This window comes from Sphingomonas echinoides ATCC 14820 (assembly GCF_000241465.1).
Taxonomy (GTDB): Bacteria; Pseudomonadota; Alphaproteobacteria; order Sphingomonadales; family Sphingomonadaceae; genus Sphingomonas; species Sphingomonas echinoides.
Genome location: NZ_JH584235.1, coordinates 3,352,385 through 3,406,464, shown reverse-complemented (window position 1 = coordinate 3,406,464; position 54,080 = coordinate 3,352,385). Strand labels below are relative to the sequence as shown.

48 protein-coding genes are annotated in these 54,080 nt (G+C 64.2%); 26 read left to right on the top strand and 22 right to left on the bottom strand.

Going from position 1 to position 54,080, the window contains the following annotated elements:
* Nucleotides 1-56: 56 nt before the first annotated feature.
* From lnt to ON00_RS15825, 3 genes are all read left to right on the top strand, one after another.
* Nucleotides 57-1,586, top strand: coding sequence for an apolipoprotein N-acyltransferase (lnt, locus tag ON00_RS15835; protein ID WP_010407464.1), 1,530 nt, complete (start codon nucleotides 57-59; stop codon nucleotides 1,584-1,586).
* Between the two features lie 76 nt (nucleotides 1,587-1,662).
* Entirely contained in the window at nucleotides 1,663-2,886 is a 1,224-nt protein-coding gene (gene metK, locus ON00_RS15830) for a methionine adenosyltransferase (protein WP_010407462.1), read from the top strand.
* Between the two features lie 69 nt (nucleotides 2,887-2,955).
* Entirely contained in the window at nucleotides 2,956-4,035 is a 1,080-nt protein-coding gene (locus ON00_RS15825) for a hypothetical protein (protein ID WP_010407460.1), read from the top strand.
* A 16-nt stretch (nucleotides 4,036-4,051) separates the two neighbouring features.
* Here the strand turns inward: ON00_RS15825 and ON00_RS15820 are convergent, their stop codons facing one another.
* Complete coding sequence (locus ON00_RS15820) at nucleotides 4,052-4,690, bottom strand: hypothetical protein (protein ID WP_010407459.1); 639 nt, start codon at nucleotides 4,688-4,690, stop codon at nucleotides 4,052-4,054.
* A 218-nt stretch (nucleotides 4,691-4,908) separates the two neighbouring features.
* Here ON00_RS15820 and ON00_RS15815 point away from each other — a divergent pair, with 218 nt between their 5' ends.
* Together ON00_RS15815 and trmB are read left to right on the top strand one after the other, a co-directional pair.
* Nucleotides 4,909-5,661, top strand: a complete 753-nt coding sequence (locus ON00_RS15815; RefSeq protein ID WP_245535586.1) for an EAL domain-containing protein — start codon at nucleotides 4,909-4,911, stop codon at nucleotides 5,659-5,661.
* Nucleotides 5,662-5,729: 68 nt separating this feature from the next.
* Complete coding sequence (gene trmB / locus ON00_RS15810) at nucleotides 5,730-6,410, top strand: tRNA (guanine(46)-N(7))-methyltransferase TrmB (protein WP_010407456.1); 681 nt, start codon at nucleotides 5,730-5,732, stop codon at nucleotides 6,408-6,410.
* Here trmB and ON00_RS19935 read toward each other — a convergent pair.
* The 3 genes from ON00_RS19935 to ON00_RS15795 all read right to left on the bottom strand — a co-directional run bounded on the left by ON00_RS19935 (nucleotide 6,407) and on the right by ON00_RS15795 (nucleotide 10,549).
* Nucleotides 6,407-8,830: a PAS domain S-box protein gene (locus tag ON00_RS19935; RefSeq protein ID WP_083834123.1), complete on the bottom strand. Its 2,424-nt coding sequence runs from the start codon at nucleotides 8,828-8,830 to the stop codon at nucleotides 6,407-6,409. The genes trmB and ON00_RS19935 overlap by 4 nt on opposite strands.
* A gap of 334 nt (nucleotides 8,831-9,164) precedes the next feature.
* The gene (locus tag ON00_RS15800) at nucleotides 9,165-9,437 is read right to left on the bottom strand and encodes a UvrB/UvrC motif-containing protein (protein WP_010407449.1); all 273 of its coding nucleotides are present in this window, start codon (nucleotides 9,435-9,437) and stop codon (nucleotides 9,165-9,167) included.
* A 35-nt stretch (nucleotides 9,438-9,472) separates the two neighbouring features.
* Complete coding sequence (locus ON00_RS15795) at nucleotides 9,473-10,549, bottom strand: GNAT family N-acetyltransferase (protein ID WP_040601702.1); 1,077 nt, start codon at nucleotides 10,547-10,549, stop codon at nucleotides 9,473-9,475.
* Nucleotides 10,550-10,633: 84 nt separating this feature from the next.
* Here ON00_RS15795 and ON00_RS15790 point away from each other — a divergent pair, with 84 nt between their 5' ends.
* Nucleotides 10,634-11,086: a DUF2721 domain-containing protein gene (locus ON00_RS15790; protein ID WP_010407447.1), complete on the top strand. Its 453-nt coding sequence runs from the start codon at nucleotides 10,634-10,636 to the stop codon at nucleotides 11,084-11,086.
* A gap of 3 nt (nucleotides 11,087-11,089) precedes the next feature.
* On the opposite strand, the gene ON00_RS15785 is transcribed toward ON00_RS15790, so the two are convergent.
* Nucleotides 11,090-12,685: an amidase gene (locus tag ON00_RS15785; RefSeq protein ID WP_010407446.1), complete on the bottom strand. Its 1,596-nt coding sequence runs from the start codon at nucleotides 12,683-12,685 to the stop codon at nucleotides 11,090-11,092.
* 42 nt (nucleotides 12,686-12,727) lie between these two features.
* Between ON00_RS15785 and ON00_RS15780 the strand changes: the two genes are divergently transcribed.
* On the top strand, nucleotides 12,728-13,024 hold the full coding sequence (locus tag ON00_RS15780) for a hypothetical protein (protein WP_010407445.1): 297 nt from the start codon (nucleotides 12,728-12,730) through the stop codon (nucleotides 13,022-13,024).
* A 473-nt stretch (nucleotides 13,025-13,497) separates the two neighbouring features.
* On the opposite strand, the gene ON00_RS15775 is transcribed toward ON00_RS15780, so the two are convergent.
* Nucleotides 13,498-14,028, bottom strand: a complete 531-nt coding sequence (locus ON00_RS15775) for a hypothetical protein (RefSeq protein WP_010407444.1) — start codon at nucleotides 14,026-14,028, stop codon at nucleotides 13,498-13,500.
* A 93-nt stretch (nucleotides 14,029-14,121) separates the two neighbouring features.
* On the opposite strand from ON00_RS15775, the gene ON00_RS15770 reads away from it, so the two are divergent.
* Together ON00_RS15770 and ON00_RS15765 are read left to right on the top strand one after the other, a co-directional pair.
* A complete protein-coding gene (locus tag ON00_RS15770; protein ID WP_010407443.1) occupies nucleotides 14,122-15,396 on the top strand; it encodes an MFS transporter in 1,275 nt (424 codons plus the stop codon).
* 52 nt (nucleotides 15,397-15,448) lie between these two features.
* The gene (locus tag ON00_RS15765) at nucleotides 15,449-15,817 is read left to right on the top strand and encodes a PRC-barrel domain-containing protein (protein ID WP_010407442.1); all 369 of its coding nucleotides are present in this window, start codon (nucleotides 15,449-15,451) and stop codon (nucleotides 15,815-15,817) included.
* On the opposite strand, the gene ON00_RS15760 is transcribed toward ON00_RS15765, so the two are convergent.
* From ON00_RS15760 to uvrB, 3 genes are all read right to left on the bottom strand, one after another.
* On the bottom strand, nucleotides 15,814-16,134 hold the full coding sequence (locus ON00_RS15760) for a HigA family addiction module antitoxin (RefSeq protein ID WP_029622987.1): 321 nt from the start codon (nucleotides 16,132-16,134) through the stop codon (nucleotides 15,814-15,816). The two genes, ON00_RS15765 and ON00_RS15760, sit on opposite strands and share 4 nt — an antisense overlap.
* Nucleotides 16,106-16,387 carry a type II toxin-antitoxin system RelE/ParE family toxin gene (locus ON00_RS15755; protein WP_010407440.1) on the bottom strand — a complete coding sequence of 94 codons (282 nt, stop codon included), beginning with the start codon at nucleotides 16,385-16,387 and terminating at the stop codon, nucleotides 16,106-16,108. Before ON00_RS15755 ends, ON00_RS15760 begins: the two co-directional genes overlap by 29 nt.
* Nucleotides 16,388-16,487: 100 nt before the next feature.
* A complete protein-coding gene (gene uvrB, locus ON00_RS15750) occupies nucleotides 16,488-18,695 on the bottom strand; it encodes an excinuclease ABC subunit UvrB (protein WP_010407439.1) in 2,208 nt (735 codons plus the stop codon).
* A gap of 83 nt (nucleotides 18,696-18,778) precedes the next feature.
* On the opposite strand from uvrB, the gene ON00_RS15745 reads away from it, so the two are divergent.
* Entirely contained in the window at nucleotides 18,779-19,333 is a 555-nt protein-coding gene (locus tag ON00_RS15745) for a DUF3617 domain-containing protein (protein WP_010407438.1), read from the top strand.
* 46 nt (nucleotides 19,334-19,379) lie between these two features.
* Here the strand turns inward: ON00_RS15745 and ON00_RS15740 are convergent, their stop codons facing one another.
* The 5 genes from ON00_RS15740 to ON00_RS15720 form a co-directional block, all read right to left on the bottom strand.
* A complete protein-coding gene (locus ON00_RS15740; protein WP_010407429.1) occupies nucleotides 19,380-19,790 on the bottom strand; it encodes a hypothetical protein in 411 nt (136 codons plus the stop codon).
* 45 nt (nucleotides 19,791-19,835) lie between these two features.
* Nucleotides 19,836-20,291, bottom strand: a complete 456-nt coding sequence (locus tag ON00_RS15735) for a cytochrome c oxidase subunit II (protein ID WP_010407426.1) — start codon at nucleotides 20,289-20,291, stop codon at nucleotides 19,836-19,838.
* Nucleotides 20,292-20,392: 101 nt separating this feature from the next.
* Nucleotides 20,393-21,553: an MBL fold metallo-hydrolase gene (locus ON00_RS15730; protein WP_010407424.1), complete on the bottom strand. Its 1,161-nt coding sequence runs from the start codon at nucleotides 21,551-21,553 to the stop codon at nucleotides 20,393-20,395.
* 93 nt (nucleotides 21,554-21,646) lie between these two features.
* Complete coding sequence (locus tag ON00_RS15725; protein WP_010407422.1) at nucleotides 21,647-21,931, bottom strand: GIY-YIG nuclease family protein; 285 nt, start codon at nucleotides 21,929-21,931, stop codon at nucleotides 21,647-21,649.
* A 111-nt stretch (nucleotides 21,932-22,042) separates the two neighbouring features.
* Entirely contained in the window at nucleotides 22,043-23,563 is a 1,521-nt protein-coding gene (locus tag ON00_RS15720; protein ID WP_010407419.1) for a fumarate hydratase, read from the bottom strand.
* A gap of 156 nt (nucleotides 23,564-23,719) precedes the next feature.
* Between ON00_RS15720 and ON00_RS15715 the strand changes: the two genes are divergently transcribed.
* On the top strand, nucleotides 23,720-25,840 hold the full coding sequence (locus ON00_RS15715; RefSeq protein ID WP_010407417.1) for an EAL domain-containing protein: 2,121 nt from the start codon (nucleotides 23,720-23,722) through the stop codon (nucleotides 25,838-25,840).
* Between the two features lie 38 nt (nucleotides 25,841-25,878).
* On the opposite strand, the gene ON00_RS15710 is transcribed toward ON00_RS15715, so the two are convergent.
* Complete coding sequence (locus ON00_RS15710) at nucleotides 25,879-26,469, bottom strand: hypothetical protein (protein ID WP_010407415.1); 591 nt, start codon at nucleotides 26,467-26,469, stop codon at nucleotides 25,879-25,881.
* Between the two features lie 125 nt (nucleotides 26,470-26,594).
* Between ON00_RS15710 and ON00_RS15705 the strand changes: the two genes are divergently transcribed.
* The 4 genes from ON00_RS15705 to ON00_RS21240 all read left to right on the top strand — a co-directional run bounded on the left by ON00_RS15705 (nucleotide 26,595) and on the right by ON00_RS21240 (nucleotide 31,648).
* Nucleotides 26,595-27,254 (top strand): response regulator, encoded by a 660-nt coding sequence (locus ON00_RS15705; protein WP_029622985.1) that lies wholly within the window; start codon nucleotides 26,595-26,597, stop codon nucleotides 27,252-27,254.
* 145 nt (nucleotides 27,255-27,399) lie between these two features.
* Nucleotides 27,400-28,773, top strand: a complete 1,374-nt coding sequence (locus tag ON00_RS15700; RefSeq protein WP_010407411.1) for a sensor histidine kinase — start codon at nucleotides 27,400-27,402, stop codon at nucleotides 28,771-28,773.
* 402 nt (nucleotides 28,774-29,175) lie between these two features.
* Complete coding sequence (locus tag ON00_RS15695) at nucleotides 29,176-31,107, top strand: ribonucleoside-diphosphate reductase subunit alpha (protein ID WP_029622984.1); 1,932 nt, start codon at nucleotides 29,176-29,178, stop codon at nucleotides 31,105-31,107.
* A gap of 181 nt (nucleotides 31,108-31,288) precedes the next feature.
* On the top strand, nucleotides 31,289-31,648 hold the full coding sequence (locus tag ON00_RS21240; protein ID WP_319625165.1) for an endonuclease domain-containing protein: 360 nt from the start codon (nucleotides 31,289-31,291) through the stop codon (nucleotides 31,646-31,648).
* Between the two features lie 132 nt (nucleotides 31,649-31,780).
* On the opposite strand, the gene ON00_RS15685 is transcribed toward ON00_RS21240, so the two are convergent.
* Nucleotides 31,781-32,041, bottom strand: coding sequence for a DUF2171 domain-containing protein (locus ON00_RS15685; RefSeq protein ID WP_010407407.1), 261 nt, complete (start codon nucleotides 32,039-32,041; stop codon nucleotides 31,781-31,783).
* 55 nt (nucleotides 32,042-32,096) lie between these two features.
* On the opposite strand from ON00_RS15685, the gene ON00_RS15680 reads away from it, so the two are divergent.
* The 5 genes from ON00_RS15680 (at nucleotide 32,097) to ON00_RS15660 (ending at nucleotide 35,789) form a co-directional block, all read left to right on the top strand.
* Complete coding sequence (locus tag ON00_RS15680) at nucleotides 32,097-32,366, top strand: hypothetical protein (protein ID WP_245535585.1); 270 nt, start codon at nucleotides 32,097-32,099, stop codon at nucleotides 32,364-32,366.
* Nucleotides 32,342-32,746: a hypothetical protein gene (locus ON00_RS15675; protein ID WP_154651350.1), complete on the top strand. Its 405-nt coding sequence runs from the start codon at nucleotides 32,342-32,344 to the stop codon at nucleotides 32,744-32,746. The genes ON00_RS15680 and ON00_RS15675 overlap by 25 nt, the downstream gene beginning before the upstream one ends.
* Before the next feature lie 4 nt (nucleotides 32,747-32,750).
* Nucleotides 32,751-33,815 carry a ribonucleotide-diphosphate reductase subunit beta gene (locus tag ON00_RS15670; RefSeq protein ID WP_010407402.1) on the top strand — a complete coding sequence of 355 codons (1,065 nt, stop codon included), beginning with the start codon at nucleotides 32,751-32,753 and terminating at the stop codon, nucleotides 33,813-33,815.
* A gap of 133 nt (nucleotides 33,816-33,948) precedes the next feature.
* Entirely contained in the window at nucleotides 33,949-34,902 is a 954-nt protein-coding gene (locus ON00_RS15665) for a DNA cytosine methyltransferase (RefSeq protein ID WP_010407400.1), read from the top strand.
* Between the two features lie 5 nt (nucleotides 34,903-34,907).
* Entirely contained in the window at nucleotides 34,908-35,789 is an 882-nt protein-coding gene (locus ON00_RS15660) for a NaeI family type II restriction endonuclease (protein WP_010407397.1), read from the top strand.
* A gap of 23 nt (nucleotides 35,790-35,812) precedes the next feature.
* Here the strand turns inward: ON00_RS15660 and ON00_RS15655 are convergent, their stop codons facing one another.
* The 6 genes from ON00_RS15655 to ON00_RS15630 form a co-directional block, all read right to left on the bottom strand.
* Nucleotides 35,813-36,874 (bottom strand): SDR family oxidoreductase, encoded by a 1,062-nt coding sequence (locus tag ON00_RS15655; RefSeq protein WP_010407394.1) that lies wholly within the window; start codon nucleotides 36,872-36,874, stop codon nucleotides 35,813-35,815.
* A gap of 100 nt (nucleotides 36,875-36,974) precedes the next feature.
* Nucleotides 36,975-37,763 carry an ABC transporter permease gene (locus ON00_RS15650; RefSeq protein WP_010407393.1) on the bottom strand — a complete coding sequence of 263 codons (789 nt, stop codon included), beginning with the start codon at nucleotides 37,761-37,763 and terminating at the stop codon, nucleotides 36,975-36,977.
* Between the two features lie 127 nt (nucleotides 37,764-37,890).
* Nucleotides 37,891-38,817 (bottom strand): ABC transporter ATP-binding protein, encoded by a 927-nt coding sequence (locus ON00_RS15645; RefSeq protein WP_010407392.1) that lies wholly within the window; start codon nucleotides 38,815-38,817, stop codon nucleotides 37,891-37,893.
* Between the two features lie 61 nt (nucleotides 38,818-38,878).
* Nucleotides 38,879-39,604: a DsbA family protein gene (locus ON00_RS15640; RefSeq protein WP_010407391.1), complete on the bottom strand. Its 726-nt coding sequence runs from the start codon at nucleotides 39,602-39,604 to the stop codon at nucleotides 38,879-38,881.
* Nucleotides 39,604-40,959: a M48 family metalloprotease gene (locus ON00_RS15635; protein ID WP_010407389.1), complete on the bottom strand. Its 1,356-nt coding sequence runs from the start codon at nucleotides 40,957-40,959 to the stop codon at nucleotides 39,604-39,606. The genes ON00_RS15640 and ON00_RS15635 overlap by 1 nt, the downstream gene beginning before the upstream one ends.
* A gap of 118 nt (nucleotides 40,960-41,077) precedes the next feature.
* Nucleotides 41,078-43,876 carry an Rne/Rng family ribonuclease gene (locus tag ON00_RS15630; protein WP_010407388.1) on the bottom strand — a complete coding sequence of 933 codons (2,799 nt, stop codon included), beginning with the start codon at nucleotides 43,874-43,876 and terminating at the stop codon, nucleotides 41,078-41,080.
* A 543-nt stretch (nucleotides 43,877-44,419) separates the two neighbouring features.
* Here ON00_RS15630 and ON00_RS15625 point away from each other — a divergent pair.
* The 6 genes from ON00_RS15625 to ON00_RS15600 all read left to right on the top strand — a co-directional run.
* Entirely contained in the window at nucleotides 44,420-45,625 is a 1,206-nt protein-coding gene (locus ON00_RS15625; protein ID WP_010407386.1) for an N-acetylmuramoyl-L-alanine amidase, read from the top strand.
* A gap of 76 nt (nucleotides 45,626-45,701) precedes the next feature.
* Nucleotides 45,702-48,230, top strand: a complete 2,529-nt coding sequence (locus ON00_RS15620) for a penicillin-binding protein 1A (RefSeq protein WP_010407384.1) — start codon at nucleotides 45,702-45,704, stop codon at nucleotides 48,228-48,230.
* Between the two features lie 88 nt (nucleotides 48,231-48,318).
* Complete coding sequence (gene prfB / locus ON00_RS15615; RefSeq protein ID WP_029622979.1) at nucleotides 48,319-49,446, top strand: peptide chain release factor 2; 1,128 nt, start codon at nucleotides 48,319-48,321, stop codon at nucleotides 49,444-49,446.
* Nucleotides 49,446-50,171: a class I SAM-dependent methyltransferase gene (locus ON00_RS15610; RefSeq protein WP_010407378.1), complete on the top strand. Its 726-nt coding sequence runs from the start codon at nucleotides 49,446-49,448 to the stop codon at nucleotides 50,169-50,171. The genes prfB and ON00_RS15610 overlap by 1 nt, the downstream gene beginning before the upstream one ends.
* Before the next feature lie 163 nt (nucleotides 50,172-50,334).
* Nucleotides 50,335-51,231 (top strand): thymidylate synthase, encoded by an 897-nt coding sequence (gene thyA / locus ON00_RS15605; protein ID WP_010407376.1) that lies wholly within the window; start codon nucleotides 50,335-50,337, stop codon nucleotides 51,229-51,231.
* A 1,113-nt stretch (nucleotides 51,232-52,344) separates the two neighbouring features.
* The coding region (locus ON00_RS15600) for a beta strand repeat-containing protein (protein WP_211207129.1) at nucleotides 52,345-54,080 on the top strand (1,736 nt) is incomplete at its 3' end.

The window sequence follows — 54,080 nt, the reverse complement described above, 5'->3', positions numbered from 1 at the left end:
TCCTCCCCGTTCCGGGGAGGATTGCGCGGGGCTCGCTATGCCGCGATAGCGCGGGCATGACCGAACGCCCCGCGCTCTTCTCCTTCCTGCTTGGCGGGATTGCCGCCGTCGGCTTTGCGCCGCTGGAGCTATGGCCGGTGACGCTTGGCTGCGTGGCGGCGTCGCTGTGGATCGTGCACGAAGCACCCGGCATCCGCGCGGCATTGTGGCGCGGGTGGCTGTTTGGTTTTGCGCATTTCCTGATCGGCAATAACTGGATCGCCAAGGCCTTTACCTATCAGGATGCGATGCCGCACGCGCTCGGCTGGATCGCGCCGGGCGTGATGGCGCTGTATCTCGGCGTCTTCCCGATGGCCGCCGCCGGGGTGGCGTGGCGTTTTCGCGGGGCGCGACCGGATGCGCCCTTTGTGCTGAGCTTCGCCGCCGCATGGATCGCCACAGAATATCTGCGGGGGACGCTGTTCACCGGCTATCCGTGGAATCCGCTGTCGGAGATTTGGTTGCCGACCCCCGTCGCGGCGAGCGCCCGGTATTTCGGCACCTACGCCCTGTCGGGGGTCGCTGTCCTCGCGGCAGGGGCAGTTTTGCTCGCCGTTACCCGACAATGGCGGACGAGCGCCGCCATGCTCGCGCTGCCGATACTCCTCGGCGTAACAGCGTTGGAGCAACCGGCCCCCACCCGCATCGCCGCCAACGCCCCGCGCGTGCGCGTCGTTCAGCCCGATCTCGACCAGGAACAGCGCCCGCGCGATGATTATGCCGAGGCCAATTTGCGCCAGCTCGCGCGGCTGAGCGGCAAGCCCGGCCCCGCCCCGCGCCTGATCGTCTGGCCCGAGGGCGCGCTGCGTTTCCTGCCGGAAGATGGCTATCCCCGCCAATATTATTGGGAAGGGGCACCCTATGAGACGCGCCACCGCATCGCCGCGCTGCTGGGCCCGAAGGATGTGGTGTTGACCGGTGGCAATGCGCTGATGTTCGATATGGCAGGCACGCTTTCCAGCGCGACCAACGCAATCTTCGCGCTCGATTCGCACGCGCGCATCCTCGGGCGGTACGACAAGGGGCATCTGGTGCCGTTCGGCGAATATTTGCCCGCGCGCCCACTGCTCTCGGCGATCGGGCTGGCGCGCCTCGTGCCGGGCGACTTCGATTTTTCGGCGGGCAGAGGCGTTGGCGGGCTTGATCTGCCCGCTTTCGGCCGGGTTGGGTTCCAGATCTGCTACGAGATCATTTTTTCAGGCGCGGTGGTCGAACCCGGCCACCGCCCGGCCTTTTTGTTCCAGCCGTCCAACGACAGCTGGTTCGGCTATTGGGGCCAGGCGGAGCATCTCGCGCAAGCGCGGATGCGCGCGATCGAGGAGGGCCTGCCCGTCATCCGCGCCACGCCGACCGGCATCTCGGCGATCATCGATGCACAGGGCCGCGTGCTCGCGTCGATCCCTGCGGACAGGCCGGGCGCGATCGAACGGCCGATCCCGCCTGCGGCTCCGCCCACCCTGTTCGCGCGGTTGGGCAACCTGATAGCACTAATTGTTGGTGCCGCATTCCTCCTGTCGGCAATTGCATTGCGCCGTTTCGCACGATAGGGCGTCATATAAGGAAAGCTTTATATCAGGCATGGCAACGGCCAAAGCTCTCCTCAACCATTGAGGATCTCAACACATGCGTTCCAGTTTTCTCTTCACCTCCGAGTCGGTCTCGGAAGGCCATCCCGACAAGGTCGCCGACCAGATCAGCGACACCGTGGTCGACCTGTTCCTGAGCAAGGACCCCTATGCGCGCATCGCGTGCGAAACGCTGACGACAACCAACCTGGTCGTGCTCGCCGGCGAAATCCGCTGCAAAGGCGTGTATGAAAATGGCGAATGGGCCGAGGGTGCGCTCGCCGAGATCGAGGCGGCCGTGCGTAACACGGTCAAGGAAATCGGCTACGAACAGTCGGGCTTCCACTGGGAAACCTTCGCCTTCCACAACAATCTGCACGGCCAGTCGGCGGAAATCGCGATGGGCGTGGACGAAGGTGCCAACAAGGACGAAGGCGCTGGCGACCAGGGCATCATGTTCGGTTACGCCACCGACGAGACGCCGGGCCTGATGCCCGCGACGCTCTATTACAGCCACAAGATCCTCGAGCGCATGGCGGCGGACCGGCACTCAGGCGCGGCACCGTTCCTGGAGCCCGACGCCAAGAGCCAGGTCACGCTGGAATATGAGAATGAAGTGCCGGTGCGCGCGACCGCGCTGGTCGTCTCGACCCAGCATAAAGCGGGCTATTGCCTGCAGGGCGACAATGCCGATCCGGCGCTGTACGAAGAACTGCACGCTTATGTCTCGCGCGTGCTGACCGAGACGCTGCCCGAGGGCTTCGTTACCGACGCGACCAAGATCTACATCAACCCGACCGGCGCGTTTGAAATCGGCGGGCCGGACGGCGATGCGGGCGTTACCGGCCGCAAGATCATCGTCGACACCTACGGCGGCGCAGCACCGCATGGCGGCGGCGCGTTTTCGGGCAAGGATCCGACCAAGGTCGATCGCTCGGCTGCCTATGTCTCGCGCTACATGGCGAAAAACGTCGTTGCAGCGGGCCTGGCGCGCCGCTGCACGATCCAGCTCAGCTATGCGATCGGCATTGCCGAGCCGCTGTCGCTCTATGTCGACCTGCATGGCACCGGTGCCGAGGGCATTACCGAAGCCAAGATCGAGCAAGTGCTGCCGCAGCTCGTCCGCCTGACGCCGAAGGGCATTCGCGAGCATCTGCAGCTCAACGCCCCGATCTACAAGCGCACCGCCGCTTATGGGCATTTCGGTCGCGAGCCCGATGCCGATGGCTTCACCTGGGAAAAGACCGATCTGGTCGACGCCCTGAAGGCCGCTGTCGCGTAAGAGCTTGCGGTAAATCGCTGACACTTTAGGCTCCCTCGGAATCGCTTGGCGATTCCGGGGGAGTTTTTCATGCGCCTGCTACTGGCTGCGATCGCGCTGTGCGTCGCTGCGCCCGCGATCGCCCAACAGCCCCCGCAATTGAAGCTCGGTGCGACCGAGCCCTATCGCCACAAACCCTCCGGCCTGTCGGTTCCGACCACGCTCGATGGCTTGCAGCGCACGTCTGCGGTCGCCTACGTCCCTGATCTCGACGAGGCGCTGAGTTTCGACAATCCCAGCAATAGCGAAACGCTGACGGTCTATGTGTTCCGCAATGTCAGCGGATCGGTGCCCCTGTGGTTCGACCGGATCGACTGGGTGGCCAGCCACCGCGACATCTATGGCGGGCTGGTGCCGCTGCACACGCCGACCGCGTTCACGCCACCCGGCCAGGGCACTGCCAGCGGCTTGATCGACAGCTACAGCGTCAGCAAGGGCCCGTATCGCAGCACGGCGATCGCCTTCATGCCACTGGGGGCCGACTGGTACGTCTCGGTGCGCTATTCGTCGAAGACCTTGGACGGCGCGACGTTGGAAACGCATATCCGCGGGGTCGTGGCGGCGCTCGGCTGGCCACAGAAGATTGCGCAACAGCCCGCCGCCATACCGGTTGCGGATTGTACGTCCGCGCTCGCTCTGTCCGGGGAGGCCAAGCCGATCAACCGTAGCAAAGCGATGGGCAGCGCGCTGCTGTTCGGTGCCTTGCTGTCGAGCGCATCGACCGACGAGAAGCAGAAGATGGCGAAGGATGAACCTCCGCCACCGCCGGTGACCTGGTGCCGCGACCTCGCCGCCTCGATCGGCATGGGCAGCAGCGGGGTGTATCGCCCGGTTGGCACCACCGATCGCTATCTCATCGCCTATCAGGATGCCGGTCGCGGCCTGATGGTCGAGCCCGACACGCTCTCGGCGCTGCTCGACACCAAAGCGAAGGCATCGTGGTCGGTGACCGAATATGAAGTTGGTGCGGCGGGCAGCTACGTCCCGCGCAACCGCTTGCCGCCCCCCGATCAAGCCCTCAAAATCGTCGGCAAGGAACATTTCGCAAGCAAGGCTACAACCTGGGGCGAAAAGCGCGATATTCAGATTGATAGCGGGGTGATGAAATAGCCCCGCGGTTAAGCCCCTACGGTCGGTTTGACGAAAAAACCGACGGATCAAACCGCGCGGGCGGCGCTCGGCGCGCCTGTTGCTCGCTATCCGGCATGGCCGCCACCGCTTGCGTCGAGGCTGCCTGCACGTTGAAACGCAGATCGTCGGCGAGGTAGGCTGTCACCACCGTCTCGGCGGGCATCCTGCCGCTGGTGCCGTGAATGAACAGCATCGGCCAGGAAATGAACAGCGCACCGCCAATTGCCAGCGCGCCCTGCCCGGTCCCTTGCCGCGCGGTGCGGCCCGACAAGCGGATCGGTCCGTTTGGCGTCTGCACATAATCGAGCCGGATATCGAGCTGGCCGCGCTTGCCGAAATGGCCGTTGCGTTCGGCGCGCATCACTTCGCCCACCGCGATCGACCCGACCGGCACCACCACTTGCCCGCGATAAACGAGGGGTTCGGCCACTTCGAGATAGAAGCGGTCGCCCGCATGATTGTCCTTGGTGTTAAGCTCGGTGCGCGTGGTCAATTGCAGCGGCGTTCCCATCGGTAAATACGCCGTGGTGGAGGTTACCGCAGCCGGAGCCGCCCATTGTACGGTATATTGCGCCTCGGCCATCACAGGGACGCACGACGCGAGGACCACCCCGCCCAGATAAGTGAATTTCATCGATACGCCCCCGTTGCCAATATCGATGATCCTATACTTCTCTTATACTACCAATACTTAGCTTTCCCAATGAAGTTGGCATTAACCATATCGAGTTTACTCCGCCCGGCCTGTCACCGCCACACACTGGCTTAGCGGGAAAATAACCATCGCGCACCGCACCCGTTACGGCCGCGTAGCGTCTATCAATAGACAAGGGTCAACAGAGGAAGCGTCTCTTGTCCGGTCAACACGCACGCCCAACCGATGCGCAGGAGCATGACTTTCACCTCGTCATGGCGTTCCAGCCCATCATGGACGTCGTGGCCAATCGCACCTGCGCCTATGAGGCGCTGGTGCGCGGACCCAATGGCGAAGGAGCCCCGGAAATGCTGGCGCGGGTGACGCCCGAAACGCGCTACGCCTTTGACCAGCAATGCCGCGTGGCCGCGATTCGCCAGGCCGTCGATGCGGGAATCATCGCCTCCGGGGCGTTGCTGTCGATCAACTTCCTGCCCGAGGCGATTGAGGATCCCGTCGCCGATAGCGAGCGCACCTTGCGCGCCGCGCGCGAAACGGGGTTCCCGCCGGAACGGCTGACCTTCGAATTCAGCGAGTGCAAGCGGCTCGACGATGCGCATCTGGAGCGCGTCGCACGCGCCTATCGCAAGATGGGCATGACCACGATCATCGACGATTTTGGATCAGGCGATTGGGGGCTGACGCTGATGAGCCGCTTCCTGCCCGATGCCGTCAAGCTCCAGCCCGATTTGATCCGCGGTTTGTGCGGCAGCTGGGCACGGCGGCTGGTGGTCGAGGAAACCTTTCATCTGGTCTCGCGACTGGGCGTGAAGGTGATTGCCGAGGGCGTCGAGACGCGCGCTGAATATGACAAATTGCGCGGCATCGGTGTGCGCTACATGCAGGGCTATTATTTCGCGCGACCGCAGATCGGGCGGCTCGTGCGCCCCGAACTCGCGCACGCCGCCTGACCGCGCCCACCCCCTCCGGAAGAAACGGCGCTTTGCAGCCGCCTGCGCGCTCGCTAGAGCCTGCGCCGATGACCGATCCGATGACCACCCGCCGCCTCTATGGCCGCCGCCAGGGCCATAAATTGCGCCTGGGGCAAGCCGATTTGGTGGAGACGCTGCTCCCGCAGATCAGCGTGCCCGCCGATGGCCCGCTCGATGCGACCCGCCTGTTCGGCGGCGACCGCCCGCTGGAAGTCGAAATCGGCTTCGGCGCGGGCGAGCATCTCGCGGGCCAGGCGATGGCGCGGCGCGACACCGGCTTTATCGGCTGCGAACCCTTTCTCAATGGCGTGGTCGGGGCGTTGGGCCATGTCCGCGACGAAGCGCTCGACAATGTCCGCCTGCATATGGGCGATGCACTCGACGTGCTCGAACGGCTGCCCGATGCGTCGCTATCGCGCGTCTATCTGTTGCACCCCGACCCGTGGCGCAAGGCGCGCCACGCCAAGCGCCGCATGATCAATCACGGCCCGCTCGACCTGATCGCGGCCAAGCTGAAGCCGGGCATGGAGTTTCGCCTGGGCACTGACGACCCGACCTATTGCCGCTGGGCGATGATGGTGATGGGCCAGCGGCGCGATTTCGTGTGGACCGCCCGCACCGCCGCCGACTTCCTGACCCGCCCCGAGGACTGGCCCGAAACCCGCTACGAACGCAAGGCGCGCCGCCAGGGGCGTGAGGTGTGGTACTTCCGCTACGTGCGGATTTAGGCGGCCCGATCGTCGCGTTGCCCATAGCGTTCGGACGCGATCTCGCCTTTGCCGAGATGCGCCCAGCCCTCCTCCAGGAGCAGCACGAGGCTGAACACTGCCCCACCTTGCGGGTTGTTTTCCGCCCACAATTTCCCGCCATGCGCTTCGACAATAGTGCGGCAGATCGGCAGACCCAGCCCCAAACCGGTGCCGTTCGCCTTGCTGGTCCTGAACGGTGCAAACAGGTTTTCGAGCATGCCCTGCGAAAGACCGCACCCGCTGTCGGACACCGTGATCAGCACGTCGCGCTGACGAATATGCGTTGCCACCACGATTTCCCGGCGGGCCAACCCCTCGGTTGCCTCGACCGCGTTGCGGATCAGGTTGGACATCACTTGCTCGAGCTGCACCGGATCGCCGACCACGAGCAGGTCGGGTCGCACGGGATGGTAAAGCAGCGTCACATCGTGCGCCATTTTGAGTTGCTGCACGCCCGCGCACGCGGCGGCGAGCACTGGCCCCAGTGACACCCGCTCGAACACGACTTCGCCGCTGACCGCAAAGGCCCGCATCTTGCGGATGATGTCGCCCGCGCGCAGCGCCTGATCGCGGGCGGAATCGAGGATCGACAGCAGCGTCGCATCGACCGCGTCGGCCTCACAGAGTTTGTAGCGTCCCGCTTCGACATAGTTGGTAATGGCCGATAGCGGCTGGTTCAATTCATGCGCCAAGGTCGAGGCCATCGCCCCCATCGCGCTCAGGCGAGTGACCCGCAGGAATTTCTCGTTGGCGTCGCGCAATTGCGCCTTGGCCTCAACGTCGCGCGTAATATCGAGGACCAGGCCGAGCAGACGGGGGCGCTCCTCATAAGGATCATACCGGCCATGCAAGCGGATCCAGCGGATCCGGCGATCGGGCATGCAAACGCGCAGCGTCATTTCGAACGGCGCTTCGTCGACGGCGGAGCGGAACAATTTTGTGCGCATCTCGCGCAATTGCGATTGCCCGACGCGGTCGACAAAGTCGGGAAGACGATAGGCACCGGGATGCCAGGGCACCCCGAACAGCGCTGCGCTTTCGGGCGAGTGCAGCGCGCTTTCTTCGGTCAGGTCGATGTCGAACACGCCGACGCCGGCATATTGCTGGGCCAGGCGGAAGCGCTTTTCACTTTCGGCAAGCGCAACCTCCGCCTTCACCCGCTCGGAGATATCCTCAACCACGGTGACAACTTGATCGACCTCGCCTGCGGCCCCGACAATCCTGCTCGACGTCGCGCGGATCCACCGCTGATCGCCGTCCCTGGTCCGGATATGGAGATCGCGCGAGATGATCGGCGCGTCATCGCGCGCGAGTTGCGCCAGCACGTTACGGCTGGCGCTCACATCGGCATCGTCCAAGATCGCGGTATAATGGCTTCCCAACAGCTCTTCCCGGCCATATCCCGCGATCTCGAGGTAGCGTTCGTTCGCGGCGAGATACTCGCCATCGGCCGACAGCACGGCCACGCCGACGCCGGCCTGTTCGAAAATGGCGCGATAGCGCTGCTCGGCATCGCGCGCGCGCTCCTGTTCGCGGCGTTTGTCGGCGGTCGCGGCGAGCACGAACATCGTCGCGGCGGTTGCGGCGACCAGAAATTGCGCCAGGCGCATTTGGCCGCTGGCCAGCTCCCCGATTGCGGGAGGCGCATTTTGCCCCGCAGCCCATAGCGTGATGACTGCGACAATCACCATGGAGGTGGCGGCACCGCGCAAATGGAAGCGCAAGGCAACGATGATGAGCGGGAACATCACCCAGGCGAACGAAGTCGCGCCCGACCCGAAATTGACGGCAGCGGCCACGGCGGCGCAAAGCGCCATCAAGGCAACGAAACCGCACCACTCGATCCGCGTCCAGCGCTCGGCCGGGCGCGCCGCCCACGCCAGAACCAGCGGCGTGGCAAGGATCAAGCCTAGCCCGAACCGCGCGGCACGGTCTTCAACCCCCGCCACGAAGCTCGTCGGCCCGCCCACCAGCATGACCGCCGCAGTCGCCGAAACGGCACCCGCGACGGTCCCGGCCACGACCGCAGCCAAGGTGCCCCACACCGACTTGGGGTCGAGCAGATCACTCGGCCGGATCCGGCACCGCTCGATGATGAACGCCGATGTAAAAGCGCCCAGCGTGAGGCCCGCACCATGCACAACATTTTGCAGAACGGGGTGCGCGGGTTCCGCGAGCACCGTGGTCCCAATCGCGGCGATCGCCACGATCGGCCAATATCGCAAGCCGACGAGGATCAGCCCTGCGACAGCAATACCCAGCGAAAACGATAAAGGCGGAGATGTGCCCGAAACCTGGCCCCAGATTTGCCATAACAGACTGCCGCAGAGCACGCCAAAAAAAACGCACAAACCCGGCACCGCCGCGGAGAAGCTAGATCTGGAAATTGCGGATGCCATGTTTAGTCCTGACCAACGCCACACTGGACCGACAAATTTGCGACCGCACAATATTAACTTAAATACTACATCACTTATACTGCACAAGTCCACAGGATAAACACAAGACTGACCGACACGCCCATTCCGTTCCACAGACTTATCTTGTAAGCGATACGTATCCAGTATTTTTAAATTATACTGCTGAATTTCTACGGAAAAATCAGCACATCTTCATGAAATGCGCGGCAAGGGTGGCCAAGTTTACTCGCCGACGGCCATGTCCTTGAGGGCGTGCTCAGGTGTCAGCCCTTTTGCGGACGCAGCAGCTTTAAGGATGCTGAGTCGCGTCGCCTTAGCGCTTGCGCGACCGCCCTTGGGTCATTGGATCGGGCTTGGGCGGCGGCGTCCAGCCAGGTGGCGGGGTAAGGCGCTGTTGGCTGGAGCCAAGCCCCATCGCGCCTGGCTGTTGTCGCGTCAGCCCTGCGGTATCGGCCGCCTGTGCCGCCTCCGCATCGGCACCGCCGCGCAGCAAGCTGATACGATCGCGCAGCCGCCGCGCTTCCTCGAAATCAAGCGCCGCCGCCGCCGCTTCCATCCGTGCCTGAAGATCGGCCAGTTCGTTCATCGCGCCTCAACGCAGCGCAGGGCGCGTGGGATCCCTCACCCCTGCCCGCTGGCGGACCACCGCCCTTTTAACAGCCGCGCCACGCCCGCCGAAATGCCCGGTCGCACCAGCAGCCAGTCGCGCAGCGCCGGGCCTTGCACCGCTCCGAGCGTCTGTTTGTAGCCACTGTCGCCCGCGCCCCAATCCACCGTTCGAATACCTGCCGCTTTTGCCCGCACCAGATTGCGATACGCGAGCAGCTTGCCCGGCGAATGCCGCGCGACCGCAGGATCATAGCTGTTGGCGATGGCATAGCGCGTCGCGCCGCAATCCAGATCGAAGGAGAAGGCGCTCGGCACCCCCTTGATCGTCAGCAGCGCCGCCGACATCATCCCCGCCAGCTCCGGATCGCGCGCAGCGGCCCGCCAGAACGCGCCGTGGCCGGTGCGCGTGAATTTGGCATCACGCCCATCGGTCTTCGCCCCGATCCAGCTCCGGCCCTCGACCAGCGCGAAGGCGTCGAACGCAACGTCCCATTCCCCCGCACCGACAAAGCGCCAGTCGAGCGCACCATGGTCGGCCAGGTGCTTTTCATGAAAGCGGTTCTTGCGCAGCGTCGATCCGCGCGGCCAGTCCTCCTGCGTCACATCTAGCACGAAGCTATCGGCGACAAATCGATCGAGCACCGCCCAGCCCTTCGCACGGGCACGCTCGAGCACCCCCGCCAGCGATGCATCGCCGTCGCAGACCGGCCCGATCCGCAGCGCATTGACCGAGCGCCCCAGCGTGTCGAGCAACGCGTCGACCGCACGCGGAGCTACCCGCGCGTGCATTGGAAAACTGCGGAACGGCCAATAACAGCCCGGCACCATCGCCACGCGCGCCAGCGCTGGCCCAACACCGACAAACGGCAAAGCGATCACCGCTTCGTCATCGTCTTCCACCACAATCGTGCGCGCCGCGCCGCCATAGGCCTCCAGCGCCGCTGCATACCATTGATAGCGCAGGAAACACTGCGGGACGGGGGCGGCCTCCGCCACCGTATCGATCGCGCCCGACAGGCCATCGAGCACGCTCGCCCGCGTCGGCGACGGCAGGCGCGTGAACTCCGCGAGCAGCATCGGCTTGGTCATGGCGCACGGCGTTAGCATGACTGGGTTACCATTCCGTGCAGAGCGCCGCTTGCGTCGCGCGGCGACACACCCCAAAGTCGGGCGATGTTCTCGATCCCCGCCGTCAACACCATTGCGCAGACGATCCAGCTTTCGCTGTCGCCGGTCTTCATGCTGGCCGGCATCGGGGCCTTGCTCAATGTGCTGGCCGGGCGGCTCTCCCGCGTCGTCGATCGCGCCCGCGCGGTGGAGGACCTTCACCCGCGCTCGGTCGGGCCCGAACATGACCGCCACGTCTGGGAATTGCGCCTGCTCGACCGGCGCATGTCGGTGATCAACGCGGCCTTGGTGATGGCGGTGTCGAGCGCGGTGATGACGTGCCTGGTGGTCGCCTTGCTGTTCGTGGCCGTGCTGATCAAGCTCCACATCGGCACGATCGTTGCGCTGTCGTTCATTCTGGCGATGGGGTTGCTGATCTCCGCGCTGGTGTCGTTCCTGATCGAGGTGCGGATGTCGCTGATCGCGATCCACATCCGCCCGGAATTGCTCGAGCGCTAAGCGCTAGCGCGCGCCCTCCAGCCCCGGCCCGGCATCGTTGGTTGCCGCATAGGTCGGTAGGGCGCGTGCCTTGGCCGCCTGCTCATAGACATAGCCGGCTTGCAGCACCGTCGAATCCCCCATCGCCGTCGCGATGAACGACAGACCGACCGGCACGCCGCGCACCAACCCCATCGGCACCGTCAAATGCGGATAGCCCGAAATGGCGGGGAGTTCGCTCGCGCTCGGTCCGCTGAACTGGTCGCCATAAACCGTGTCCGACAGCCACGGCATGCCATAGGTCGGTTCGACCAGGATCGTCGCCTGCGCCTTGGCGAGCATCGCGTCGATCCCCTCCTTGCCCGCCAGCCGCCGCGATTTCGCGCGCGCGCCCAGATATTCGGGGTCGGCGAGGCCGCGCGTCTTCTCCGCCGCTTCGAAGGTCTCCTGCGCGAAGAACGGCATTTCGGTCGCGGCGTTGGCGGTATTGAAGGCGATCACATCGGCGAGCGTGCGCGTCTTCACCGCAGCGGGCGTGGTCGCGAGATAGGCATTGAGATCGGCCTTCAACTCGGTGTGCAGGACCAAGGATTCCGCTTCGCCGATTCCGTTTAGCTTGGGGGCATCGACGTCGACCAGCACCGCGCCCTGCGCCTTCAGCAACGCAAGCGCCGCCGCATAGTTGCTCTTGAGAAGATCGGGCATCTCGGGATGGAGCACCGCTACGCGCACCCCCTTCAGCGACGCGCGCGCGAGGTCGCCTGCATAACTGTGTGCGATCGCATAGGCGATATTCATGCTCGCCGCATCAGCAGGATCGTAGCCGACCATGGCATCGAACAGGAGCGCCACGTCGCGCACGCTGCGCGCCATCGGCCCCGGCGTATCCTGGCTGTGGCTGATCGGCACGACATAGGTGCGGCTGACCAGACCTAGCGTGGGTTTGAGGCCGACCAGCCCGTTCATCGAGGAGGGGCACACCACCGATCCGTCGGTTTCCGTTCCAACCGCCGCCGCCGCAAAGCTCGCCGCCACCGCCGCGCCCGATCCGCTCGACGACCCGCACGCCGTCCGATCGAGCGCATAGGGGTTGCGCACGAGCCCACCCACCGCGCTCCAGCCGCTGATGGAATGGGTCGAGCGGATATTGGCCCATTCGCTGAGATTGGTCTTACCCAGGATGACCGCGCCCTGCGCCCGCAGCCGCGCCACCAAAGGCGCATCGCGGCGGGTGACATTGTCCTTCAGCGCCAGGCTGCCCGCCGTCGTCGCGATCGGATCCTTGGTCTCGATATTGTCCTTGATCAGCACGGGCACGCCATCGAGTGCGCCGAGCGGCTTGCCCGCCTGACGCCGCGCATCGCTCGCACGCGCTTGCGCCAATGCATCGGGATTGGTCGCGATCACCGCGCGAAGGCTCGGCCCCGTGCGATCCATCGCCGCAATCCGCGCGAGATACGCCTGCGTAATCGCCGCACTGCTCGTGCCGTGCGCCATCATCGCCTGCAACTGTTCGATCGACGCCTCTTCGATCGCCGACATCGCTGGCCCCGCGACTTGGGCGGTCGCCGGTGCAGCCGCCACCGCACACAGCACCAACGAAGCGATAGAGATCCGCATCAGTTCCTCCAGTGTCGCGATCGCACCGAACGCGCCTGGATCATGCCGCCGCTCAGGCGATGCGGCAAGCGCTCACTCTTTATCGGCCTCGGCGGGATGGTGCGGCAGGCGGCGCTGGCCACCACGACCGAACACGGCGTCCCAGGCTTGCTGATATGCGAGGTTACGCTGCCTGCGCTTACCCCGCCGGACGGCGGCGCGACGCTGCTTGAGCAGCTGCAGCACTTCCCAAACCGCAAACGCGATTACACAGGCGATTATACCAATAAAGATAGCCATATTCACGCCTTTACCGACTCACACGCAACACGTCGCAGCGCAGCATTTAGCGAAAATTAAGGTTTCGGTCTCGTAAAGATTGACCGTGGTATAGACCATTACGGGACACACGCCCCTCGGCATTACCCGAAATGAAAAGAGGCTGCCGGGGGCCTCACGGCACCCCGGCAACCTCCTGACATGGTCAGCGGCCGGAAGCTCCAGCTTGGGAGACCATGCGGACCGCATCAGCTTCGACGGGGGATGGCGTTGTCTGGGGGAAAATACCCCCCGCCCCTGCCGTCAACGGGTTTCCCCGAAAAGCTTAGCGGTGCGTCCCCCGAACGAACTGAACCGACCCCATTGCTGAACCATGAGACATCGGATCACCTCCTTTCGCTAGTTAAAACAGCGTGACCAGGACTGGTCACGACTCGTGTTTGAATCATATAAATTTGCGAAACAAGTCTTGTAATGTTCCGCGATTTCGACGATTCTCTTTCGCCTGCCTGAAGCGCGCCAAATGCGCGTTCAACGGCGATCGAAACCGCTGCTCAGCGGCGGCAATCCTCGACTACACGGCCAATTTCAGCCCAGGCGGGCACCACCAACGTCGTCGCACCGGCTTGCTCGACGAGGAAACGACCGCGGCTGAACGCCATCGCGTCGAGCAGCGGGTCGCGGGGTTCCAGCGCGACCGTCGCCTGCGCGGCATCGGCAGCGCGCGCGGTCAGCGTCCGTGCAAGGCTGGTGGTCCGCACCAGCAGCGGTGCGGCGCTTGCGCCCGGGCGCGACAGCGACACGATATTGGCCCCGCGATCACAGCGCAGCGTCAGCAACGCACTCCCCCCGGATCGCCCAAAGGCCGCCACCGAACCGGTGGCATCGGTGCGATAGCTCCAATCGCCGGGCGTCACCGCCCAATCGCGCCAGTCAAGCGATTGCGGCACGGCCGGGGACGGCGGCAAAGGCACCGGACGCGGCACCACCACCGGCGGCGGCGGCGGCGATGCAGGCGGGCTGACGCAGCCACTCACCACCAGCGCGATAGCAAGAACAGCGGAGCGAACGAAAAATTTGCGCATGCCGCGCTGTATGCGCGAAGCCACCGCTGCGCTCAACCGCCGGTCTTGCACCCCGTCGTGATTTCGCCTCTGGTGCCCGGCAGGGAGAGACGCATGGCACTTGAAGCGAAGCGACTGCGCGCCATCATCGGCGGATCGGCTGGCAATCTGGTCGAATGGTATGATTGGTATGCGTATTCCGCGCTGTCGCTGTATTTCTCGGCCTCTTTCTTTCCCAAGGGCGATCCCACCGCACAATTGCTGAACACCTCGGCGGTATTTGCCGTCGGCTTTTTCATGCGACCGATCGGTGCCTATGTGATGGGCCGTTATGCCGATCGGCACGGGCGCAAGGCCGGACTGGCGGTGTCGGTCGCGTTGATGTGCGCGGGTTCGCTGATGATCGCCTTTACCCCGACTTATGCCACGATCGGCCTGGCCGCACCGATCCTGCTGCTGGTCGCGCGACTACTGCAAGGCCTGTCGGTCGGCGGCGAATATGGCGCGAGCGCGACCTATCTTTCCGAAATGGCGACGCGGCGGCACCGCGGTTTCTGGTCGAGCTTCCAATATGTCACGCTGATCGGCGGGATGCTGAGCGCGCTCGCGGTGACATTGCTGCTGCAGGCCGTCTTTACGAAAGCGCAGATGGATAGCTTCGGCTGGCGCATCGCCTTTGTGCTGGCCGCAGTGCTGGCGCTGGGCGTTTATCTGCTGCGGCGTGGGCTGGCGGAAACCGCGTCCTTCCAGGCACTGTCGGCGGATCGCCCTGCCTCGGGCATGGCGGCCCTGTGGCGCGCGCATCCGCGCGAGTTCCTGCTGGTCGGCGCGATCACCGCCGGCGGCAGCTTGGCTTTCTATGCCTACACCACCTACATGCAGAAGTTCCTCGCCAACACGGTTGGCTTTTCGGTGCAGAGCGCAACCGCGATCATGACCGCCGCCTTGGTGGTGTTCATGCTGGTGCAGCCGCTGTTCGGGGCGCTGGCCGATCGCGTCGGGCGCAAGCCGATGCTGCTGCTGTTCGGTATTGGCGGCGCGATCGTCTCGGTGCCGGTGTTCAGCGCATTGGAAAGCGTGCGCACGCCGGGTGCGGCCTTCGCGATCGTGCTGGTGCCGCTGTTGCTGCTCGCCGCCTATACCTCGATCAGCGCGCTGGTGAAGGCCGAGCTGTTCCCCGCGCACATCCGCGCGCTCGGCGTCGCCTTTCCCTATGCGATCGGCAATGCGGCGTTCGGCGGCACCGCCGAATATGTCGCGCTGAGCCTGAAGGGCTGGCATATCGAGAGCGCCTTCTATTGGTATGTCAGCGCGATGCTGGCACTGACCAGCGTGTGTTTCTGGCTGCTACCCGAAACACGGGCGGCGAGCCTGATCGTGGAGGATTGAGGGAACTCTCAGGGCCATTGCGCCGTTTCGGTTGCGCATCAAAGGAACCACCATGTCCCAGACCGAGCCCACGCAATTGCTGCTGCAATCGAACAAGACCGACACGATGCAGGTGCGGAGCCGCGATGGCGACAAGATCGGCAGCGTCTATGCGATGATGGTCAACAAGCGCACCGGGCATACGCTGTATGCCGTGCTGACGATCGGTGGCTTCCTCGGCATGGGGCGCGCTTATTATCCGCTGCCCTTTTCGCTGCTGCAGTTCGACCCGGTCAACGACACCTATATCGTGACGATCGACCGCCGCGTGCTGGAAGGCGGCCCGAGCTGGGCCGCCAACCCGCCCGAATTCGACCAGGCCTATGCCGATCGGGTGTCGAAATATTATGATGTGGCGGGCGAGGATCTGTCGCTGGGTTAAGCGGCGCGCGGGACGATGCGGTCGAGCGCGCCGTTAAGCGCGCGCTTGGCCTCGACGATTTCGTAACGGTCCTGCAGGCGCAGAAAAAAGCCTTCGGACATACCGAAATAGCGCGCGAAGCGCAGGTCGAGTTCTGCATCGACCGGACGCGAGCCTTCAATAACCTCGGCAATCCGCTCCGGTGCCACCCCGATATCCCCAGCAAGCTGCTCAACGCTCAGCGCTTCCGGTTCGAGAAACTCGGTGACCAGCATTTGCCCGGCATGCTCATTGTCGAGCCAGTCGGGATTAGTGATAGTCTGTAATTTCGACGTCATAGGCGTCTCCGTCCTTCCAGACGAAGCATATACGCCATTGGTCATTAATTGAAATGCTGTGCTGGCCCGCGCGATCGTCCTTCAGCGCGTGGAGCCGATTGCCGGGCAGGTTGCCGAGCTCCTCAAGCGAGAGGGCGGCGTCGAGCAACGTAAGGCGCCTCATCGCTCGCTGCTGAATATCGGGCGGCAGCTTTCGACTGCGGTCGCGCTTCCAGATGCGTTCGGTTTCGGTGTCGGCGAAGGAGCGGATCATTGTTAAGTCCCCGAAATGATCCCACTTCTCCTGTCCTTCACATTGTTTGTCACGCCCGGAAAATTCAAAAATTTGACATCAAACTGATTGACTTTCTGCCTCACCGCGCCCGCCGCGAACTCCCCGCCATTCCCGCGCGCATCTTCTGGCTCTTGCCATAGCGCGTCTTGCGCGTGCCCGGCTTGCCCTCGTTGGAACGACCCATCACCGGGACTTTCTGCTGGTCGACCGGCAGGCCCAGTTCTTCCTGCTCCAGCTGCCGGATCTCGTCGCGCAGGCGCCCGGCGGTTTCGAATTCCAGATCCGCGGCTGCTGCGCGCATCTTCTTTTCGAGGTCCTCGATGTATGCGCGCAGATTGTGGCCGACCATGTGCGGGCGATCCTCATCGATTTCGACCGTCACCTGGTCGCGTTGCGACACGTCCTGGATGATGTCGCCGATGTTGCGCTTGATCGTCGTCGGCGTGATGCCGTGCGCCTCGTTATAGGCGCGCTGCTTTTCGCGGCGGCGGTTGGTTTCGTTCATCGCGCGCTCCATCGAGCCCGTGATGCGATCGGCATAGAGGATCACGCGCCCGTCGACGTTGCGCGCCGCGCGGCCAATCGTCTGGATCAGCGAGGTTTCCGAGCGGAGGAAGCCTTCCTTGTCGGCATCGAGGATCGCGACCAGCCCGCATTCGGGAATGTCCAATCCCTCGCGCAGCAAGTTGATGCCGATCAGCACATCATACACGCCGAGCCGCAAATCGCGGATCAGTTCGATACGCTCCAGCGTTTCGACATCGCTGTGCATATAGCGGACGCGGACGCCCGCCTCGTGCATGAACTCGGTCAGATCCTCGGCCATGCGCTTGGTCAGCGTCGTCACCAGCGTGCGATAGCCCGCCTCGGCGGTCTTCTTCGCTTCGACGATCAGATCCTGCACTTGCTCCTCGACCGGCTTGATCTCGATCGGCGGGTCGATCAGCCCGGTCGGACGGATCACCTGTTCGGCGAACACGCCGCCAGTTCGCTCCATCTCCCAGGCACCCGGCGTCGCCGAGACATAGGTCGTCTGCGGGCGCATCGCGTCCCATTCGTTGAAGCGCAGCGGGCGGTTGTCGATCGCGCTGGGCAAGCGGAAGCCATATTCGGCGAGCGTCAGCTTGCGGCGGTGATCGCCGCGCGACATGCCGTTGATCTGGCCGATTGTCTGGTGGCTCTCATCGACGAACAGCAATGCATTTTCAGGCAGATATTCGAACAAAGTGGGCGGCGGCTCGCCCGGCATGCGGCCGGTGAGGAAGCGCGAGTAATTCTCGATGCCGGCACAACTGCCGGTCGCGGCGATCATCTCCAGGTCGAAATTGGTGCGCTGCTCGAGTCGCTGCGCCTCTAACAATTTGCCCTCGGGCACCAGTTCCTTGAGCCGCTCCTGCAGCTCGAACTTGATCGCCTCCATCGCTTGCTTGAGCGTCGGCCCCGGCGTCACATAATGCGAATTGGCGTAGATGCGGATCGTTTCGAGGCTCGCCACCTTCTTGCCGGTCAGCGGATCGAACTCGACGATATCCTCAATCTCATCGCCGAAGAAGGACACGCGCCAGGCGGTGTCGTCATAATGCGACGGGAACACCTCCAGCGCATCGCCGCGCACGCGGAAATTGCCGCGCTGAAAGGCGGCATCGTTGCGTTTATACTGCAGCGCGACGAGCTTGCGCACGATCTCGCGCTGGTCGACGGTCTGGCCCTTTTTGAGGTCGAAGATCATCGCCGAATAGGTTTCGACCGAACCGATGCCGTACAGGCACGACACCGAGGCGACGATGATGACATCGTCGCGTTCGAGCAGCGAACGGGTGGCGGCGTGGCGCATCCGGTCGATCGCCTCGTTGGTCGAGCTTTCCTTTTCGATGTACGTGTCCGAGCGCGCGACATAGGCTTCGGGCTGATAATAATCGTAATAACTGACGAAATATTCGACGGCGTTCTCCGGGAAGAACGACTTCATCTCGCCATAAAGCTGCGCCGCCAGGATCTTGTTGGGCGCGAGGATCAAAGCGGGGCGCTGCACCGCCTCGATCACCTTGGCCATGGTGAAGGTCTTGCCCGAGCCCGTCACGCCGAGCAGCACCTGGTCGCGCTCGCCCGCTTCCGTCTGCGCCACCAACTCAGCGATCGCGGTCGGCTGGTCGCCCGCCGCCTGATATTCGGAGACGAGCTTGAACGGCTTGCCCCCTTCCGCCTTGGGCGGGCGCGCCGGGCGATGCGGGACGAAGCTGACGCCGGTTTCAGGTTCGTCGAGCGTGGTGCGAATCTGGATTGCCATAGCTCGTCAATATGGGAAGGATTGCGCCACACACAATCACACACCGGCGCCCGCAGCGCACATCCCCGGGGGACTCTTTCCACATGACTTTGCGTATCATGGCGCTGCTCGCGCTGCCGCTCGCCGCGAGCGCCTGTTCCCCCGACGCGCCGGTCAAGCGCCAGCCGGGCAGTTGGTCGCAGAAGATCGAGATCGTGAAGTTCGAAGGCAAAGGCGCGACGCCCGAAACCAAGACGCAGATGCAGAAGATGTTCGATGCGATGAGCACCATGTCGGTGTGCCTGACGCCGGGCGCGGCCGCGAAGGAAGACATGGGCAAGGCGATGGAACAGATGTCCGCGCGCGGCCAGAATTGCACCTTCGCCAAGAAGGACGTGACCGGGGCCAGCATCGCGATCGACGCGACCTGCAAGCAGCCCAATGGCGGCACCGTCAAGATGACGATGACCGGCACCAACTCGGCGACGGCACAGGACATGACAATGAAGACCCAAGGCTTCGCCGCCAATGGGACGCAGGAAGGCACGATGGAAATGCACGTCAAATCGACGCGCAACGGCGAATGCAAGCCGACCGACGTCACCCCGCCCGAGCCCCCCGCGACCGGCCCGGCCCCGGTGGCACCGGCCAAGCCGTAAACGCGAAGGGACGCACCGGACGCGATCCGGTGCGTCTTCTCGCCCCTTAAAGCGGGCGAGTGGGATATGGGATCGGCGGATAGATCACTGGCTTGTCGCCATAGCGAGCGTGGAGAGCCACGTCTCGACGCTCGTCTTCATAGTCATCGGGGTTCAGCTCGTCCGGGAACTTGAACACTGCGTTGAATTTCGTCCCGAGCACCTCATACTCGATCACTTCCCAGCGCTTGCTCGGCTCTTCCGTTTCCCACGCCTCGACGAGCAAATCGATCAACGCGCGACTTGGGTCGAAATAGCGGACGTGGTTTCCTTCGTCCTTAAAGACTCCGGCACCGACCACACCCTCCTGCAGCTCGGCGTAGAGATAGGTTTTATCGGGGTCGCCACCGACAATCCGGCCCAATTCGTGGCCGATGTGTTCGAAAATCGGGCCAAGCTTTTCGAATTTCTCCGCCATCCTATCGGCCCTTTTTTGCGATTAGCGAATGTTGTGAAGCGGCGCTCACGCCACCCGCCGATATGCCACGCGCCACATCGTCCAGCCGATCAATGCTGCTACCAGCGCCAGAATCAGGCTCGTCGCGAGCGCGCTGATCCAGCGGAACAGCAGGGTCTGCGTGTCGGTGACCGGCATCGCGAACAGGCCGAAGCCATAGGTCTGCCCGCCGAGGAACAGCGCGAATCCGGCCAGCGCGCCGACCAGAATCGCCATCCACGGTCCGCGTTGGCCAAAAGCGTGGCATAGAAGCCAGACCGGGCCGCCGATCGCCACCGCCGCCATCGCCGTAATCACCGCACCGACCACAAATCCTGCCAGCAGCTCAAGCGGTGCGGCACCGCTGCCGATCACCACCAGCACGGTTGCGAAGACACCACCGACCAGCCCGCCAGCGGCCAGCGCCAGCCCGGCCCGGTCCAGCGTCGCTTCGTAGCGGTACACACTCCCCTTCGACGCCACGTCCCGATTCTCCCCGGGGCGGGGTCTTAGCATCGTGTGCCAGACCTCCCAAGCCGCCATTCCAACAGGGGCCGGGCACGCGCGACCGCGCCTTTTTGCCCTTATGGCAGCGCCAAGGCCGCCTTGGGGAGCAGGCGCTCCATCGCCCCGCGTTCGATCGGCGCGACGGGCCCCGGCGCGCGATAGGGCGCGACCTCGGTCGGCTGCCCCAGCGCCGCCGTACCGAAGCCGTGTACGCCCGCAACCTCTGCCACCGCCGCAAGCAGACGGGGCGGCGTGTCATAGCCTTCAAAGGACAGACGGAAGGTGCCCCAATGGATTCCGATCCCGCTTGATGCGCCAAGGCGGCGATACGCCTCGACCGCGTCGATCGGCCCGATATGGCTGCCCGCGACCATTTGCCCCGGCGCGAAACGGAACGCGCCGATCGGCAGCAGCGCAAGCCGCACCGGGCCATACGCCGCCGCCTGATTGGCCCAATTCAGGTCCCCAGGGCCGGTGTCGCCCGCGAAGAACAGATTGCCGCCGGGCAAGCGCACCACGAAACTCGACCACAAAGCGCGGTTGCGATCGGCGAACCAGCGGCTGCCCCAATGGTGGTTGCGCGTGACGACCACCTCGACGCCCGGCTTCACCGCGATCTTCCCGCCCCAGTCGAGCGCCTTGGAGGGCACGCCCACCTGGCCCATCACACTGTCATTGCCGAGGCTGGTGACGATCAGCGGACGATCGCGCTGCCACAGCCGTTTCAGCGTGGTCAGGTCCATGTGATCGTAATGATCATGGCTGACGAGCACGACGTCGATCTTGGGAAGCGCATCGAACGCGATCCCCGGCGCGGCGACGCGCGCGGGGCCGACGCCGAGCGGACCGGCGGTGCGGCTCCACACCGGATCGGTCAGGATGTTGAGCCCCTGCGTCTGCACCAGCACCGTGGCATGGCCGACCCAGGTCGCCACCATCCGTTCGCCCTCGACCCGCGCGGGCGGTGCAACCGGGTGGACGGCGACATGATCGGGCCATTTCGGTCGCCCGTCGCTATTGGTGAGATAGCGCCACAGGAAATTCCCGCGCCCACCGTTGGGCGGCGCGATATCGTCCTCGGCCCCATCGGGATTGAAGAAGCGCTCGCCTGTATAGTGCCCGGTCGGGAGGCCCGCATAATAACGCGCATCCAGAAAGCGCGGAACGATCGTGATCGCAAGGCACAGGACGATGACGATCCATAGGATCGTGATGCCCAGAAGGCGCAGAAACCGCATCACGGACTCTTGGTGGATCGCCGCGCGCGACGCAAGCCCATGTCTTTCGCAGGTTACCCACCGTGGTGACGGCAGGCGAGACGGTAACGACCGCTAGCCATTGATCGTCTCCCACAGATCGTCCCAATTGGGATTGGCTTCGGCGATCAGCCGACACTTCCAGACCCGGTTCCAGTCCTTCAATCGCTTCTCGCGGAGAATGGCATCCTCGATCCGGTCATGGCTTTCGATCAAGACCAACCGCTTGCAATCCCAACGCTTGGCAAAAGAGGAGCCCCGCCCTTCGCGATGCGCCTGGATGCGCGCCAGATCTGCGGTGACGCCGATGTACAGCACACCGAACGGCTTGTTGGTCATGATGTAGGTGTAGCCGCCCACGCCCCCTCCCGTCGCCCCGGCGCAGGCCGGGGCCGCTGGAGTGTGTAGCGCGACCAAGCGCCTGGGTCACGACACCCAATATGGCGGCCCCGGCCTCCGCCGGGGCGACGGTTAGGAGACCAGCAACCCCTCGCGCGCGATCTTTTCCTTCCACACCAACGGCGCGAGCTGGTGGACGTTGGCGCCGGTCGAATCGACCGCCACCGTCACCGGGAAATCGACCACGTCGAATTCGTAGATCGCTTCCATGCCGAGATCGGCAAAGCCGACCACCTTCGACCCCTTGATTGCGCGCGCGACGAGATAGGCCGCCCCGCCGACCGCCATCAGATAGGCGCTCTTGCCCTCGGCGATCGCCTTCGTCGCATCGGGGCCGCGCTCGGCCTTGCCGACCATCGCCAACAGGCCTTGGTCCAGCATCATGCGCGTGAACTTGTCCATCCGCGTCGCGGTGGTGGGGCCAGCCGGGCCGACCACTTCCTCGCCGACTGGATCGACCGGGCCGACATAATAGATCACGCGGCCCTTGAATTCGACCGGCAGCTCCTCGGCCGCATCGAGCATGTCCTTGATGCGCTTGTGCGCGGCATCGCGCCCGGTGAGCATCTTGCCGTTGAGCAGCAGCCGGTCACCCTGCTTCCAGCCCTGCACCACCTCGGGCGTCAGCGTATCGAGATCGACGCGGATCGCGGCGCTGTCGGGCTTCCAGTCGACCTTGGGCCATTCGTCGAGCTTGGGCGCTTCGAGGAAGGCCGGGCCGGAACCGTCGAGCACGAAATGCGCGTGGCGCGTCGCGGCGCAATTGGGGATCATCGCGACGGGCTTGCCCGCCGCATGGCACGGCGCGTCGAGAATCTTGACGTCGAGGATGGTCGACAAGCCACCCAGCCCCTGCGCGCCGATGCCGAGCGCGTTGACCTTGTCGAAAATCTCGATGCGCAAGCGTTCGATGTCGGTCTTGGCCCCACGCGCCTTCAGCGGCCCCATATCGATCGGCTCCATCAGCGCCTGCTTGGCGAGCAATACGCAATGTTCGGCGGTGCCGCCAATGCCGATGCCGAGCATCCCCGGCGGGCACCAGCCTGCCCCCATTTGCGGCAGCATCTCGATCACCCAATCAACGATCGAGTCGGACGGGTTCATCATCTTGAACTTCGACTTGTTCTCGCTGCCGCCGCCCTTGGCCGCGACATCGACCGAGACGCGCGATCCCGGCACCATGTCGACGTGCAGCACGCACGGCGTATTGTCCTTGGTGTTGCGGCGCGTGAAAGCCGGGTCGGTCAACACCGAGGCACGCAATTTGTTGTCGGGGTTCAGGTACGCCAGCCGCACGCCCTGGTCGACGACCTCCTGCAGCGATCGGCTGGTGTCGTCGAGGCGGCAGTCCATGCCCCATTTGATGAACACGTTGACGATGCCGGTATCCTGGCAGATCGGGCGGTGCCCCTCGGCGCACATCCGGCTGTTGGTCAGGATCTGCGCGATCGCATCCTTCGCGGCGGGGCCCTGCTCGGCCTCATAGGCTTCGCCCAGCGCGCGGATATAATCCATCGGGTGATAGAAAGAGATGAACTGCAGCGCGTCGGCCACGCTCTCGATCAGATCGGCTTCACGGATGATGGTGGTCATGTTGGGCTCCTGTCTTGCGCCGCGCCTTAAGCCGATGTTGCGCGCGCGCCAAGCGCAGGGTGCCCCCGATGACCCTGCCGCGGACCCTACTCATTTTGGATGAAAGGGGCTGGGTGCAAGGGTTTCGGAAAGGAAGCGCCCGCTAACCACAGGAACATGAACCTCGGGACTATCCTTACCCTGATTGCGTGCGCGTGCTTCATGGCGATCGGGCTCGCTGCAGCTGCTTATGCCTTTGTCCAACGTCAGCGTCGCGGCCTTCTCGCAGTTGTTCCGGATTCGGGAAATCATCGGGCGCACCTGCTGGTCGAGGAATTCGAAGCGCACACCAACGGGTGGTTCTGGCAAACCGACGCCGAGGGACAGGTGACCTATCTGTCCGACAAAGTGGCACGCGACCTTGACCGGCCGGACGCACCTGCGATCGGGCAAGTGCTGAACAAGCTGTTCCGCATGGATAGCGCGTCGCCCGAGACCGAACGGACGCTGGCCTTCCATCTCGCGTCCCGCACGGCCTTTTCCAATTACTCGGTCCGCCCGGCGAGCGAGGCCACAATCGACCGCTGGTGGTCGATTTCCGGGCGACCGGTCAGCGACGATAAGGGGCGTTTCCTCGGATTTGTCGGCAGCGGCAGTGATTTGACCGAACGGCGCCGCATCGACGCGGAAATCACCCGACTTGCCCTGTTCGACGGCTTGACCGGCCTGGCCAACCGCCAGCGTTTGCGGCTCTCGCTGGAACAGACGCTCAATCAACCGGGCTCCGTGCCGCGCCAGACCGCGCTGTTCCTGCTCGATCTCGACCGTTTCAAAAGCGTCAACGATACGCTGGGCCACCAGACCGGGGACGCGTTGCTCAAGAAAGTCGCCTTGCGGCTGCAACACACGATTGGCGAAACCGGCCTGGTCGGGCGGCTGGGCGGCGATGAATTCAAGGTCATCATCCCCTTCGCGCCCGAACGCGAGGCGCTGGCGGACCTCGCGCGGCGCGTGATCAGCGATCTCTCGCAACCCTATAGCATCAACGGGTCGGCGATCAGCATCGGCTGCTCAATCGGCGTGGCGATCGCCCCAAGTGACGGCAGCGATGCCGAGACACTCGTGCGCAACGCCGATCTCGCGCTCTATGCCGCCAAGGGCGAGGGGCGCGGCGTCCACCGCTTCTTCCGCAGCGAGCTGCTGGTCGGCGCGCAAAGCCGCAAGCAGCTTGAGGACGATCTGCGCGAAGCGCTCGCCGCCGACCAGTTCTTCGTCGCCTATCAACCCGTCGTCAGCACCAGGACGCAGCGCATTGTCGGCTTCGAGGCGCTGTTGCGCTGGCAGCATCCCACGCGCGGGCTGGTGAGCCCAAGCGACTTCATCCCGGTCGCCGAAGAGTGCGGGTTGATCGAAACGATCGGGGAATGGGTGTTGCGCACCGCCTGTATGGAAGCGGCGGAATGGCCGGACAGCATCCGCGTCGCGGTCAACGTTTCGCCGATCCAATTCGCCAATCCGGCTTTATCCACCATCGTCACCTCGGCGCTCGCGAAATCGGGGATCAAGCCCGACCGGCTCGAACTCGAAATCACCGAAGGCGTGTTCGTTGATGAAAGCGCCGCGACCGAGCAGATGTTCAAGGCGTTGAAGGGGTGCGGCGTGCGGCTGGCGCTCGACGATTTCGGCACCGGCTATTCGTCGCTCGGCTATTTGCGCAAGGCCCCGTTCGACAAGATCAAGATCGACCAGAGCTTCGTGCGCGGGGCGGCAATCACGGGCAATCGCAACGCCGCGATCATCAAGGCGATCGTCACGCTGGCCGACACGCTGGGCATGGAGACCACTGCCGAGGGCGTGGAAACGCAGGACGAGATCGCGCTGATCGTCGAACTCGGCTGCAGCCACATCCAGGGCTATGTCTACGGCAAGCCCGCCTGCGCCGCCGATGTGCGGGCGCATCTGGCGCTGGCGGGCGACACCGCCACCGCCAGCGGCTTCCGCAACAGCCGTTCGCCCCGAACCTCGCTGCTGCGCAAGGCGCGCATTCGATCGGGCGACGTGGTCGGCGACGTGCGCATCCGCAACATTTCCGCCAGCGGCGCGATGATCGAGGGAATCGATGTCGAGGAGGGCAGCGGCGAAATCGACGTCCAGATCGAGTTGCTGGAAGGCCAGATGCTCCCGGCGCGCTTGCGCTGGGCGGCGAACGGCAAGGCCGGCCTCGAATTTTCCGAAACCTTCAACCTTGACCGACTCGCCGACGCGACACCCGCCCTTCCGGCGCGCAAGGCGGGCTGATCGCCTGCCCTGGCGCGGCCGGAACGGCGCGGTTCGGTTCAGCCGACGCTGTTTCCCGTAGCAGCCGGAGCCGCTGCGGACGGCGGGGGTGGCGGGGCCTCGTCACCGCCCGGCGCGCGACCCTCGGGGCCACGCGGCCCGTGGCGGAAGCCCTCGGGCCCGCCCGGTCCGCCACGCGGCGGACCCAGCGGCCGCAGCGCCGTCACCTTGCCATCGGCACCGACGAGGAAGGACGCGCGGATCATGCCGTGGCGATAATGGCCCTGCACCGTCACCGTCTGGCCTGGGGCGAGCAAGCCAGTGCCATCGCCCTCGCGCCCGATCTCGACCAAGGCACGCCCGCTCCCATCGGCGAGCACCGCCATCGGGCCGAAGATTTCGGCAACGGTGCCGCGTACGCTGATCACACCGCCATCGTCGCTCAGCGTCTTGATCGCCACCGGCTTGACTGGCGCGAGTTCGACCGTCGGGCCATTCATGCACGCGACCGTCGCGCCGCCGCCGAGGCCGACGGCAAGAAAAGCGGCGGCGATCACCGCCGTGCGCAGCGGCAGTTTGCGGCGTGGGGCTCGCGGCTCCAGCGCGCTGAAATCAGGTTGCGGGGCGGGGCCTTCGATTTGGTCGGTCATTTCCGGATACTCCTGCTTGGGTTGGTGTTGCGCTTTCTAGCGCTGCGTCTCACCACCGCGCTGAACCCGCCGGTTCAGACTGGGTTTAGCGACCGGGCCTAGCCGCAGGGCAGAAGGATATGGGCATGCGCATCTTGCTGGTCGAAGACGACGCCGCACTGGCCGAGGGCATCGCCAAGGCACTGCGCGCGGAGCATTTCGCGGTCGACATCGCCGCCAATGGCGAGGATGGCGCGCATCTTGGCGACACCGGCAGCTATGACGTGGCGGTGCTCGATCTCGGCTTACCGATTAAATCGGGCATCACCGTATTGGAGGAATGGCGCGCCGCCGGACGCGCGCTGCCCGTGCTGATCCTCACCGCGCGCGATGGCTGGTCGGAAAAGGTGGCCGGCTTTCGCGCCGGGGCCGATGATTATCTGACCAAGCCGTTCCGCGTCGAGGAACTCGTCATGCGGCTGCGCGCGCTGGTACGCCGCGCGACCGGTCACGCCGCCGCGCGGATCGTGTGCGGACCCGTCACCTTCGATGCGCAGACCGGGCAAGTCGAGCTGGACGGCCTGCCCTTGCGATTGACCGCGCTCGAATGGCGCGTGCTGTCGACATTGATGCTGCGCAAGGGCGTGGTGGTCGACCGGCTCGACTTGCTCGACCATGTCTATGAAGGCGATGCCGATCCCGATTCCAACTCGCTCGAGGTGATCGTCGGCCGTCTGCGCAAGAAGATCGGGGCCGCGCTGATCGAAACCGTGCGCGGGCGGGGATATCGGGTGGTGGAGGGATGAGGCTTCCTCCCGCCCCGTTCTTTTACGCTTCCCCGGCGAAGGCCGCGGCCCAGTCGCAACCGGCCAATAGCCGAGCGCAGCACCCGCCTTTTATGCGCTCGCAACTGGGCCCCGGCCTTCGCCGGGGAAGGATAAAGGCTTGGTAATGCGAACCCTCCTCCCCCGCTCGCTCTACGGCCGCTTGCTGGTCACCGCCCTGCTCGCCACGCTTGCCGCGCTGGCCTTTGCCGCCTTTGCCATCGGGACCGTGCTCGATCGCTTCGTGATGCACGGGCTTGACCAACGCCTCGACGCGCAAATCGCGGTGCTGGCGCAGGCGATACGGCCCGACGGCTCGGTCGAGCGTGGCCGCCTGGTGCTGGCCGCGCCCTATGACGACCCGCACGGCGGCTGGGGCTGGCGGATCGATGCGCAGGGCAAGACCATCGCCTCCCCTGCTCCGCCCGATCTCGACGCGATGCACCCGCCCCCCGGTCCACGCTTTGACCCGCCCGCCTTGGCCGAGCGGCGCGATGCCCACGTCCGTGCGCTCGACTGGCGCGATCGCCACGGGCCGCGCCACGCGCGCAGTCTTACGCTGGCCACGCCCGGCGGGCCGGTGCGCATCACCGCCTCTGCCCCGCGCGCGATCGTCGATCGTCCCTTGCGTGCGGCGATGGTGCCGTTGCTCGGGTCGCTGCTGCTGCTCGGTGGCGCGCTCGCGGTCGCCACGCTGGTTCAGCTCCGCATCGGCCTGCGCCCGCTCGCCAAGATGCGCGAGAGCCTCGCCGCGATCCGCAGCGGTGCCGCAACCGCTCTGCCCGACACGCAGCCGACCGAGCTCGCGCCGCTCGCCCACGAGATCAACGCGCTGCTCGCCGAAAATGCCGCCGCGCTCGCCAATGCGCGCGGCCATGTCGCCAACCTCGCGCACGGGCTGAAGACGCCGCTCGCCACGCTCGCGCTCGCGCTGCCGCCGCATGACCCCGATGGCGCACTGCGCGCGCAAGTCGCCCGCATCGATCGCGCGGTCCGCCACCATCTCGGTCGCGCGCGCGCTGCGACCCCCGGCGGGGCGATGCGGGTGGCGACCTCACTCGCTCCGGTACTGGCCGATCTGGCCGACGCGCTGGCGCGCATTCATGCCGATCGGCCAGTCACGGCGGCTGTTACGATCGACCCGGCCTTGACCGTCGCGGTCGATCGCCAGGATCTGGACGAGCTGCTCGGCAATTTGCTCGACAATGGCTGGCGCTGGGCGGCCGGCCGCATCGCGGTCACCGCCGCGCGCACCGCTGAGGGCCGATTCGTACGGCTGAGCGTAGAGGATGATGGCGCGGGCATCCCGCCGGAAGCCCGCGCCGCCGCGCTCGCGGCGGGCCAACGCCTCGACGAACGCGGCGACGGCCACGGCTTTGGCCTTTCGATCGCGAGCGAACTGGCCATGCTCTATGGCGGAACGCTGACACTCGAATCGGCATCGCTCGGTGGCCTCGCCGCGATCGTTACGCTGCCGACGGCACCATCCGCCAACGTCTGAAAAAATTGTCACGTTCCCGCTTCGGTCTCTTGCCTTTCGGCAAGGCCAGCTTTGACCGCGCGTCGCGCGGTAGGACCGGAACGGCCCTGCTGCGAACCGACTCAAAATAGCGACGAACGGAGTCTTTAATTCGTCATTTACGGTATTGCGTGCTCGCGTGATCCGGCACAATCTGTAGGGGTTGAGTTCGGGGGCGAACCCAAGAGCTGGTAGAATACAAGCCGCAACCCCATATTGCGGAGACGGCCCGACCCGTGTTGCACGCATGGCACAGGTCTACTTTTGTTCTCGCAGGTCGCCCGCGACATGGTAGTATTGGGGTTCGCCCGCCGATTCGAACGGATCGGGAACGCGGCTGACCCTGATCGCAGAGTTTTGAACGAGTTGGCAGGGACGCGGCAGATGGATTTTCGGAATACCGGGGAAGCGAGTACGGACATGGCTACGGACGCAATTGAGGCACTGGCAAGCGCTCCAGTCGAAGACACCAGCGGCGCCCAGCGCAAGCTCTCCGCGCGCGGTGATTCCAAGGAAGTGAAGGCGCAGCTCTATCCGGTCGAGGTCGACCATTCGCGCGACGCATTGCTCACCGATTTCGGCAAGGACACGCTGCGCGACCGCTATCTGCTGCCCGGCGAAAATTTCCAGGATCTGTTCGTGCGCGTGGCCTCGGCTTATGCCGATGACGCCGCCCATGCCCAGCGCCTGTACGGCTATATCTCGCGGCTGTGGTTCATGCCGGCGACCCCGGTTCTGTCCAATGGCGGCACCGGGCGCGGCTTGCCGATCTCGTGCTTCCTCAATTCGGTGCCCGACAGCCTGGGCGGCATCGTCGACACCTGGAACGAGAATGTCTGGCTGGCGTCGCGCGGCGGCGGCATCGGCACCTATTGGGGCAATGTCCGCGGCATTGGCGAGCCGGTCGGCCTCAACGGCAAGACCAGCGGCATCATTCCGTTCGTGCGCGTGATGGATTCGCTGACGCTCGCCATCAGCCAAGGCTCGCTGCGCCGTGGCTCGGCCGCCTGCTATCTCGACGTGTCGCATCCCGAGATCGAGGAATTCCTCGAAATCCGCAAACCCTCGGGCGATTTCAACCGCAAGGCGCTCAACCTGCACCACGGCGTGCTGATCACCGACGCGTTCATGGAAGCGGTGCGCAGCGGCAGCGAATGGACGCTGACCAGCCCCAAGGATGGCTCGGCGCGCGCCACCGTCGATGCGCGCAGCCTGTTCCAGAAGCTGGTCGAAACCCGCCTTGCCACCGGCGAGCCGTACATCGTCTTCGCTGACCATGTGAACAAGGGCATGCCCAAGCATCACCGCGACCTCGGGCTCAAGGTCTCGACCTCGAACCTGTGCAGCGAAATCACGCTGCCGACGGGCAAGGATCATCTTGGTCACGAACGCACCGCTGTGTGCTGCCTGTCGTCGCTCAACCTGGAAACCTGGGACCAGTGGAAGGACGAGAAGGGCTTTATCGAGGACGTGATGCGCTTCCTCGACAACGTCCTGCAGGATTTCATCGACCGTGCCGAGCCGGGCATGGAGCGCGCGGCCTATTCGGCGATGCGCGAGCGCTCGGTCGGCCTGGGCGTGATGGGCTTCCACTCCTTCCTGCAGGCGCGCGGGCTGCCGTTCGAAGGCGCGATGGCCAAATCGTGGAACCTGCGCATGTTCAAGCACATCAAGGCGCAGGTCGACGAAGCCTCGATGCATTTGGCGACCGAGCGCGGGCCCTGCCCCGACGCCGCCGACATGGGCGTGATGGAGCGTTTCAGCTGCAAGATGGCGATCGCGCCGACCGCGTCGATCAGCATCATTTGCGGCGGTACGTCGGCGTGCATCGAGCCGATCCCCGCCAATATCTACACCCACAAGACGCTGTCGGGCTCCTTCTCGATCAAGAACCCCTATCTCGAAAAGCTGCTCAACGAGAAATCGAAGAACAGCGATGCGGTGTGGAATTCGATCCTCGAGCAAGGCGGATCGGTGCAACATCTCGACTTCCTCGACCAGGAGGAGAAGGATTGCTTCAAGACCAGCTTCGAGATCGACCAGCGCTGGCTGATCGAGCTGCAGGCCGATCGCACGCCGTTCATTGACCAGTCGACCAGCCTCAACCTGTTCATCCCGGCCGATGTCGAGAAGTGGGATCTGCTGATGCTGCACTTCCGCGCGTGGGAATTGGGCATCAAGTCGCTTTACTATCTCCGCTCCAAATCGGTGCAGCGCGCCGGTTTCGCGGGCGGGGTCGAGGCCGACAACACGATCGAAAAGCCGCAATATGAATTTGCGACGACCGATTACGATGAATGCCTGGCGTGCCAGTGAGGTGTCTCGCGTAAATCCCCCTCACCCTTCCGGCCCTGCGGGCCTCCCTCCCTCTCCCACAAGGGGAGAGGGAAATGAGAGTCCAACTCCCTCTCCCCTTGTGGGAGAGGGAAGGGGCCCGCCCGCAAGGCGGGTGGGAAGGGTGAGGGGGAATGCGGACGGCCTGACCAAGCGCCAGCTGTTGCCCGCGCTGACGCCCTTCCGTTCACGCGACCTTCGCCGCAACGCAACCGAGCCCGAAAAGCACATGCGCCGCGCGCTTCGTTCTGCTTTTCCGGAGGCGAAGTTCCGCTTCCAGGTGCCGCTCGGCCCGTATCATGCCGATTTCTGTTCGCACGCCGCACGGCTGGTGATCGAGATTGACGGCGCCACCCATGCGCACAGCGCGACCTCGGACAAGGCGCGCACGCGCTTTATCGAAGCCGAGGGCTACCGCGTGCTGCGTTTCTGGAACAATGACGTCATGACCAATATCGACGGCGTCATCGCGGCGATCGCGGATCACCTGCCCCACACGCTGAAAGGGGCCACTCATGCCTGAGCAGCCCCCTCACCCTACCACGCCTGCGGCGCGGGCCCAGTTTAGGGGGAACAGCGCCCCGCGCTGTTCAGGTCATGCCGGGGGCATGACCGACCCGAAACTCCTCTCCCACAAGGGGAGAGGGAGTCTGACTTACTTCTCTTCTTCGAACGTCACGGCGACGTCGGCGTTCGCGCTCAGGCGGACGACGCCGTTCTCGACATCGGCGACCAGGCCGAGCGAGATGAAGTGGTGATGCCCCTCATGTGCGCTATGCCCTTCGTTGATCAGCGCGCCCGAATCCTTCTTGGTCAGCTTGATGCGGCCGCCCTGGACGTGGTCGACCGTGCCGACATGGACGCCATCGGCGCCGATGACTTCGGCATGTTCCTTGATTTGCGATGCGTCGACCATTTGGGTAGCTCCTTCGTTACGGTTGCGAGTCTCCAACGCACGCCTAGCGCTTTGGATGCAAGGAGGATTGTATGATCCGATCATCGCGCACACGCACCGCCCATATCAAGCGGCGGACCCGCCGGTGACTGCGTCGATCGCCATCATGTATGCCGTCTCGGCACTGTTCACCGCGATCGGCCTTGCGCTGCTGCTCGCGCTTCTGCGTCCAGGGAGCGAGGGCCGCGTCTATGCCTTCCGCATGATCGGCACGATGGGCCTGGCGCTCGGTGCCGCGCTCGCCATGTCCGCGACCGCGATGTGGCGGTGGAGTCTGGCGGCGTGAGTAGCGCCACATATCTTGCTTGGTCGGCGCTGCTCGCCGGGCTTACGGCGGCGCTCGTCGAGATCATGCGGCGCAGGGTCAGAAGCACAGCAGCCGACCTGACTCCGCTGTCGGTGCGCACGCTGATCGTCCTCGTGATCGCGCTGTTCTTTGGTCTGGTCATGACCAATCTGGTCGCCAAGGCAGTGCTCGGCGTAACCCCGCCGGCTTGGTCCGAGCTCATCTCGAAGCTCTGGCTTGTCGTCTTCGGGCTAGTGATGATTATCGAACCCACAAGCGCCTCGGACCGCACCGCGAAGCGCGTCATCGGCATCGGCTTCATCCTGATCGGCCTGCTCATCTTCCTTTTCGAACTCCGCATATTTCCAACAAAGGCGTAACCCCATGTCCCTCACCGAAGCCCGCAAGCAGTATAAGCCGTTCGAATACCCCTGGGCGTTCGATTTCTGGAAGCGCCAGCAGCAAATCCACTGGATGCCCGAGGAAGTGCCGCTGGGCGAGGATTGCCGCGACTGGGCGCAGAAGCTCAGCGACCATGAGCGCAATTTGCTGACGCAGATCTTCCGCTTCTTCACCCAGGCCGATGTCGAGGTGCAGGATTGCTATCACGAGAAATATGGCCGCATCTTCAAGCCGACCGAGATCAAGATGATGCTGGCGGCGTTCAGCAACATGGAGACGGTGCACATCGCCGCCTACAGCCATTTGCTCGACACGATCGGCATGCCCGAGAGCGAATATGGCGCCTTCCTCGAATATAGCGAGATGAAGGACAAGCATGATTATCTGCAGACCTTCGGCGTCGATTCGGACGAGGACATCGCCAAGACGCTCGCCATGTTCGGCGGCTTTACCGAGGGGCTGCAGCTGTTCGCCAGCTTCGCTATGCTGATGAACTTCCCGCGCTTCAACAAGATGAAGGGCATGGGGCAGATCGTCACCTGGTCGATCCGCGATGAATCGCTGCATTGCGAGGGCATCATCAAGCTGTTCCACACCTTCACCAAGGAGCGCGACTGCCTGACCAAATCGGTGCGCAGCGACATTATGGACATGTGCCAGCACACCGTTCGGCTGGAGGACAGCTTCATCGACCTCGCCTTCGAAATGGGCCCGGTCAACGGCATGACGCCCAAGGAGATCAAGAAGTACATCCGCTACATCGCCGATTGGCGGCTGGGGCAATTGGGCATGAAGCCGATCTACATGATCGACGAACACCCCCTCCCCTGGCTCGCGCCGATGCTCAACGGCGTGGAGCACGCCAACTTCTTCGAACAGCGCGCCACCGAATATTCCAAGGCCGCAACGCGCGGCAACTGGAACGAAGTGTGGGAAGGTTTCGACAAGCGCCAGAAGGCGAAGGTCGGGGCTGGCGCTGCCGTGGCGAATGAGGATGCGGGCGAAGGCGGGGATATGTTCTCGCGGGCTGGCGTGGCGGCGGAATGACTTAGGTGCGGGATCGGCTCACTGCCAATCCCGCATCAACCTGCAGGAGGCTCGACAAAGCTTATCGAGGTTGACCTGAACATAAGAAGAACATAAGCTTTCCTCAGCCGTTGCCAAGTAAGAGCCGCCCAACATGCATTCCATTGAATTTTGCGCCGGTGCCGGCGGCCAAGCGATTGGTCTTGAACAAGCCGGTTTTCGGCATGAGGCGCTGGTTGAGATTGAGCGAGATTTCGCCAAGACGCTGGAGCTTAACCGCCCGAGCTGGAACGTGTTTGCTCGCGACATGCAGGAATTTGACGGGCGCCCCTATAAGGGGATCGATCTGTTTGCAGCCGGGCTGCCCTGCCCGCCCTTTTCGGTGGCCGGCAAGCAATTGGGCGATCTGGATGAACGCAATCTGTTTCCCGCAGCCCTCCGCTTGATCGACGAAATCCGGCCAAAGGCGGTGATGATCGAAAACGTGCGTGGCTTCCTGTCGGCGGTGTTCGACGATTACCGCGCTTTTTTGAAAAAACAGCTCCACCTGCTCGGCTATCACACTGATTGGCGCCTGCTGAATGCTTCAGACTTTGGTGTGCCGCAATTGCGTCCACGCGTGGTGATCGTAGCAGTCCGAAAAGATCTAACTGATCTGTTTGATTGGCCGACAGTACAGCCTCACAATCCACCGACGGTGGGGCAGACGCTGCGCGATCTTATGGGGGCCAATGGCTGGCGCGGGGCGAATGCCTGGGCGGATCGGGCCAATGAAATTGCGCCGACGATCGTTGGCGGGTCTAAAAAACATGGCGGCCCCGATTTGGGGCCAACGCGGGCACGCAAGGCATGGGCCTCGCTTGGCGTGGAGGGCAAGAGCCTGGCCGAGGCGGCACCCGAACCCGATTTCGTTGGCATGCCGCGATTGACCGTGCGGATGGTTGCGCGTCTCCAAGGCTTTCCGGATAGCTGGCAGTTCCACGGCGGTAAGACCACGTCCTACCGTCAGGTCGGGAATGCTTTTCCCGCTCCGGTCGCGCGCGCAGTCGCACACAATCTGAGGGTCGCACTGTCCGTCCAGAAACTGTTTGGCGCTCACGCCGCATGACAGGAGTGACCGGCTCAACCCGCAGGCCACTTGATCCTAGCCATCCCGACTTCACCGAATTGACGGCGCTGGAGGCGGACCTGCTGCTCGCGGTAGGTGGACAGGGCTTGCTGGAGGAAAAGCTGAGAAGCTTCTTTCGCTCAGCGATTGACGAGGTGATCGACACCGCGCGCAGCGGACGCTTCTTCTTTTCGGATCTCGAGAAAACGGAAAAGACCTATCTCGGTACGAAGTTTGAAATCCTGCTGCGGGATTGGCTGCAGGTGCCACGTGGCCTGCGGTTAGATTTGCTGATCGGTGGCCGTGAAGTCGATGTGAAATCGACCACAGTCGGCCATGGCTGGATGATCCCACCTGAAGCGATCGACCAATTCTGCATCCTGTTGCGAGTCAATGAACACGACGCCAAATGCGCAGTCGGCCTTGTGCGCGCCCGCGCGGAGTACCTCAGCGCAGGCGACAATCGCGACGCGAAAAAGACTATTACAGCCGCCAACCGCGCCCACATCTGGTGGCTGGTCCAGGATTTTACCTACACCCGCAATTTCTGGTCGATCGTTTCCGCCGAGGACCGTCACGAGATCATGGCTATGAAAGGCGGCACACAGCGCCTGGCAACCCTGTTCGAGCGCTATCAGGAAATCGCCATTTCGCGAGTCCAGATTGCCGCAGTTGCCCAGCAAGATGACTTTATGAAGCGTATCCGCCGAAATGGTGGTGCCCGCGACCTGCTCGCCCCTAAAGGAATCGCAATTCTCTATTCGGAGACCGATCGCGCGCTGATGCACCAACTGGGCTTACGGTTCGGATTTCGAGAATTTCTGTCCGTTCATTCGAAATCCGACGACCACTATCGCATCCTGAAAGCTGCTGGACATATCGATTAGCTTGCGCGCTTCCCGCGCCGCCCTCACGGAATCAACCGCTCCGCGCGCAACTCGCGGAACAGGTCGAAGAACGCGTCGTCGGTCGGCTGATAGACCAGAAACCCCATTCGTCGGCTCTTCGACATGTCGGTGACGACTTCGATCGGCCGCCCGAGATCGGCATCGCTATGCCAGGGGGAAGCCAGCCGCGCCAGATCGGGTTCGGCCAGCCCATCGCGCTCCGCAATGCTGCGCCACACCGCCGCATCGTCCGCCATTTGCTGTTCCAGCGGCAGCACCGTGCCATCGAACGGCGCAGGTTCGAGACCGAACCATTCCGCGATCCGCGCCCACATCCAGCTCCAGCGGAAGACGTCGCCATTGACGATGTTGAAGTCCTGATTGGCCGCCGCCGGGGTCTCCGCCGCCCACAGCAATTGCCGCGCGAGCTGGCGGGCGTCGGTCATGTCGGTCAGCGAGTTCCATTGCGTCGCGGAACCCGGAAAGCGGAACGGTCGCCCGAGTTCACGACACAGCGTCGCATAGACCGCCAGCGTCGTGCCCATGTTCATGGCATTGCCGACGGCCTTGCCGATCACCGTATGCGGGCGATGCACGCTCCAGGTGAAGCCGTCGCGCGCGGCGGCGGCGAACACTTCGTCTTCCTGCGCATAATAGAAATTGTCGACGTCGAGCCGCCCCTGCTCCTCGCGGAACGGCGTCTGCGGCAGCGCGCCTTTGCCATAGGCCTCGAACGGCCCGAGATAATGTTTGAGCCCAGTGACCAAGGCGACGTGGCGCGGCCCGGTGGCACCGCGCAGCGCATCCAGCAGATGGCGCACCATCGCGGCGTTGACGCGGATGTTCTCGGCCTCGCTATCCTGCCGCAGCCAAGTGGTGATGAACACCGCATCGGGGCTCAGATCGGCCAGTGCCGCCTGCGTCGCGGCCGCATCCTGCAGGTCGGCCACAACCGGGAGTACGCCGTCCTGCCGTGTTGGACGCCGCGCGAGGCCGTGTACGCGCCAGCCATGATCGACCAGCAAGGTCGCCGTCGCGCTGCCGACAATCCCGCTCGCGCCCACTACCAATGCCGTCTTGGTCATCATTGTCTCCGAAAGATTTGGAAACAGGCACGACGAGCGTGCCCGCTGCGGGGTTAGCGCAGCGCCCGCCGCATTGTTCCGTCCGGGATCATTCGCGCGGTCAGTTCTTCATCCGCCAGCCGGTCTTGAAGATCCACGAGATCACGCCGAGACAGGCGAGCAGGAACACCGCCGTCACGCCGAGGCTCACGCCCACCGACACATCGCCTTTGTCGAAGAACGCCCAGCGAAAGCCGCTGACCAGATACACCACCGGGTTGAACAGGCTGACCGTGCGCCACGGCTGTGGCAGCATGTCGATCGAGTAGAACGCCCCGCCGAGGAAGGTGAGCGGGGTGATCAGCAAGGCGGGCACGAATGATAGCTGCTCGAACCCCTTGGCCCACACCCCGATGATGAAGCCAAACAGGCTGAACGCCACGCTGGTCAGCACCAGAAAGGCGAGCATCGCAAAGGGGTGGACGATCTGCAGCGGCACGAACAAGGCCGCCGTGGCCAGGATGATGAGGCCGAGCACGATCGACTTGGTCGCCGCCGCGCCGACATAGCCGACCACCATCTCCATCGCCGACACCGGGGCCGACAACAACTCGAACACCGTGCCGGTGAATTTGGGGAAATAGATGCCGATCGAGGCATTGGAGATGCTCTGCGTCAGCAGCGACAGCATGATGAGGCCGGGCACGATGAAACTGCCATAGCCAACGCCCCCGACCGTGCTGATCTTGGAGCCGATCGCGCCGCCGAACACGACGAAATAGAGCGAGGTGGTGATGACCGGGGTGACCAGGCTCTGCCACAAGGTCCGCAGCGCGCGCGCCATCTCGAAGCGATAGATCGCCCAGATGCCGTGGAGATTGATCGCGGGGGCGTGCGTGGACGTGCTCATGCCCACGCCCTCCCCACACCCGTTCGCCCTGAGCTTGTCGAAGGGCTGCCACCAACACGCGTCGCGCTGGTGGCGAGCGGTGCTTCGACAGGCTCAGCACGAACGGAAAACACGTCTACTGGGTCGCTCATGCCGCGTCCTTCCGCTCGACGAGGTCGACGAAAATGTCCTCGAGCGAGCTCTTATGCGTTTCGAGATCGCTATAGCCGATGCCGAGTTCCCCCAGCTTGGCGAGCAGGATCGGGATATGCTCGTTTTCGGAATCGAAGGTGTAGACCAGCGTCTTGCCCTCATCATCGAGCGCGACCGACCAGCCCTCCAGCGCCGACGGCACAGCGGCCATCGGGGTTTGCAAGGTAATCGCCATGCGGCGCTTGCCGAGCTTCTTCATCAGCGCGGCCTTATCCTCGACCAGGATGATGCGGCCCTTGTCGATCACACCGACGCGGTCGGCCATTTCCTCGGCCTCTTCGATATAATGCGTGGTCAGGATGATCGTCGTGCCCTTGGCGCGCAGGCGGTGGACGAGCTTCCACATATCGCGGCGCAGCGCGACGTCGACCCCGACGGTGGGTTCGTCGAGGAACAGGATGTCGGGTTCGTGGCTCAGCGCCTTGGCGATCAGCACGCGCCGCTTCATGCCGCCCGACAGTTCGCGGATCTTGGCGTCGCGCTTGTCCCACAGCGACAGGTCGCGCAGCACTTGCTCGACATAGGCGTTGTCGGGCGCGCGGCCGAACAGGCGGCGGCTGAACTTGACGGTGGCGAGCACCGTCTCGAACATGTCGACCGACAATTCCTGCGGCACCAACCCGATCGCGCGGCGTGCGCTGCGGAAATCCCTCTGCGCGTCATGCCCCAGCACGGTGACAGTGCCGGTGGAGGGCGTGACGATGCCGCAGATGATCGAGATCAGCGTCGTCTTGCCCGCACCGTTGGGCCCGAGCAGCGCGAAGATTTCACCACGCCGAATATCGAGATTGACCGGCTCGAGCGCGCGCTGGCCCGAGGCATAGACCTTCGAGACCCCGGCAACCGATAAAACAACGTCCATGAAGCCCCCGTTCCTGCGCGCTAGGTAAGGGGCCGGTTGCGCTGCAACAAGCGGTCGGCGGTTATTTCCCCGCGCGCGCCTCAGCGACGGCTTTCTGCAACTCGTCCAGCGGCAAGGCGGAGGAGACGACCTTGCTGCCGATCACCCAGCTTGGCGTGCCGGTCAGCCCGAGCGCACGCGCGATCGTTTGATTTTGCGCGATTTCGGCGTCCGCCTTGGGGGCAAAGGCCGCCGCGCGCGCCTGATCCACGCCCGCAGCCTTTGCCGCTGCCGCGATGCTCTGTGGCGACACTTGGCCGCCGGCATAGAGCGCATCGTGGAATTGCTGGAACTTGCCCTGGTCGGCGGCGGCCAGGCTCATCCGCGCGGCATCGACGCTGCTTTGCGCGAGGATCGGAAATTCGCGGTAGACGATGCGGATCTTGGGGTCGCTCTTCAGCAACGCCGCAATCGCGGGCAGGCTCGCCCGGCAATAACCGCAATTATAATCGAAATATTCGACCAGGGTGACATCGCCCGCCGGATTGCCGGCCCAGGCGCTGCCGAACGGTTTGAGGATCGCGTCGCGGTTGCTGGCGATGGTGTCGGCATGGGCGCGGTCGCGCAGCCGGTCGAGCGCTTCCGGGATGATCTCGGGATGCGCCAGCACATAGTCATGCACCACGCCTTCGACGCGTGCGCGCTCCCCGGCCGCAGCTGGGACCACCCGTTCGATCCCGGCAAACGCCGCCGCGCCAAGGAGCGCCGCGATCAGCGCGGTCGCAAAAACAGTCCAGCTCAGGCGCATCAGCGTCGCTTCTTATATTTCTTGGGGTTGTCGTCCATCTCGTTCTGCGCCGAGAGGGCAATGTCCTGCGCGCGGATCCAGTCGACGCTATTGGGCGGCAACCCCTGCATCGCACCGCGCGCGCTATAGGCGGCGGTCCGGTGATCGCCGGTCAGGCTCGCTTGCTCGGCCGTGGCGAGCAAGGCGCGCGGCTGGTCGCCCGAGGCTTCATAGGCGGTGCCCAATTGATACCAGGCAAAGGGATTGTCGTCGTCGCGCGCCACCGCCTGGCGCAGCACCTTGATCGCCTCGGGATAATTGGCCTTGTCCTCGGTGGCGATCAGCGCATGGCCGAAGGTGGTCGCGATCAGCGGCGCGTTGCGCGACAGGTCGGTTGCCTCGCGCAACGGGGTCAGCGCTTGCCGGGGCTTGCCCGCTTCGAGCAGAATCTGCCCCTGAATTTCGAGGAAATACGGGTCGTGCGGGGCGGCTTTAAGCAACGCCGCCGCCTCGGCATCGGCTTTTTCGGGATAGCCGGACTTATGCCAAGCATAAGCGCGCGCATAATGCGCGTACACGCTCTGGTCTTCCTCGGGATAGACATTGAGCGTGGTCTTGGGGTCGGCGACATAGCCGAGCAACTTCGCCTTCACGCGCTTGAAACGATCGTCCAGCGCAAGGTCGGGCTTGGCGTTGTAAAAGGGCGAAGCGGTCACATCCGCGGTCAAATTGGCGATGCGCTCGCCCGACAAGGGATGGCTCTGCGCGAACGGATCGATATTCTTCAACCCATAGGCATATTCTTCATTGGCCAGCTTCTTGAAGAAGCTCAGCATGCCTTTGCCGCTGAGGCCGGATTCGCGCAGGAACTTGGCCCCGGTCGCATCTGCTGTCGATTCCTGCACGCGCGAGAAGGCCAGGAATTTTCCTTCCGCCGCCGTCGTGCCCGCCGACAGAATGCCCGCCCCCGCCTCGGGTGCGCCCGCCGCGATCGCCGCAAGGCCGAGCACCATGCTGAGGATCGAGATGCCCATGGCCGGACGGGCACCCGCACCGATCAACACGACATGGCCATCGGCGACATGGCCGAGTTCATGCGCGATCACGCCCTGCACCTGGTTGGCATTGTCGGCCGCCTGGATCAGCCCCGAATTGACATAAATCGTCTGGCCGCCGGCGGTGAAGGCGTTGATCGAATCATCGTTGATCAACACGACCCGCACGTTGTTGGGCGACAGGCCCGCCGCCAGGATCAGCGGCCGCGACATATCGTTGAACATCGCTTCGGTTTCGGCATCGCGCAGGATCGACTGCGCCGCAGCCGGTTGCGCCCAAATCAGGAGGGAGGCCGCGAGTCCCGCGAAGAGCCGCTTCATGCCTGATCTATCGCCGAGTTTTCGGGTCGGGGCAACCGCGCTTGCGGTGCGGTGAAGCGGCGGAGCGGTAAGGTAAGCGACCGGCTCCTCGCACCTGTGCGAGGAGCCGGTCGTTTTCTCACGCCCCGAAGGTGCGCTGCCACCAGCCGCGACGCGGGCTGCCGGCTTCGCCCGGATCGGGATCGATCGCGCCGCGTGCTGTCTCGCTTGCGGGTGCTTCGTCGGAAGGACCGTCCTGCGTTGCAGCAGGTGCGGTGGCTTCAGGCGCGGCCACCGGCGCTACCGGGGCCGCTTCTACCGGGGCTGCTTCCACCGGCGGCGTTTCCACCACTGGGGTTTCCACGGCGGCCGCCTTGGGCTTGCGCGTGCGCTTTGCCTTGGGCTTGGGTGCGTCCTCGACCGGCGCGTCCACGGCCGGAGCCGCTTCCACCGCCGAATCGACTGCCTCAACCGCCTTCGCCTTGGCGCGACGGGCGCGCTTCGGCTTCGCGGCAGGTTCGGCCTCGCTTGCGGGTTCGGCAACCGGCTCGGCTTCAACCATGGCTTCCGCGACCGCAGCGGCCTTTGGCGCGGCATCGCGGGCGCGCGGACGACGACGGCCCTTCTTGGGTGCCTCGACCTCGGGCTCGGCGTCCGCTTCGACCGCGACCGGCTCGGCTTCCACCGCTGCTGCCTCGGCTACCGGAGCCTCGCCATCAGTGGCGTCCGCGACCGCCTGCTCGCCCTCGCTGCGACGACCGCCACGGCGACCGCGACGGCCACGACGGCGACGACCGCCTTCGCTGCCTTCCCCCTCTTCGGACGACACTGCGGCCGGGGCCTCGGCGTCTTCGCGATCGGCATCCTGCTCCGACGCTTCCTCGTCGCCAGCGCCGTCAACGACGGTTTCGCCCTCGGCGGCACCCTCACCCTCGGGCCGGTTGCGACCGCGACGACCGCGACGGCGACGACGACGGCGCGAACCGCCCTCATCCTCGCCCGCTGCTGCTCGCTCGGGCCGTTCGCCGCGTTCGCGCGGTTCGCGGGCAGCGCGCGGCTGCTCCTCTTCCTCGACCTCATCCTCGATTTCGTCTTCGATCTCGTCCTCGACGAAATCTTCCTCGATTTCCTGGATCGGAGCCTCGAAGCGCGGCGTATAAGCGGGCGGCGGGCCGGACACTTCGACCGACATGCGCGCGCCTTCCTGCTCGCCATCGGGCGCGACTTCGATCATCACGCCATAGCGTTCCTCGATCTCGGCCAGTTCCGCGCGCTTGCGGTTGAGCAGATAGAAGGCCGCTTCCTGGCTGGCGCGCAGCAGCAGCTGCGACCCGCGCCCCTGCGCGGCTTCGTCTTCCAGCAGACGCAATGCCGACAGCCCCGACGAAGAGGCGGTGCGCACGAAGCCGCTGCCCTCGCAATGCGGGCACGGCCGGGTCGATGCTTCCAGCACGCCGGTGCGCAAGCGCTGGCGGCTCATTTCCATCAAACCGAAGGACGAGATGCGGCCGATCTGGATGCGCGCGCGATCGTTCTTCAGCGCTTCCTTCATCGCCTTCTCGACTTTGCGGACGTTGGAGTTGTTGTCCATGTCGATAAAGTCGATCACGACCAGCCCCGCCATGTCGCGCAAGCGCAACTGGCGTGCGATTTCCGCCGCAGCTTCGAGATTGGTCGCGGTCGCGGTCTGCTCGATCGAATGCTCGCGCGTCGACCGGCCCGAGTTGATGTCGATCGACACCAGCGCCTCGGTCGGGTTGATGACCAGATAACCGCCCGACTTGAGCTGCACCACCGGGTGGTACATCGCCGACAATTGCTCCTCGACGCCCGCGCGCTGGAACAGCGGCACGGGGTCGCTGTAATGCTTCACCTTGCGCGCATGGCTCGGCATCAGGAGCTTCATGAAGTCCTTGGCGTGGCGATAGCCATCCTCGCCCTCGACGATCACTTCGTCGATGTCGCGATTGTAGATGTCGCGGATCGCGCGCTTCATCAGGTCGCTGTCGCCATAGACCAAAGCAGGGGCCGAGGAGGACAAGGTCGTCTCGCGGATCCCGTCCCACAGCCGCGCCAGATAATCGAAGTCGCGCTTGATCTCGACGCGGGTGCGCTGCAGCCCGGCGGTGCGCACGATGCAGCCCATCGAGGGCGGCAGCTTCATGTCGGCCATGATCGACTTCAGTCGCTTGCGGTCGCCAGCGTTCGAAATCTTGCGGCTGATCCCGCCGCCATGCGAGGTGTTGGGCATCAACACGCAATACCGGCCGGCGAGCGACAGATAGGTCGTCAGCGCAGCACCCTTATTGCCGCGCTCTTCCTTCACCACCTGGACGAGCAGCACCTGGCGACGGCGGATGACGTCCTGGATCTTGTAGCGATGGCGCAAATTGGTGCGACGCTCGCGCAGATCATCGGCGGCATCGTCCGATGCGGTGCGCTTGCGGCGACGCCCGCGGCCCTCGCCACCACGGCTTTCGCCCTCGGCGACGACTTCTACGTCGGGTTCCGCACCGCCATCATCGTCGAAACGCTCGATCGACGCGTCGTCGGCATCCGAATCGCGTTCGAAGCCGTCATCTTCATGCTCGTCATCGTGCAGATCATCCTCGGCGTCCTGCTGGGCGCGCAACGCGGCTTCTTCCGCCGCATGCTCGGCCTCTTCGCGCAACAGCGCGTCGCGGTCTTCCTTGGGGATCTGGTAGTAATCGGGGTGGATTTCGCTGAACGCGAGGAACCCGTGACGATTGCCACCGTAATCGATGAACGCGGCCTGCAGCGACGGCTCAACGCGCGTCACCTTGGCCAGATAGATATTGCCTTTGAGCTGCTTGCGCTCGGCGGATTCGAAATCAAACTCTTCGATTCGGTTTCCCTTGACGACAGCAACGCGGGTTTCCTCCCGGTGCCGTGCGTCGATCAGCATACGCGTGGTCATGTATTATTCTCCGGTCGCGCGGCACAGAGCCAAAGGGCGCAAGGCGCCGTGGCGCTGGCCGCGCGCGATCAATGAAAGTGCCCGATCCGGCGAAAAGATCGCCTGGCTCGCACACATGGTGGTTTACGAAAACTGCCTCTGTTCGCCCTGCACGCCCCGCCTTCCGGCCTTGGGCATTCCGCGCGCTCGCGATCCCGCCGGTGGAAACCGGGCGGTGCGAGGGGCGGAATACATACATCATGCGAACGTCAACCTGGATGAGCCGCGCCCAAGGAACATGAGGGGCGGCCAGATGGCCCTCGCCGCGGTCGATACTAGGCCGCGATCCGGAACTGTTTCATGCCTAGCACCCCCGCTCGCGCGCAGCAACCGGCACGTTTTTGCCGCCCGACCGGCAATTCTATGCCTACGAGCCCATTAACCGCACCCGGAAAGGCTGTTTTGTCGTCTCCGGCCTAGTCCAGACGAATGAGCGCGACCTCCCGCCCTTTGGCAGCCCCTTTTCGCTTTACCGCGCCGCGGTCGCGACGGCATTACGCACGCGTGTCGTTCGTTTTCGCCTTGCTGGCCTGCTGGTTCCTCGGCGCTCCCGGTTGGGCGGCGTCGGTGGAGCGTGTCGAGGTTCAGCATGACCGGATCGTCTTGCGCTTCGACCAGCCGATCGCCGATGCGTCGAGCTTCGTGCTCGCCTCGCCGCAGCGGATCGCGCTCGACCTGCAAGGCGCGTCCCCCGGTGGCAAGATCGCAGCAGGCGGGCCGGTATCGACCGTGCGCCAGGGGGCGCACGGCCCCAACGGCACGCGTGTGGTGTTCGATCTTGCGCGCCCGGCCCTCGTCACCGAAGGCGTGTTCGGTCGCGACGGACGCGAACTGACGCTCGAACTGCAGACCGTCGACGACGCCACCTTTGCGCGCGCGGCGGGCGAACGCCGACTGCACTTCCTGCCGCCGTTCAACATGGGGATCGTCCAAGCCCCCGCCACCTATGCCGTGTCGGTGCCAATCCCGCCTGCCCCTCGCACGCCCGGATTGCCGCGCATCTATGGCGACGATGACAGCCGTCCGCTGGTGGTGATCGACGCCGGGCACGGCGGAGTCGATCCCGGCGCGATTTCGCCAATCGACGGTCGCCGCGAAAAGGACGTGACGCTGAAAATCGCCAAGGCGATCCGCGACGAACTGGTCAAATCGGGCCGAGTCCGCGTCGCGCTGACCCGTGAGGATGACCGCTTCCTCGTGCTGCAGGAACGCTATGGCATTGCGCGCAAATTGCGCGGCGATCTGTTCATCTCGATCCATTGCGACAGCGTCGGCTCGGGCAGCGCGAGCGGGGCGTCGGTCTACACCCTGTCCGAAGTCGCCTCCGACAAGGAATCGGCCAAGCTGGCGGCGCGCGAGAACAAGGCCGACGTCATCGCCGGCGTCAATCTCGCCGCCACCTCGGCCGACATCTCGTCGATCCTGATCGACCTCACGCAGCGCGAGACGATGAATTCCTCGGCCAATTTCGCGCGGTTGCTCGGTCGTGAGGCGCAGCCGCTGATCCCGGTAAAGCCCAACTTCCACCGCATGGCCTCGCTGATGGTGTTGAAAGCGCCCGACATGCCCTCGATCCTGTTCGAGACCGGCTATATCTCCAATCCGCGCGATGCCGACTTTATCGACAGCGCGGAAGGCCGCCGCAAGATCGCGCAGAGCATCGAACGTGCGGTCGAGGTGCACTTTGCGCGGCGGATGGCGTCGAACTGAGCTTTCCCGGTGCGGTGCCGCGCGCAGTTAAGGCGGCTGGCAACGCGCGGGAAAGTTGCTAGAGCCTGACACCCATATGGCCGCTTCTGATTCCACCGTGAATTTCCGCATCCGCCGCGACATTGGCGGCTTCCGGGGATACCTTCGAAATGCCTGGGGCCGGTGGTGGGTCAAGGCGCTCGCCGCATTGGGCGTGCTGTTCGTCATCGGCTATACGGTGTTTTACTTCCTGTTCGCCGCCGATCTGCCCTCGGTCGACAAATTGCGCACCTATGAGCCGCCACTGCCGACCAATGTTCGCGGCGTCGATGGCACGCCGATCCACAGCTATGCGCGCGAACGCCGGGTCGAACTGAGTTATGACGAATATCCGCCGCTATTGGTGCGCGCGTTTCTGGCCGCCGAAGACAAGACCTTTTTCGAGCATCACGGCGTCGACTATCTCGGCATCGCGAGCGCCGCGGTCAACAATCTGAGCAGCCACAAGCGCCCGGCTGGCGCGTCGACCATCACACAGCAAGTCGCCAAGAACCTGCTGATCGGCAACGAGACCAGCTACAGCCGCAAGATCAAGGAAGCGATCCTCGCGTACCGGATCGAGGACACGCTCACCAAGAAACAGATCCTGGAACTGTATCTCAATCAGATCGCGCTCGGTCGCAACGCCTTCGGCGTCGAGGCCGCGAGCTACGCCTATTTCGGCAAGGATCTGAACCAGCTCGATCTCGCGCAAATGGCGTATCTGGCGATCCTGCCCAAGGGACCGTCCAATTACGACCCGGTCCGCCACGCCGACCGCGCACTGGGCCGCCGCGCTTATGTGCTGCGCGAAATGCTCAAGAACGGTTTCATCACCCAGGCGCAGCATGACGAAGCCATGGCCGAACCGCTCGGCACCGTGCCGCGCCAGACGCCCAAGACCGAAACTGCGGGCAGCGGCTATTTCGTCGAGGAAGTTCGCCGCCAGTTGAAGGACAAGTTCGGCGAGGACGCAAAGGACGGGCCGTACAGCATCTACGCCGGTGGCCTGTGGGTGCGCACCTCGCTCGACAACCGGCTGCAGGATTATGCGCAGACCGCGCTGCGCGAGGGGCTGCTGCGCTTCGACCGTGGCCGCGGCTGGTCCGGGCCGATCGACCATAAGGACATTGTCGGCGATGCATGGCTGCCGGCCTTGCTCAACACCAATATCGGGCTCGATTACGACAATTGGCGCGCTGCGATCGTCACCGCAGTGGCGCAGACCGATGCCGGCCTCGGCTTTTCCGATGGCACCACCGGGGTCCTGCCGCGCGCCGCCGCGCAAATGCCGGTGCGCGGCGAAGGCGGCACGGCGTTCGCCGCGCTCAAGGTCGGCGACATCATCGCGGTCGCGCCCGAAGGCGGCAGCTATGCCTTGCGCTCGGTGCCCAAGATTTCGGGTGCCTTCGTGGTCGAGGAACCGCAGACCGGCCGCGTGCTGGCGATGCAGGGCGGGTTCGACTTCCGCGCCCAGCAATTCAACCGCGCCACGCAGGCGCTGCGCCAACCGGGATCGACGATCAAGCCGATCGTCTATGCAGCGGCGCTGGAGGGCGGGATGACCCCCGCCTCGATCATCGTCGACGGCCCGTTCTGCGTCTATCAGGGCGCGCGGCTGGGGCAGAAATGTTTCAAGAATTTCGGCAATGTCGGCGGCTCTGGCGCGCATACCATGCGCTGGGGTGTCGAACAGTCGCGCAACCTGATGACCGTGCGCGCCGCCGCCACCACCGGCATGCCGCGCATCGTGTCGCTGATGGACCGGATCGGCGTCGGCAAATACGAACCCTATCTGTCCTATTCGCTGGGCGCGGGCGTGACGACCGTATCACGCATGGTCAACGCTTATGCCATCCTCGCCAATCAGGGCCGGTCGCATCCGGCCACGCTGATCGATTTCGTGCAGGACCGCCACGGCAAGGTGATCTGGCCCGAAAACTGGCACGCGTGCGATCGCTGCAACGCGCCCGACTGGAACGGCAAGCCGATGCCGCGCCCGGTGTCGCGCGGCAAGCAGATCGTCGACGCGATGAGCGCCTATCAGATGGTCCACATCGCCGAGGGCGTGATCCAGCGCGGCACCGCCACCGTCCTGCGCGATCTCGACCGGCCGATGTTCGGCAAGACCGGCACCAATACCGGGCCGACCGACGTGTGGTTCATTGGCGGCACCCCGCAGATGATCGGCGGGCTGTATATCGGCTATGACCAGCCGCATTCGCTCGGCGGCGCGGCGCAGGGCGGCACCCTCGCGGCGCCGATCTTCAAGGCGTTCGCGGTCAAGGCCTATGAGGGGCTGCCCAAGATCCCGTTCCGCGCTCCCGCCGGCATCCGCATGGTCCGCATCGACCGCGCGAGCGGCAAGCCCGTCTTTGGCACCTGGCCAAGCGATGACCCCAAGGCATCGGTCATCTGGGAAGCCTTCAAACCCGAAAGCGAGCCGCGCCGCGTCGTCCACCGCGACGTGATCGTGCCCGACCCGGCAGCGGCAGCCGCGGCTGCCAAGGCGCGTGCCGACGCGCAGGCCCCGAAGGACACGCGCCGCGACAGCGATTTCCTGCAACGACAGGGCGGTATTTACTAGCGGCGCGCCAACCTCATATACGGCAGGCACACTATCGTTCTCCCACACATGGGAGACACGGCACGATATTTTTCTGGAAGGTTCTCCCATGCGCGCTGAAGCGCAGGCTCATATCGACTCGATCAAGGACGCGCTCGCGCTGCTCCGCCGTTTCCTCGACTGGGACCGCGCGCTGCGTCGGCTCGATGAACTCAACGCGCGCGTCGAGGATCAAACTTTGTGGAACGATCCCAAGGCGGCGCAGGCGGTTATGCGCGAGCGGCGTCGTTTAGATGAGGCGATCACCGCAACGCGCGCGATCCAGAGCGAGCTCGACGATACGGCGGAGTTGATCGAAATGGCCGAGGCCGAGGGCGATACCGAGATGGAGACCGACGGCCTCGCCGCGCTCGCCGATCTCGCGCGCCGCGCCGAAAGCGACAAGATCAAGGCGCTGCTGGCGGGCGAAGCCGATGGCAACGACACCTATATCGAAGTCAATGCCGGTGCGGGCGGCACCGAGAGCCAGGATTGGGCCGGGATGCTCAGCCGGATGTATTCGCGCTGGGGCGAACGCCACGGTTTGAAGGTCGAGCTGATCGACCAGCATTCGGGCGAACAGGCCGGGATCAAGTCCGCGACGCTGCTGCTGAAAGGCGAGAACGCCTACGGCTATGCCAAGACCGAAAGCGGCGTCCACCGCCTGGTCCGCATCAGCCCCTATGACAGCGCCGCGCGCCGCCACACCTCGTTCGCGAGCGTCTGGGTGTACCCGGTGGTCGATGACAATATCGAGGTCGAGTATAACGAAAGCGATCTGCGCATCGACACCTACCGCGCAAGCGGTGCCGGTGGGCAGCACATCAACACCACCGATTCGGCGGTGCGCATCACGCACATCCCGACCGGCATCGTCGTGCAGTGCCAGAACCAGCGCAGCCAGCACAAGAACAAGGCCGAAGCGTACAACCAGCTCCGCGCGCGCCTGTACGAGCGCGAACTCGCGATCCGCGAGGCCGCCGCCAATGCCGAGAATGCGGGCAAGACCGATATCGGCTGGGGCCACCAGATCCGTTCCTACGTGCTGCAGCCATACCAGATGGTGAAGGACCTGCGCACCGGCGTGACCTCATCGAGCCCGTCCGACGTGCTCGATGGCGATCTCGACGCGTTCATGGCCGCCGCGCTCTCGCAGCGCGTAACGGGTGAGACGGTCGAGGTGGAGGACGTGGACTAGTGCACTTCCCCGGTGCCCGCGCGCTGACCCTGGCCACCGTCCTGCTGCTCGCCGCGTGCGACGGCGGCAAGCCGCGCGTGCCCGATCATACGCAGGAGGCAGGCCCCTTCCCCGCCGCAGACCGCCCGGTCGCCAAGATCAGCTCGCCGCGCTGGTCGACCGAAGAGGATCGCGACCGGCTGAACGAAGCCGGCGACGTGATGACCAAGGCCGGGATCAAGCCCGGCATGACCGTCGCCGATATCGGCGCGGGCGAGGGCTATTACACGATCCGCGCCGCCAACCGCGTCGGCAAGACCGGGCGCGTGCTGGCCGAGGACATCGTCGCCGAGGTGCGCGATACGCTGGCGCTGCGCGTGTCGCGCGAGCGGCTCGAAAATGTCAGCGTACGGCTCGGCGCGCCCGACGATCCGCGCTTGCCCGACGCGAGTTTCGATCGCGTGCTGATGGTGCATATGTACCATGAGATCGCGCAGCCTTATGAATTTCTGTGGCGGATGCGCCCGTCGCTCAGGCGCGATGGCCTGGTCATCGTGGTCGATGCCAATCGCCTGACGCAAAACCACGGCACGCCGCCCGCCTTGCTCAAATGTGAATTTGCAGCGGTCGGCTACACCCAGGTCGCACGTTACGACATGCCCTCGGCGGGCGGTTATCTCGCCGCGTTCCGGGCGGAAGGGCCTCGCCCCGAGCCAGCGGCGATCAAACCCTGCCGAATGACCTGATCCGCCTTCATGCCAGGCGACTTCGCGCTACCGCATCACCCGGCAGCGCGCTACACTGGCCTGATGCAACACCCGCTCGACCGGACCGACAAGCCGCCCCGTCAGCGAACCACCCGTCAGCGAACCAAATAATGAACCAGATTGCGGGTATGAAGGCATGAGCATGCGGCACCCCGAACACCAATATCTCGACTTGCTTCAGCGCATTCTCGATCATGGTGACCAGCGCGTGGACCGGACCGGCGTCGGGACACGGTCGCTGTTCGGCGCGATGATCCGCTTCGATCTTTCCGACGGAAGCGTGCCGATCCTCACCACCAAACGCGTCTATTGGAAGACGGCGGTGAAGGAGATGCTGTGGTTCCTGACCGGGGACACCAGCCTCCAGTCGCTCCTGCGCGAGAATGTGAAGATCTGGACCGATTGGCCGCTCGCGCAGTACCGGCGCGCCACCGGACAGGACATCTCCCAGGACGCGTTCGAGCAGCGTGTGCTGACCGACGATGCCTTTGCCGCGCAATGGGGAGACCTGGGCCCGATTTACGGGAAGCAATGGCGCCGCTGGCAAGGTGCGGACGGGCGCGTGCATGACCAGATTGCCGGGCTTGTCGAGACGCTGAAGCACAATCCCGCCAGCCGGAGAATGCTGTTTCATGCCTGGAACGTGGCGGAGCTCGATCAGATGGCGTTGCCGCCGTGCCACATGGTCTATCAATTCCACGTGACCTCCGACGGGCGGCTGAACTGCGGCCTGTACCAAAGGTCGTGTGACTTGCTGCTAGGGGCCGCCTTCAACTTCACGGGGGCCGCCGCGCTGCAGCTGATGCTTGCTCAACAGGCCGATCTCCGCCCAGGCGAACTGGTCTGGATGGGGGGCGACGTCCATCTCTATCTCAACCATCTCGATCAAGCGCGCGAACAAATCTCGCGCACGCCGCGCCCGTTCCCGACGATGCGACTCCTGCGCAAGCCCGCTAATATGGATGGCTACCGGATCGAGGATTTTCACGTCGAGGGCTATGCGCCGCACGATGCGATCAAGGCCGACGTCGCGGTGTGATGCAGCCCCGCCGTCGATGGAGTCATCCATAGCGGTACAGGATACCAGCCGGTTCTTTTCACGGCACGATTGACCCTGAATTTACGCGTTTCGCCGAAGACCGTCGTCGTTCGGGTTGCTTAACGCGCTGCCCCGCCATGACGCAGTGTCGAGCGTAAGCATAGGTCTTCCCTAATATTTTGCCATTGGCTGCAGAGCGCCCGCATGTGCTCTGCGGGACAGCACCGTCACGGCCAAGAGCCGGCATGTGCAATAATATACATACTAAGCTTGCCGCTTTGGGTGATTCTCGCGGTATGAATCTGGCAAATACCATGAGCGGAAACCGATTACCGCCGTCGGCCTACGGTACCGCTATTGCTCGACATACAGAAAAGGTTTCGCATCCGAAACCGATCGATACAAAATATACTCTATCTCTGGATCAGGCAAGTATCTGTCTTAAGGCAATTTCTTTTCCCTTACATATTTTAAAAAACAGCTATGTTCGTTGACAAATAAGCGAGTCGTGGGGCGGGGGCAGTAATGGGGTTTTTTCGGATTGGACGGGGGCATTTTCATGCCTTCGCCGAATGTATAAAATCTACATTGGGCGGTTTTGCTGATAGCGATCGTCCGCGCGCTCACGGCAGGCAAACGTCCGTTTGGCGCACAACGCGCCCCCTTATCGCCCTTTTTGCATTTCTGTTCGCGCTAATGCCCGCCTTTGCTGCGGCGGCAACGTCGAAGGGCTGCGCTGACATCAATACGGGCCAGTATAACCGCACCTTTTCGATACCATCGGTAGCCAATGGCAATTCGGTCCAGGATCAGGACATAACGCTCGGCGCTTATGCAGTAACTCTGAGCGATTATTATTTCAATAGCGGTGAAGTTGTTAATTTCACATTATCATCACGCAGCGGAACTGGATATTTTTCAGCATATGAATACGATGACCAAGGCCTCATCGTGAGAAGTGTGCTAAATCAGACAGGAAATACATTAAGTTTTACAATTGGATCCAGCAACCTCTTCCGCTACTATAATTATGCGCTCTCGAATTTTACTAATAACGCAGCGGGAAGCGCCAACAACGACGCGACTGCCGCACATTCGAATTCAAGCGTATTTTTGACTCTGTCCTGCACCCCGGCGAGTTCGGGACCGACCGTAACCGCCGTTAGCCCAACCAGCGGCCCCGCTGGCGGTGCCACCTCGGTGGCGATCACCGGCACCGGCTTCAGCAGCGCGACCGCCGTGAAGTTCGGCAGCGTCAATGCGGCCAGCTTCACCGTCAACAGCGACACTTCGATCACCACCGCTGCGCCGGCCGCCACTGCGGCGGGTGCTGTCCATGTCACGGTGACCGCTGGCGGCAACACCAGCGCGACATCATCGGCCGATCAATTCACCTACAACGCGCCGACCGTGACTGGCGTCTCGCCGGCCAATGTCCCGCTGAGCGGTGGCGCGATTACGATTACCGGCACCAATTTCGTCATCGGCAATACCAGCTTTTCCGTAGGGGGAACGTCGGTCGGGGGCAGTTGCACCTCTTCGACGACGTGCACCGCGACGGCGGGGGCGAAGGCTGCCGGTGCGGCCAGCGTGGTGGCTACCACCGGATCGGTTTCGTCGACAACGAACGCCACGCTCACCTATCTCGCCGTGCCGACGATCAGCGCTGCGTTCAGCCCGACATCGGTGTCCTCCGGGGGGAATTCCACGCTTACCCTGACGGTCACCAACCCGAACACCGGAACTGCACTCAGCGGAATCGCGGTCGGTTCGGCGACGCTGCCGACCAATCTTACCGGATCCGGTGCCGCCACGACGTGCGGCGGGACAGCGACGCTGTCCGGCAACGCGCTCAGCCTGTCCGGCGGCGCGCTCAGCGCGAGCGCAAGCTGCACCGTGACGTTGACCGTTTCCTCGACCAATGCGGCGACCTATAATTACACCAGCGGAACGGTTTCCGCGAGCGGCCCGATAACGCTTACGGGGTCGACCGCGACCACGCCGACCGGGCTGACGGTCGCCGCTGCACCGACGCTTGGCCTCGCCATCAGCAATGGGACGCTGACTCAGGGCCAGACCGGCACGCTGACCGTCACGCCGAGCGCAACTGTCGCTAACACCTCCGGCACGTTGACCTTTGCGATCACGTTGCCCGCCAATACGAGCCTCTCCAGTTCGAGCGGCACGGGGTGGAGCTGCAGTGGAACCTCCACGGTTAGCTGCACCAGCGCGAGCGTGATCACCGCCGGGAGCAATGGCAATCCCCTCACGCTCAACGTCGCGATCGGCGCGTCGGCGTCGGTATCCCTGTCGTTCAGCGGCACATTGTCGGGTGGCGGGGCCGCCGCAAGCGCCAATGCTACCGATTCGGCGACCGTGGTGCAGACCCCGGCCTCGATGGCCATCACCAGCGGCAATAGCCAGAGCGCGGGGGTCTCGACCGCCTTTGCTTCGGCTTTGCAAGTCCGCGTGCTGGACGCGGCAAGCGTAGTGATCCCGTCCAGCCCGGTGACCTTCACGGCACCTGGAAGCGGAGCAAGCGGCACGTTCAGCGGCAGCGGCACCAATAGCATCTCGGCCAACACCAACGCCTCAGGGATCGCCACATCGGGCACGTTCACCGCCAATGCGACCGCAGGCGGGCCTTATACGGTCAGTGCGACCGCAGGGTCGGTTTCGCAAAACTTCAGTCTGACCAATACCGCCGCCGCCCCCACCGTGGCCGCCAAGAGTGCGAGCGTTGCCTACAACACCGCGACACCGATCGACCTCTCCGCTTCGGTTAGCGGCGTGCATAGCAGCCTCAGCGTCAGCACCGCCCCTGCACATGGCACCACCAGCATTGCGGG

Coding starts and splice junctions, on each gene's coding strand:
- lnt (WP_010407464.1), top strand. CDS start 57: ATGACCGAACGCCCCGCGCTCTTCTCCTTCCTGCTTGGCGGGATTGCC.
- metK (WP_010407462.1), top strand. CDS start 1,663: ATGCGTTCCAGTTTTCTCTTCACCTCCGAGTCGGTCTCGGAAGGCCAT.
- ON00_RS15825 (WP_010407460.1), top strand. CDS start 2,956: ATGCGCCTGCTACTGGCTGCGATCGCGCTGTGCGTCGCTGCGCCCGCG.
- ON00_RS15820 (WP_010407459.1), bottom strand. CDS start 4,690: ATGAAATTCACTTATCTGGGCGGGGTGGTCCTCGCGTCGTGCGTCCCT.
- trmB (WP_010407456.1), top strand. CDS start 5,730: ATGACCGATCCGATGACCACCCGCCGCCTCTATGGCCGCCGCCAGGGC.
- ON00_RS19935 (WP_083834123.1), bottom strand. CDS start 8,830: ATGGCATCCGCAATTTCCAGATCTAGCTTCTCCGCGGCGGTGCCGGGT.
- ON00_RS15800 (WP_010407449.1), bottom strand. CDS start 9,437: ATGAACGAACTGGCCGATCTTCAGGCACGGATGGAAGCGGCGGCGGCG.
- ON00_RS15795 (WP_040601702.1), bottom strand. CDS start 10,549: ATGACCAAGCCGATGCTGCTCGCGGAGTTCACGCGCCTGCCGTCGCCG.
- ON00_RS15790 (WP_010407447.1), top strand. CDS start 10,634: ATGTTCTCGATCCCCGCCGTCAACACCATTGCGCAGACGATCCAGCTT.
- ON00_RS15785 (WP_010407446.1), bottom strand. CDS start 12,685: ATGCGGATCTCTATCGCTTCGTTGGTGCTGTGTGCGGTGGCGGCTGCA.
- ON00_RS15780 (WP_010407445.1), top strand. CDS start 12,728: ATGCCGCCGCTCAGGCGATGCGGCAAGCGCTCACTCTTTATCGGCCTC.
- ON00_RS15775 (WP_010407444.1), bottom strand. CDS start 14,028: ATGCGCAAATTTTTCGTTCGCTCCGCTGTTCTTGCTATCGCGCTGGTG.
- ON00_RS15770 (WP_010407443.1), top strand. CDS start 14,122: ATGGCACTTGAAGCGAAGCGACTGCGCGCCATCATCGGCGGATCGGCT.
- ON00_RS15765 (WP_010407442.1), top strand. CDS start 15,449: ATGTCCCAGACCGAGCCCACGCAATTGCTGCTGCAATCGAACAAGACC.
- ON00_RS15760 (WP_029622987.1), bottom strand. CDS start 16,134: ATGACGTCGAAATTACAGACTATCACTAATCCCGACTGGCTCGACAAT.
- ON00_RS15755 (WP_010407440.1), bottom strand. CDS start 16,387: ATGATCCGCTCCTTCGCCGACACCGAAACCGAACGCATCTGGAAGCGC.
- uvrB (WP_010407439.1), bottom strand. CDS start 18,695: ATGGCAATCCAGATTCGCACCACGCTCGACGAACCTGAAACCGGCGTC.
- ON00_RS15745 (WP_010407438.1), top strand. CDS start 18,779: ATGACTTTGCGTATCATGGCGCTGCTCGCGCTGCCGCTCGCCGCGAGC.
- ON00_RS15740 (WP_010407429.1), bottom strand. CDS start 19,790: ATGGCGGAGAAATTCGAAAAGCTTGGCCCGATTTTCGAACACATCGGC.
- ON00_RS15730 (WP_010407424.1), bottom strand. CDS start 21,553: ATGCGGTTTCTGCGCCTTCTGGGCATCACGATCCTATGGATCGTCATC.
- ON00_RS15720 (WP_010407419.1), bottom strand. CDS start 23,563: ATGACCACCATCATCCGTGAAGCCGATCTGATCGAGAGCGTGGCCGAC.
- ON00_RS15715 (WP_010407417.1), top strand. CDS start 23,720: ATGAACCTCGGGACTATCCTTACCCTGATTGCGTGCGCGTGCTTCATG.
- ON00_RS15710 (WP_010407415.1), bottom strand. CDS start 26,469: ATGACCGACCAAATCGAAGGCCCCGCCCCGCAACCTGATTTCAGCGCG.
- ON00_RS15705 (WP_029622985.1), top strand. CDS start 26,595: ATGCGCATCTTGCTGGTCGAAGACGACGCCGCACTGGCCGAGGGCATC.
- ON00_RS15700 (WP_010407411.1), top strand. CDS start 27,400: ATGCGAACCCTCCTCCCCCGCTCGCTCTACGGCCGCTTGCTGGTCACC.
- ON00_RS15695 (WP_029622984.1), top strand. CDS start 29,176: ATGGATTTTCGGAATACCGGGGAAGCGAGTACGGACATGGCTACGGAC.
- ON00_RS15685 (WP_010407407.1), bottom strand. CDS start 32,041: ATGGTCGACGCATCGCAAATCAAGGAACATGCCGAAGTCATCGGCGCC.
- ON00_RS15680 (WP_245535585.1), top strand. CDS start 32,097: ATGCAAGGAGGATTGTATGATCCGATCATCGCGCACACGCACCGCCCA.
- ON00_RS15670 (WP_010407402.1), top strand. CDS start 32,751: ATGTCCCTCACCGAAGCCCGCAAGCAGTATAAGCCGTTCGAATACCCC.
- ON00_RS15665 (WP_010407400.1), top strand. CDS start 33,949: ATGCATTCCATTGAATTTTGCGCCGGTGCCGGCGGCCAAGCGATTGGT.
- ON00_RS15655 (WP_010407394.1), bottom strand. CDS start 36,874: ATGACCAAGACGGCATTGGTAGTGGGCGCGAGCGGGATTGTCGGCAGC.
- ON00_RS15650 (WP_010407393.1), bottom strand. CDS start 37,763: ATGAGCACGTCCACGCACGCCCCCGCGATCAATCTCCACGGCATCTGG.
- ON00_RS15645 (WP_010407392.1), bottom strand. CDS start 38,817: ATGGACGTTGTTTTATCGGTTGCCGGGGTCTCGAAGGTCTATGCCTCG.
- ON00_RS15640 (WP_010407391.1), bottom strand. CDS start 39,604: ATGCGCCTGAGCTGGACTGTTTTTGCGACCGCGCTGATCGCGGCGCTC.
- ON00_RS15635 (WP_010407389.1), bottom strand. CDS start 40,959: ATGAAGCGGCTCTTCGCGGGACTCGCGGCCTCCCTCCTGATTTGGGCG.
- ON00_RS15630 (WP_010407388.1), bottom strand. CDS start 43,876: ATGACCACGCGTATGCTGATCGACGCACGGCACCGGGAGGAAACCCGC.
- ON00_RS15620 (WP_010407384.1), top strand. CDS start 45,702: ATGGCCGCTTCTGATTCCACCGTGAATTTCCGCATCCGCCGCGACATT.
- prfB (WP_029622979.1), top strand. CDS start 48,319: ATGCGCGCTGAAGCGCAGGCTCATATCGACTCGATCAAGGACGCGCTC.
- thyA (WP_010407376.1), top strand. CDS start 50,335: ATGCGGCACCCCGAACACCAATATCTCGACTTGCTTCAGCGCATTCTC.